The sequence below is a fragment of the Promicromonospora noduliphila genome, assembly GCF_056951025.1.
In genome coordinates, this window is record NZ_CM167806.1 from 5494489 (window position 1) to 5552159 (window position 57671).

49 protein-coding genes and 1 tRNA gene (2 of these 50 only partly in view) are annotated in these 57671 nt (G+C 72.6%); 19 read left to right on the top strand and 31 right to left on the bottom strand.

Annotated elements, in window-relative coordinates:
• Window positions 1-626, bottom strand: partial view of a DUF4012 domain-containing protein gene (locus tag AC0QU1_RS23925; RefSeq protein WP_483572982.1) — the beginning only. Its footprint begins 1087 nt before the window's first position; 626 of the gene's 1713 nt are visible here — the first part of the coding sequence; the start codon lies at window positions 624-626; its stop codon lies off the left edge, out of view.
• A gap of 481 nt (window positions 627-1107) precedes the next feature.
• Between AC0QU1_RS23925 and AC0QU1_RS23930 the strand changes: the two genes are divergently transcribed.
• Window positions 1108-1656, top strand: a complete 549-nt coding sequence (locus tag AC0QU1_RS23930) for an arsenate reductase/protein-tyrosine-phosphatase family protein (protein WP_483572984.1) — start codon at window positions 1108-1110, stop codon at window positions 1654-1656.
• 82 nt (window positions 1657-1738) lie between these two features.
• On the top strand, window positions 1739-1975 hold the full coding sequence (locus tag AC0QU1_RS23935) for a DUF2530 domain-containing protein (protein ID WP_483572985.1): 237 nt from the start codon (window positions 1739-1741) through the stop codon (window positions 1973-1975).
• A gap of 160 nt (window positions 1976-2135) precedes the next feature.
• Here the strand turns inward: AC0QU1_RS23935 and AC0QU1_RS23940 are convergent, their stop codons facing one another.
• From AC0QU1_RS23940 to AC0QU1_RS23955, 4 genes are all read right to left on the bottom strand, one after another.
• Window positions 2136-6101: a hypothetical protein gene (locus tag AC0QU1_RS23940; protein ID WP_483572987.1), complete on the bottom strand. Its 3966-nt coding sequence runs from the start codon at window positions 6099-6101 to the stop codon at window positions 2136-2138.
• The gene (locus AC0QU1_RS23945) at window positions 6098-6889 is read right to left on the bottom strand and encodes a DUF3027 domain-containing protein (protein WP_483572989.1); all 792 of its coding nucleotides are present in this window, start codon (window positions 6887-6889) and stop codon (window positions 6098-6100) included. Before AC0QU1_RS23945 ends, AC0QU1_RS23940 begins: the two co-directional genes overlap by 4 nt.
• 95 nt (window positions 6890-6984) lie before the next feature.
• Window positions 6985-7359 (bottom strand): cold-shock protein, encoded by a 375-nt coding sequence (locus tag AC0QU1_RS23950; RefSeq protein ID WP_483572990.1) that lies wholly within the window; start codon window positions 7357-7359, stop codon window positions 6985-6987.
• Between the two features lie 194 nt (window positions 7360-7553).
• Window positions 7554-8288: a TetR/AcrR family transcriptional regulator gene (locus tag AC0QU1_RS23955; RefSeq protein ID WP_483572991.1), complete on the bottom strand. Its 735-nt coding sequence runs from the start codon at window positions 8286-8288 to the stop codon at window positions 7554-7556.
• Window positions 8289-8412: 124 nt separating this feature from the next.
• On the opposite strand from AC0QU1_RS23955, the gene AC0QU1_RS23960 reads away from it, so the two are divergent.
• The 5 genes from AC0QU1_RS23960 to AC0QU1_RS23980 all read left to right on the top strand — a co-directional run bounded on the left by AC0QU1_RS23960 (window position 8413) and on the right by AC0QU1_RS23980 (window position 17560).
• Window positions 8413-9333 carry an NAD-dependent epimerase/dehydratase family protein gene (locus AC0QU1_RS23960; RefSeq protein ID WP_483572992.1) on the top strand — a complete coding sequence of 307 codons (921 nt, stop codon included), beginning with the start codon at window positions 8413-8415 and terminating at the stop codon, window positions 9331-9333.
• Window positions 9334-9525: 192 nt separating this feature from the next.
• Entirely contained in the window at window positions 9526-12495 is a 2970-nt protein-coding gene (locus AC0QU1_RS23965; RefSeq protein ID WP_483572994.1) for a helicase-associated domain-containing protein, read from the top strand.
• A 49-nt stretch (window positions 12496-12544) separates the two neighbouring features.
• Window positions 12545-14242, top strand: a complete 1698-nt coding sequence (locus AC0QU1_RS23970) for a DNA repair helicase XPB (protein ID WP_483572995.1) — start codon at window positions 12545-12547, stop codon at window positions 14240-14242.
• 228 nt (window positions 14243-14470) lie between these two features.
• Complete coding sequence (locus AC0QU1_RS23975; protein ID WP_483572997.1) at window positions 14471-16639, top strand: TPM domain-containing protein; 2169 nt, start codon at window positions 14471-14473, stop codon at window positions 16637-16639.
• A 111-nt stretch (window positions 16640-16750) separates the two neighbouring features.
• Window positions 16751-17560 carry a carbonic anhydrase gene (locus tag AC0QU1_RS23980; RefSeq protein ID WP_483572999.1) on the top strand — a complete coding sequence of 270 codons (810 nt, stop codon included), beginning with the start codon at window positions 16751-16753 and terminating at the stop codon, window positions 17558-17560.
• 85 nt (window positions 17561-17645) lie between these two features.
• Here AC0QU1_RS23980 and AC0QU1_RS23985 read toward each other — a convergent pair whose 3' ends face one another.
• Window positions 17646-18239: an NYN domain-containing protein gene (locus tag AC0QU1_RS23985; RefSeq protein ID WP_483573000.1), complete on the bottom strand. Its 594-nt coding sequence runs from the start codon at window positions 18237-18239 to the stop codon at window positions 17646-17648.
• A gap of 114 nt (window positions 18240-18353) precedes the next feature.
• Here AC0QU1_RS23985 and AC0QU1_RS23990 point away from each other — a divergent pair, with 114 nt between their 5' ends.
• The 4 genes from AC0QU1_RS23990 (at window position 18354) to AC0QU1_RS24005 (ending at window position 21900) form a co-directional block, all read left to right on the top strand.
• The gene (locus tag AC0QU1_RS23990) at window positions 18354-19079 is read left to right on the top strand and encodes a response regulator transcription factor (protein ID WP_483573002.1); all 726 of its coding nucleotides are present in this window, start codon (window positions 18354-18356) and stop codon (window positions 19077-19079) included.
• Window positions 19072-20532 carry a sensor histidine kinase gene (locus AC0QU1_RS23995; RefSeq protein WP_483573004.1) on the top strand — a complete coding sequence of 487 codons (1461 nt, stop codon included), beginning with the start codon at window positions 19072-19074 and terminating at the stop codon, window positions 20530-20532. Before AC0QU1_RS23990 ends, AC0QU1_RS23995 begins: the two co-directional genes overlap by 8 nt.
• Before the next feature lie 134 nt (window positions 20533-20666).
• On the top strand, window positions 20667-21371 hold the full coding sequence (locus AC0QU1_RS24000; RefSeq protein WP_483573006.1) for an HD domain-containing protein: 705 nt from the start codon (window positions 20667-20669) through the stop codon (window positions 21369-21371).
• A gap of 244 nt (window positions 21372-21615) precedes the next feature.
• On the top strand, window positions 21616-21900 hold the full coding sequence (locus AC0QU1_RS24005) for a WXG100 family type VII secretion target (RefSeq protein WP_483573008.1): 285 nt from the start codon (window positions 21616-21618) through the stop codon (window positions 21898-21900).
• Between the two features lie 143 nt (window positions 21901-22043).
• Here AC0QU1_RS24005 and groL read toward each other — a convergent pair whose 3' ends face one another.
• The 7 genes from groL to AC0QU1_RS24040 form a co-directional block, all read right to left on the bottom strand.
• Window positions 22044-23672 (bottom strand): chaperonin GroEL, encoded by a 1629-nt coding sequence (gene groL / locus AC0QU1_RS24010; RefSeq protein WP_483573009.1) that lies wholly within the window; start codon window positions 23670-23672, stop codon window positions 22044-22046.
• Between the two features lie 323 nt (window positions 23673-23995).
• Window positions 23996-25519, bottom strand: a complete 1524-nt coding sequence (locus AC0QU1_RS24015; RefSeq protein WP_483573011.1) for a phytoene desaturase family protein — start codon at window positions 25517-25519, stop codon at window positions 23996-23998.
• A gap of 239 nt (window positions 25520-25758) precedes the next feature.
• The gene (locus tag AC0QU1_RS24020) at window positions 25759-25962 is read right to left on the bottom strand and encodes a cold-shock protein (RefSeq protein ID WP_454860229.1); all 204 of its coding nucleotides are present in this window, start codon (window positions 25960-25962) and stop codon (window positions 25759-25761) included.
• 362 nt (window positions 25963-26324) lie between these two features.
• Window positions 26325-26870 (bottom strand): peptidoglycan-binding domain-containing protein, encoded by a 546-nt coding sequence (locus tag AC0QU1_RS24025; RefSeq protein WP_483573013.1) that lies wholly within the window; start codon window positions 26868-26870, stop codon window positions 26325-26327.
• Between the two features lie 102 nt (window positions 26871-26972).
• Window positions 26973-27620, bottom strand: coding sequence for a LytR C-terminal domain-containing protein (locus AC0QU1_RS24030; RefSeq protein ID WP_483573015.1), 648 nt, complete (start codon window positions 27618-27620; stop codon window positions 26973-26975).
• Window positions 27621-27662: 42 nt separating this feature from the next.
• Window positions 27663-27977, bottom strand: coding sequence for a DUF3263 domain-containing protein (locus tag AC0QU1_RS24035; RefSeq protein WP_483573017.1), 315 nt, complete (start codon window positions 27975-27977; stop codon window positions 27663-27665).
• 103 nt (window positions 27978-28080) lie between these two features.
• The gene (locus AC0QU1_RS24040; protein ID WP_483576797.1) at window positions 28081-28743 is read right to left on the bottom strand and encodes a uracil-DNA glycosylase; all 663 of its coding nucleotides are present in this window, start codon (window positions 28741-28743) and stop codon (window positions 28081-28083) included.
• Window positions 28744-28898: 155 nt separating this feature from the next.
• Here AC0QU1_RS24040 and AC0QU1_RS24045 point away from each other — a divergent pair, with 155 nt between their 5' ends.
• The 3 genes from AC0QU1_RS24045 to AC0QU1_RS24055 all read left to right on the top strand — a co-directional run bounded on the left by AC0QU1_RS24045 (window position 28899) and on the right by AC0QU1_RS24055 (window position 31978).
• Window positions 28899-29750 carry an SGNH/GDSL hydrolase family protein gene (locus AC0QU1_RS24045; RefSeq protein ID WP_483573019.1) on the top strand — a complete coding sequence of 284 codons (852 nt, stop codon included), beginning with the start codon at window positions 28899-28901 and terminating at the stop codon, window positions 29748-29750.
• 131 nt (window positions 29751-29881) lie between these two features.
• The gene (locus AC0QU1_RS24050) at window positions 29882-31414 is read left to right on the top strand and encodes an MFS transporter (RefSeq protein WP_483573021.1); all 1533 of its coding nucleotides are present in this window, start codon (window positions 29882-29884) and stop codon (window positions 31412-31414) included.
• Window positions 31415-31441: 27 nt separating this feature from the next.
• On the top strand, window positions 31442-31978 hold the full coding sequence (locus AC0QU1_RS24055; protein WP_483573022.1) for a TetR/AcrR family transcriptional regulator: 537 nt from the start codon (window positions 31442-31444) through the stop codon (window positions 31976-31978).
• 59 nt (window positions 31979-32037) lie between these two features.
• On the opposite strand, the gene AC0QU1_RS24060 is transcribed toward AC0QU1_RS24055, so the two are convergent.
• From AC0QU1_RS24060 to AC0QU1_RS24070, 3 genes are all read right to left on the bottom strand, one after another.
• A tRNA-Thr gene (locus tag AC0QU1_RS24060) sits at window positions 32038-32113 on the bottom strand.
• Window positions 32114-32230: 117 nt separating this feature from the next.
• A complete protein-coding gene (locus AC0QU1_RS24065) occupies window positions 32231-33085 on the bottom strand; it encodes a DsbA family protein (RefSeq protein WP_483573024.1) in 855 nt (284 codons plus the stop codon).
• 139 nt (window positions 33086-33224) lie between these two features.
• Window positions 33225-35042 (bottom strand): serine/threonine-protein kinase, encoded by a 1818-nt coding sequence (locus AC0QU1_RS24070; RefSeq protein ID WP_483573025.1) that lies wholly within the window; start codon window positions 35040-35042, stop codon window positions 33225-33227.
• A gap of 175 nt (window positions 35043-35217) precedes the next feature.
• Between AC0QU1_RS24070 and otsB the strand changes: the two genes are divergently transcribed.
• The 3 genes from otsB (at window position 35218) to AC0QU1_RS24085 (ending at window position 40314) form a co-directional block, all read left to right on the top strand.
• Window positions 35218-37548: a trehalose-phosphatase gene (gene otsB, locus AC0QU1_RS24075; protein ID WP_483573026.1), complete on the top strand. Its 2331-nt coding sequence runs from the start codon at window positions 35218-35220 to the stop codon at window positions 37546-37548.
• 151 nt (window positions 37549-37699) lie between these two features.
• Window positions 37700-38818 carry an ABC transporter ATP-binding protein gene (locus tag AC0QU1_RS24080; RefSeq protein WP_483573027.1) on the top strand — a complete coding sequence of 373 codons (1119 nt, stop codon included), beginning with the start codon at window positions 37700-37702 and terminating at the stop codon, window positions 38816-38818.
• 215 nt (window positions 38819-39033) lie between these two features.
• A complete protein-coding gene (locus AC0QU1_RS24085) occupies window positions 39034-40314 on the top strand; it encodes a DUF4032 domain-containing protein (protein WP_483573028.1) in 1281 nt (426 codons plus the stop codon).
• On the opposite strand, the gene rlmB is transcribed toward AC0QU1_RS24085, so the two are convergent.
• From rlmB to AC0QU1_RS24105, 4 genes are all read right to left on the bottom strand, one after another.
• Window positions 40311-41300: a 23S rRNA (guanosine(2251)-2'-O)-methyltransferase RlmB gene (rlmB, locus tag AC0QU1_RS24090; protein ID WP_483573029.1), complete on the bottom strand. Its 990-nt coding sequence runs from the start codon at window positions 41298-41300 to the stop codon at window positions 40311-40313. The two genes, AC0QU1_RS24085 and rlmB, sit on opposite strands and share 4 nt — an antisense overlap.
• 25 nt (window positions 41301-41325) lie before the next feature.
• Window positions 41326-42753 (bottom strand): cysteine--tRNA ligase, encoded by a 1428-nt coding sequence (cysS, locus tag AC0QU1_RS24095; RefSeq protein ID WP_483573030.1) that lies wholly within the window; start codon window positions 42751-42753, stop codon window positions 41326-41328.
• A 66-nt stretch (window positions 42754-42819) separates the two neighbouring features.
• A complete protein-coding gene (locus AC0QU1_RS24100; protein WP_483573031.1) occupies window positions 42820-44082 on the bottom strand; it encodes a low temperature requirement protein A in 1263 nt (420 codons plus the stop codon).
• Window positions 44083-44114: 32 nt separating this feature from the next.
• Window positions 44115-45332: an alanine racemase gene (locus AC0QU1_RS24105; RefSeq protein ID WP_483573033.1), complete on the bottom strand. Its 1218-nt coding sequence runs from the start codon at window positions 45330-45332 to the stop codon at window positions 44115-44117.
• A gap of 94 nt (window positions 45333-45426) precedes the next feature.
• Here AC0QU1_RS24105 and AC0QU1_RS24110 point away from each other — a divergent pair, with 94 nt between their 5' ends.
• Complete coding sequence (locus AC0QU1_RS24110; RefSeq protein ID WP_483573034.1) at window positions 45427-46767, top strand: D-arabinono-1,4-lactone oxidase; 1341 nt, start codon at window positions 45427-45429, stop codon at window positions 46765-46767.
• A 60-nt stretch (window positions 46768-46827) separates the two neighbouring features.
• On the opposite strand, the gene AC0QU1_RS24115 is transcribed toward AC0QU1_RS24110, so the two are convergent.
• From AC0QU1_RS24115 to AC0QU1_RS24130, 4 genes are all read right to left on the bottom strand, one after another.
• Window positions 46828-47442, bottom strand: a complete 615-nt coding sequence (locus tag AC0QU1_RS24115) for a TetR/AcrR family transcriptional regulator (protein ID WP_483573036.1) — start codon at window positions 47440-47442, stop codon at window positions 46828-46830.
• Entirely contained in the window at window positions 47439-47978 is a 540-nt protein-coding gene (gene ispF, locus AC0QU1_RS24120; protein ID WP_483573037.1) for a 2-C-methyl-D-erythritol 2,4-cyclodiphosphate synthase, read from the bottom strand. The genes AC0QU1_RS24115 and ispF overlap by 4 nt, the downstream gene beginning before the upstream one ends.
• Entirely contained in the window at window positions 47975-48691 is a 717-nt protein-coding gene (gene ispD, locus AC0QU1_RS24125; RefSeq protein WP_483573038.1) for a 2-C-methyl-D-erythritol 4-phosphate cytidylyltransferase, read from the bottom strand. Before ispD ends, ispF begins: the two co-directional genes overlap by 4 nt.
• Before the next feature lie 107 nt (window positions 48692-48798).
• The gene (locus tag AC0QU1_RS24130) at window positions 48799-49281 is read right to left on the bottom strand and encodes a CarD family transcriptional regulator (protein WP_020017968.1); all 483 of its coding nucleotides are present in this window, start codon (window positions 49279-49281) and stop codon (window positions 48799-48801) included.
• A 303-nt stretch (window positions 49282-49584) separates the two neighbouring features.
• On the opposite strand from AC0QU1_RS24130, the gene AC0QU1_RS24135 reads away from it, so the two are divergent.
• The gene (locus AC0QU1_RS24135; RefSeq protein ID WP_483573040.1) at window positions 49585-50148 is read left to right on the top strand and encodes a hypothetical protein; all 564 of its coding nucleotides are present in this window, start codon (window positions 49585-49587) and stop codon (window positions 50146-50148) included.
• A 120-nt stretch (window positions 50149-50268) separates the two neighbouring features.
• On the opposite strand, the gene pstB is transcribed toward AC0QU1_RS24135, so the two are convergent.
• The 7 genes from pstB to AC0QU1_RS24170 all read right to left on the bottom strand — a co-directional run.
• On the bottom strand, window positions 50269-51048 hold the full coding sequence (gene pstB / locus AC0QU1_RS24140) for a phosphate ABC transporter ATP-binding protein PstB (RefSeq protein WP_483573041.1): 780 nt from the start codon (window positions 51046-51048) through the stop codon (window positions 50269-50271).
• Between the two features lie 47 nt (window positions 51049-51095).
• Window positions 51096-52046 (bottom strand): phosphate ABC transporter permease PstA, encoded by a 951-nt coding sequence (pstA, locus tag AC0QU1_RS24145; protein WP_483573042.1) that lies wholly within the window; start codon window positions 52044-52046, stop codon window positions 51096-51098.
• On the bottom strand, window positions 52046-53062 hold the full coding sequence (gene pstC, locus AC0QU1_RS24150) for a phosphate ABC transporter permease subunit PstC (RefSeq protein ID WP_483573043.1): 1017 nt from the start codon (window positions 53060-53062) through the stop codon (window positions 52046-52048). The genes pstA and pstC overlap by 1 nt, the downstream gene beginning before the upstream one ends.
• 135 nt (window positions 53063-53197) lie before the next feature.
• Window positions 53198-54301, bottom strand: a complete 1104-nt coding sequence (locus AC0QU1_RS24155) for a phosphate ABC transporter substrate-binding protein PstS (protein WP_483573044.1) — start codon at window positions 54299-54301, stop codon at window positions 53198-53200.
• Window positions 54302-54495: 194 nt separating this feature from the next.
• A complete protein-coding gene (gene pstS, locus AC0QU1_RS24160; RefSeq protein ID WP_483573046.1) occupies window positions 54496-55641 on the bottom strand; it encodes a phosphate ABC transporter substrate-binding protein PstS in 1146 nt (381 codons plus the stop codon).
• A gap of 115 nt (window positions 55642-55756) precedes the next feature.
• The gene (locus AC0QU1_RS24165; protein WP_483573047.1) at window positions 55757-56455 is read right to left on the bottom strand and encodes a response regulator; all 699 of its coding nucleotides are present in this window, start codon (window positions 56453-56455) and stop codon (window positions 55757-55759) included.
• Window positions 56452-57671, bottom strand: partial view of a sensor histidine kinase gene (locus AC0QU1_RS24170; RefSeq protein ID WP_483573049.1) — the 3' portion only. 145 nt of this gene lie beyond the right edge of the window; 1220 of the gene's 1365 nt are visible here — the last part of the coding sequence; its start codon lies beyond the right edge, outside the window; it ends in the stop codon at window positions 56452-56454. Before AC0QU1_RS24170 ends, AC0QU1_RS24165 begins: the two co-directional genes overlap by 4 nt.

Sequence of the window (57671 nt, forward strand, 5' to 3'; positions counted from 1 at the left end):
AGCAGCAGGTAGTCACGCGGCCCGTCGGCCCCGAGCATCGGCGGGATGAGCTGTGCGGCGCGCGACGCGGTAGCCGTCGACGTCCGCAGGTCGACGAGCTGCCGCTCGAGCTCGGCCAGGGCGGTGGACACCTGCGGCAGCATGGGCGTGCCGCCGATGCCCTCGACCCGCTGCAGCGCGTACCCGACGGACTGGTCGGCCCGCGTCACCTCCGGCGCGAGCGCCACCAGCGGCGCGAGATCGATGCGGCCGTTCGTCGGCGCGAACATCGCCGGATCGGCAACGCGCACGACGTCGGCGAGCTGCGGGAGCGGCCCCCTGGCCAGCTCGTCGACCACCGTCGCCATGCCAGCGACGGCCTCCACCGTCGGCCCGACGCCGGGCAGCCGGCCCACGAGCGACCAGTGCGGCCCGCGGGTGGCCGCGCGGGCATCGGCGGCGTGCTGCCGCAGCTCGGCCACCGTGCGGTCGAGGTGCCCGGTGCGGCCGGCGACGGCGTCGGCCCGCAGCGTGGCGACCCCGCGCTCGGCCTGCTCCAGCGACCCGCGGGCGCGCACGGCGTCCAGCGCCACCCACGCGACGAGCAGGCCGAGGAGCACGACCAGCCCCGCCACGGCGAGCGCCACTCCGCGCAGGTTCCTCCGCCGGCGGCGGGTCCAGAACTCGGGCCTCGGCTGCTGCGGCTTCTTCCACGGTGCCGGCGGCCGGAGGTGCTCGGCCGCACCGGGGGGACCCGCCGCACCGGGACCCGCCGGGTCCGGCGATCCGGGTCGCTTGAGCGGCAGGACTTTCGCATCTCTGCCGACGCTATTACCGGCTTGGGTGTTTTTGGGCGGGCTACCGGCAGGCGGGATTACCGGCGCGTCCGCCCACTTCTCGCCCCATCCAGGATGTGTCACCAGACCTCCTGACGGCTCTGTCGCGCGGTACGCGTCACGCTACCTTCGACGTTCCGAACGAGCACGCCGGAATTCAGCGCTTTGCATTCACCGATGATATTTTCGGCGCGCCATTTCTCGGCACGCTCCAAAGTATTTGGTAAAGGCATGGTAATGCCGACGATAGAATGGCGCCGGACTTACCACCGATCTGAAAGAGGCATCCTCGATGGCGCTCACGGTGCTCGCCGTCTGCACGGGCAACATCTGCCGCTCCCCCGCCGTCGAGATCCTCCTGCGCGGTCTCCTGGACGACTCCGTCACCGTCGGCAGCGCCGGGACGAACGCCCTGGTCGGCCATCCCGTCGCCCAACCCATGGCGGAGCTGCTGGCGGCCGGCGGCTTTGCGCCCGACGGTTTCGCCTCCCGCCAGCTCACCCCGGCCCTGGTCGAGCAGGCCGACCTCGTCCTCGCCCTGACGCCCGCACACCGCGCCCGGGTGGTCGAGCACGTGCCGTCTGCCGTGCGCCGCACCGTCACGGTCCGCGAGCTGGGCCGGTTGTCGAGCACCCTCGCACCCGGCGTCGTCACCGGGCAGGACGACGCCGCGCGGCTCGCCGCGCTCCTGCCGGCGGCCCTCCGGGAGCGGCCGCGGCACGTCGGCCACCACGACGACGACGTCGTGGACCCCTACGGCCGCTCCGCCGCCACCTATCAACGCTCGTACGACCAGATCCTCGACGCGCTGACCCCGATGATGGCCGCGCTGCGGGCGTGACCCGCGCGATGCCGCCGATTTCACCCGGGGCGCGCGGCCGACGTCGACGGGCTTGACGACCTCTTGTCCGTAGACTGGCCAGGTGCCAACGATCCGCTCCCTGCTGGCGCACCCCGAGGAGCGTCGCCCCAGCCCGCCGGCCCCGCACGCCGATCTCTACCGGGTCTTCGGCGGGGGCATCGTGCTGTTCGCGATCGGGCTGGTCGTGGCGCTGATCCTGCAGCTCACCGGTCGCAGCAGCATCGAGGCGGTCGCGATCTGCGGCACGGGTATCGCGCTGGGCGGGCTCGGGCTGTTGTGGGCGCGGCGGCACCGCTAGTCCACGTCGGACGTACGGGCCGTTCGCCAGGTGATCGGTCGGGGCGTGCTGCTGGTGGTCGGGGCGCACCCACGGTCAGGAGGTTCTGACGCGTTTCGACGGCGCCGGGCGCACCATGCGTTCGGCAGGGCCGGGCATGCTCCAGCCCATCCGGGTGCGGTCAACGGGTCCAGACGCGCTCCGCGTTCAGCTCCGCTGCGCGTGACGGATCGTGCAGCGCCGCCTCAAGCAGGAGGGCATCCGCCCCGGTGAGCTCCGCCAGCGCCCGGGCCAGACCCGCGGGCGAGACCGCATGCGCCACGCCGCCCGCCTCGGACACCCACCAGGCGACACGCTTGCCCTCCACCGTCAGCGCCTCGTGGCGCTGCCAGGTCGCCGGCGCACCCGGCGCGAGAGCCCGGACGCGCGGGTCGAGCTCCACCGACTCCCCCGGCCCGTCGGGGACGACGTCGGGATCGTTCTCCAACGGGAGGTCCAGCAGGTCGGCGAGCGCCTCGGCGACATCGGGCGGCGCGGGGACCACGGGGGCGAGCTGGGCCCAGCGGGGCGATGCGGCGACGGCGAGGTCGTCCGTGCTCTCGACCGTGACGCCGTCCGGGCCGAGCGCGGGAAGCCGGGCCGGGGCGATGGGCTCAGACTCGCCGGTGCGCGCGAGCGCGGCCAGACCCGACCAGACGGCGCGGGCGACGTCGGCGGACAGGTCTCCGGCCGCCTCGCCGTGCGCCGGCAGGTCCCCCGGCACTTCGACGTCGGCGGACGGCTCTCTCGCCGCTTCGACCTCGGCGGACAGCTCTCGCGCCACCTCGCCATCGGCGGGCGGCCGTCCCGCGGCTTCCCCCAGCGCGCCGGGCAGCCGTTCCAGAACGGCCGGCCAGTCGTGTCCACGCAGGTCAGCAAGGTTGTACAGGCCGCCGAGCGCAACGCGGAGCTCCGGGTCGAGGCCCGCGGTCTCCGGCGGGGCGGGCGGCAGGAGCGGCGTCTCCCCGAGCGCGAACGGCGCCCCCAGCCGACGCCGCAGGAACCACGCGGTATACGACACGGCCTGCCGACCAGGGGCGTCCGGCGAGCGCACGGGCGTCAGGAGCGCACGCCGTAGGTCGGGTTCGGCGGAGAAGCGGGCGAGCGCGGCAGCGAGCGGAGTCCGTGCGGCCGAATCCACGTCTGGCGCGGCAGGAAGCGAGCTCTGCGCGACGGCGTCGGCATCCGGTGCGGCGGCGAGCGAACCCTGCGCAACGGCGTCCACACCCGACCCAGCAAGCGAACCCTGCCCGACAGCGAGCGAGGTCTGTGAGGCAGCGTCAGCACGCGGTGCGTCGGCAGCCTGCCCCTCACGCAGCGCGTCGAGGTCGGACACGGCCTCCAGGTCGCCGATCCACGCGCCGGGGCCGAGCTCGTCCGCGAGATGATCGAGGTACTCGTCCCAGTCCGCGAGCCACCCGGCGGGATCATCGGGGCCGTAGTCGGCGTCGTCGCCGTCGTCCGGTGTGACGACATCGACGACCCGGTAGACGCCAAGTCCCGCGCGAGCCCCCGCGGCTCGGAGGGCCGCGTCGCCCCAGCGTTCGACGACGCTGTCGCTCAGCACCGCGAGGTCCAGGTTTCGCGCCGCCCAGGTGCCCGGCAGTGCGGCCTCACGCAGCGGGACGACGTCGCCGTCCGCCGCGGCGGGAAGCTCACCCAGCCAGAACGGGAGGCCCTCCGGGCCGGCCTCGGCCACGGCGAGGCGGACCAGCTCCAGGGCGGCGGAGACGGTCTCGGCCGGAGTGGGATCATCGGGCGGGCCGGTCTGGACGTCGTCTCCGGCGTCGGCGGCGCCGTTGATGCCGGCGGCACCCGCGAGACGGCCGGCGTCGCCGGCCTCCAACACCTCCTCCGCGGCGGCGAGCGCCGCGGACCGGACGGCGGCGTCCGCGAGCAGCCCGCGCGGCGTGGTGTGCGCGGCGCCGACCCGCTCCAGGACGGGATGGGCGGCCTCCGGATGGACCACACGGACCCCGAGCGCGCGGGCGATGCCGGCGAGGTGCGGTGCGTCGAGCAGCACGGTCCCTCGGGCTCCGCGGGCCACGCGACCATCGGCGAGCGGGAGCGGCGCCCCCGCGACGGCCTCGAGCACCGCGGGCTCCCCGGCGTGCGGTGCGAGGGCGTCCAGGGCCGCGCGGACGACGCCCGGGTCGGGCGGCAGCGCCTCGACCAGGTCGGCGAGGTCGAGGGCGTCGGCCCCGAGCGAGCGGGCAAGGGCCTGGTGCCGCACGGGGACGGTGACCAAGGGCCGGGGCGAGCAAACGGCGAGCGAGCGGGCGAGCGTCTGGTCTTCGCCAAGGGGTCCGGCGAGGAAGGCCGCGTCGCGAGGCGCGACGAGTGACGCCACCTTGTCACGCTCCTCGTCCTCGGACGGCTGGCCCAGAACGCTCAGCGCCAGGAGCGGCGTGTCCCGCAGGGCGTCGACGGCGGACGCCCGGACCGCGGCATCGACATCACTCGCCGGGAGCCCGGTCGGCACCAGCGCGAGAATGTCCCGCGCCGTACCGAGTTCGCCCAGGAACGCCGCATAGGCGCGTCCGGCCTCCGCTGCCACTCGGTCCGACGTCGGCCCCGGCAGCACGCCCCGCCGCCCCGGGTCCACCGGGAAGGACGCGATGAGCAGCGCGGGGAACGTGAGCCGCACATCCGTAGGTGTCTGTGCGTGCAACACCGGGCTCACCGCCGCACGGGTCGACGTCGTGGGCAGCGCCCAGAGCACCGACCAGTCCGGGCGACGCGCCTCGGACGGCAGCGACTCGTCCGGCTCCAGCGCCCCCGACGCCCGGTGCACGCGCCACCGCGAGCCGACGTCGCGCAGCACACGCGAGGTAGCCCGCGTCCCGGTGCCTACCGGTTCAGAACCCCGCTGACCTGCGAAGTCGTCCTCGATCACCACCTCGTCGAGCGCGGGCAGCGCGAGCAGGAGCGCATCGTCGACGGCGGCAAGCTGGGCCCGGACCGCGGCCACCGCCTCGGCGTCACGCAGCCGGAGCTCGACCACGGTGTCCGGCTCGTCCGGTGTGGTGCCAGGACCGGGAAACGGAAGCCGCAGCACGGGCAACGCCGCCCCGCGCACCCTGGCCGACGCCGTCAGCCGCTCGACCCCGAGGGAGCCCCCACCCGGGCCGCCGGGCTCGGCCGCTCGCTCGACGGCGACGCCATCGAAGTCGGTCGCTCGCTGGACGCTGACGCTGAGTTCGGTTGGTTGCATCGAGATCGGTCCATCACTGGACCGATCTCGATGCAAAGGACCGACCTCGGGATCAGCGTCCAGCAAGGGACCGACCTCGGCGTCGGCCGCCAGCGACGGACCGATCTCGGGACCGCTCGGCCCCAGGCCCAGAGCCGCGCGGGTCGCGGCAAGCGAGAACCGCACGCCGCCGCCGCGCGAGCGGACCAGCACTTCGTCAGACACCGACCGTACGGCGGCGAACCCGACCCCGAACCGCCCGACGATGCCGGTGGAGTCCCGCCCGCTGGCGTCATCTGACCAGCCTGCGTCGTCCGAACCGCCGTCAGCGGCCGACCTCCCGGCGCCAGCCGAGGTGCCGGCACTATCCGTGCCGCCGTCAGCAGCCAGCCTCCCAGCGCCACCCAGCTCGCCGCTGCCGGCCGAGTCGGCGTCGGCCGACCTGGCGACATCCGACCTGGCGACGCCCGACCCGACGACGCCCGACCCGACGACGCCCGACCCAGCACCGCCCGACCCAACAACATCCGACCCAGTGTCCGCAACCACCTCCCCCGCACCACCCGACTCGCCGACCTTCGCCGACGCCCGGAGCGACGCCAGCGACGCGACGCCGTCCGCGTCCAGCGGCGCACCCGTGTTGCCCGCGACGAGCCACCAGCTCTCGGCACTGCCGCCGCCGTCGGCCTGGTAAGTCCGCGCCTCCAGGCGCAGCGTCAGCCGGCCGGGCACTCCCGCGCGGGCGGCGGCGTCGGCCGCGTTCTGCGCGAGCTCGACCACCACCCGGTCGCGGTAGTAGCCGCGCGCGTGGTCCTCCTCGGAGTTCGCGTCCTCGCGAAACCGGGTCGGCGACGCGAGCCACGCCCCGATCACCGCGCGCCGCAGCGCGCCGGTGCCGAAGGGATCGTTGGTCACGCGGGAGATTCGCCCTCGCGACCCGCCAACTCATCGTCGCCCGACCCGTCCCTCGAAGAGCCCACCCCCGAGAGCGGCTCCACCTCGTTCTCGTCGATCAGCGGCGCCGGCGCCGGCCAGTCGGTCGCCTGCGCCTCGACGTCGGTCTCGGAGTGGGCGCCGCAGCCGTGGTCGAGGGAGACGACCTTGCCGTCGTCGGGCGACCACTCGTTGGCGCACACCCCGAAGAGCTGTCCCATCGAGCCGGACAGCGGGATGAGGAACGCGCAGTCCACGCACTCGGCGGCCGCCGCAACGGCACCCGCGGAGGTGGGGCCGCGGGACCCGCGGTACCAGCGCTCGGCGGCCTCGTCCCGGCCCCGCGGCGACAGCACGCGGGCGCGGGCGAGCGCGAGCTCGTCGATCGCCACCTCGTCCACCTCCGGGTCACCCGTCGGGGTGTACCCGGGCTCGAGCCGCGGGTCGTCGGCGCGGAACGGCAGCACGTCGCCCGGGCCGACGTCGCCGGGGCGCAGGCGCTCCGACCACGGCAGCCAGGCGGGGGCGAGGATGGCCTCGTCGCCGGGCAGCAGCTCGACCTCGCTGATCGTGGCGGTCCGGCCGCGCGGGACGCGGGTCACCGTGACCGTCCAGTGCCAGCCGCGGTACCCGCGCATCGTCGCGGCGAACCGGTGCGAGACCACCCGCTCGTCCTCGAAGAGGGTGCCGAGGTGCTCCCCGACGTCGTCCGGTCGCTCGGCCACCTCCTCGGCGGCGGTGCGCGCGAGCTCCGCGGCGGCGTTCAGCACGGCGTCTCGGCTCGAGCGTGCGGCGACCCGCCTGGTGGGCGTTCGTGTGGCGGGCGCGGTGATAGTCACCATGTTCCTCGGGACCTCATGGGGGTTCAGGCGTCGAAGTCGTCTGCGACCTTGCGCAGCATCTTGGCAAGCGTCTGCGCGTTCTTCGGATAGCGCTTCCTGCGCAGGTCATTTGCCGCGTGCTCCAGCATCTGCGCCAGATCGCCGACGATGACTGCCATGTCCTCGGCGTCCTTGCGCTTGGCCTTGGCGACCGACGGCGCGGCGTCGAGCACCTTGACCGCGAGCGCCTGCGGACCGCGGCGGCCGTCGGCCACCCCGAAGTCCACGCGGGCGCCCGGCTTGGGGACCACGCCTTGGGGCAGGGCGGAGGCATGCAGAAATACCTCGCCTCCGTCCTCGTTGGCGATGAAACCGAAGCCCTTTTCGGTGTCGAACCACTTGACCTTGCCGGTGGGCACTGCGACCTTCTTCTGTGCTTGTCGGTACTGCTCGCGGAACTGCTCTGGGCGGTACGGGCTGCTGCGGCTGAACGCGCCACCTGTACCGGAAGCACAAGGTTACCGGGCGCAGGCCTGCAACGTCGCATGCATTGGGTGCGCTTCGCCCACCGGCCGCGGCCGGCGCCCGCCCGCAGCCGCCCGGTTCCTGGGTTTCAGGCCACGATCCCCAGGTCCGCGCCCAGCCGGAGCGCCACCTCGTCGAGCCACAGCTCCGTGTCGCCAACCGAGCCGGTCAGGTGCCCGAACAGCTCGAACGAGATGGTGCCGAAGAGGGCGGTCCACGCCATGACGGTGCGGCGCACGGCCTCTGGCAGCCCCTCGTCGGCCAGGTCGACGCCGCTCATCAGCTCGTGCTCCGCAAGAAACTCCAGCGCGTCCGCCACGTTTCCCGGTCCGGCGGGGGGCGCGTCACCTGGCACGACGACGGGCCGGGCGCCCGCCGCGTAGGCGTCCCCGACGATGCGCGCGAGCACGCTGACGACGCGTGTGGCCGGGCCGACGGTGGTCCGCGGCGCGGCGTAACCGGGCACCGGCGTGCCGTACAGCAGGGCGAACTCCCCCGGGTGCGCCACGCACCACGCCCGCACGGCGCGGAAGGTCGCGAGCCAGCGGCCTGCGGCATCCGCCCGGTCGGCGACGGCGGCGTCCCCCGCCTCCGCGGCCGCGCCCAGCTCGTCGTACGCCTCGATGAGCAGCGCCGTCAGGAGGGCGTCCCGGCTCGGGAAGTACCGGTACACGGCGGAGGAGACCATCTCGACGTCGCGCGCGACGGCGCGCAGCGAGAGCGCGGCGGCGCCGTCGGTGGTCAGCCGCGCGCGGGCGGCTTCGAGGATCTCCCGGGTGATCGTCTCGCGGGCGAGGTCACGCGCGGTGCGAGCCGGACTCATTCCCACAGCGTGCCATGCGCGATCACTGCACACAAACGAGAGCAGTGCTCTTGTCAAAGACGATCGCGCGTGCCACTCTGGTGGCACGCAACGAGAGCACTGCTCTCAGAATGGAGCACTGATCATGACTGACCGCCACCTCATCGTCGGCGCCGGCCCCATCGGCCGCCACGTGGCCGCGCTGCTCGCCGACCGCGGCTCCCGCGTCACCGTGGTGAGCCGCTCGGGCCGCAGCACCGGGATCGACGGCGTGGAGCACGTCGCCCTCGACGCCTCCGACGCCGAGGCGCTCGCCCGCGCCGCCGAGGGAGCCGACTACCTCTACAACTGCGCCAACCCGGTCGACTACACGCAGTGGGAGCGCGTGTGGCCGCCGCTCGCCGCGTCCCTGCTGTCGGCGGCGGAGCGCTCGGGCGCCGTCTACGCCATCACCGGCACCCTCTACCCGTACGGCCCCGTCGACGTCCCCCTCTCGGAGGACCTGCCCGACGCCGCGACCGACCACAAGGGCCGCCTCCGCGCCCGGATGTGGGCGGACGCGCGGGCGGCGCACGACGCCGGGCGCATCCGCGCCGTCGAGATCCGCGGCTCTGACTACATGGGGCGCGGCGTCGGCGGCAACGGGCACATCTCCCGCCTGGTGCCGACCGCCCTGGAGGGCAAGCGGGCCCTGATGATGGGCCGCACCGACCTGCCCCACACCTTCACCGACGTCGCGGACGCCGCCCGCACGCTGGTCGCCGCCGCCGAGGACCCGGGCGCTCACGGACGCGTCTGGCACGTGCCCAGCAACGCGCCGGTCACGCAGGCCCAGGCGCTGACGGACGTGCTCGCTTCCGTGGGCAGGCCGCCGGTGAAGATCTCGTCCCTGCGCGGCACGTCGCTCGCCGCGGCGGCCCTGGTCTCCCCGTTCATGCGGGAGATGCGCGAGATCATCTACCAGTGGGAGCGGCCGTACATCCTGGACGACTCCGCCGCCCGCGCGCGCTTCGGCATCGAGCCCACGCCGTGGGAGGAGGTCCTCCTCCGCACCGCCCACGGCTGACGGCGGGCAGGGCGCGGGCCGACGGCGGACGGGCACCCGGCGCACGACGCCGGGTCACCCGTCTCACGGCCGCAGGGTAGCCGGCACAAGGCCGCAGGGCTCCCGGCTCGCGGCCGCTGGACACGCGGCCGACGGCGACCGGGCGTGGAACGGCAGGGCTCCGGCCCAGCAAACCCGCGTAGCATCGTCAGGATGGCCTCCTCGCTCCCCGCAGCGCCGGCGGCGGCCACGCGGCACTTCGCCGACGACCTCCGGCAGCGCTCGGACACCGCGCTCGCCGCGCTCCTGCGCGCCCGTCCTGATCTCGCCACTCCCTCTCCCTCGACGCTCCGGTCGCTCGCGGCGCGCGCGTCGAGCCGCACCTCTCTCGAACGTGCTCTCGCGCGAGCCGACGCCCTGACCCTGCAGGTCCTGGAGGCGGTGCTCGCCCTGGAGCCGGTCTTCCGCGCCCCGCCCCGGGCCCCCGACGGCGGCGCACCGCCGCTGCCCGGCCCGCTGACCGCCGCAGTGGTCACCTGGGCGCTGGGCGGGACGGCGGACGACCGGCCCCGGGTCGAGGCCGCCGTCCGCCGGGCGGTCGAACAGGCCCTGCTCTGGGACGACCGACCTCGGCCCGACGGCGAGACCAGGACCGACCCAGCGCCCTCCGACACGGAAGCCGCGTCCGGGGTGCCGCCGGACCTCCGGACGGCGCCGGGGCTCGACGAGCTGCTCGGCCCCAACCCCGCGGGCCTGGGCCCGCACCTCGATCCGGTCCCCGACGGGCTGGCGGCGGCGGTCGGCCACGCACTCGGCACCCCTCTCGGCCACGCGGAGACGGCCGGGGCTCCCGGCGGCACCGTAACGGCCGCGGCTCCCGACAACAGCGCAACGACCGTGGAGTCCGGCAGCACCCCAACGGCCGCAGCTCCCGGCAGCAACGAAACGACCACAGCCCCGGGCAGCACCCAAACGCCGACAGCTCCCGGCAACACCGAGGCGACAGCCGTCCTCGACCGCCTCCTCGCCGACGCTCCCCCCGGCGCCCGCGCGATCCTGGACGCGCTCGCCTGGGGGCCGCCGGTCGGCGTCGTCCCCGCGGCGGGCACCCGGCCGCGCGACGCGGTGAACTGGCTGGTCACCCAGCATCTCCTGGTCCGGTCGGACGCTCGGCACGTGGTCCTGCCGCGGCTGGTCGGGCTGGCGCTCCGCGGCGGGCACACCCACCGCGAGCCCCGCACCCTGCCGCCCGAGCTGCAGGGCCGCGCCGTGCGCACCACCACCGCCGACGCCGAGGCCGCGAGCGCCGCCGTCGAGCTGGTCCGGCGCGTCCGGGTGCTGCGGCAGTCGTGGGACGACAGCCCGCCCGCCGTGCTCCGAGCGGGCGGCCTGGGCGTGCGCGACCTGCGCAGGCTCGCCGTGCAGCTCGAGACCGACGAGCCAGGGGCGGCGTTCGTGGTCGAGGTCGCCGCACTGGCCGGCCTGGTCCGGGACGACGGCGGGGCCGACCCGGAGCCCGCGCGGCGCCCGGCGAAGCGAGGGACGTCATGGGCAGAAGCCGCCGACGCGCCGCCGTCGTACGTGCCCACCGTGACCGACTGGGACGACCTGGACGACGCCGCCCGCTGGGCCCGGCTCGCCGAGGCCTGGCTGACCTCCCGCCGCGCGCCGTGGCTCGTGGGCTCGCGGGACGACAAGGGCGCGCTCCGGGCGCCGCTGTCGCCCGAGCTGCTGCGGCCGTGGGTGCCACGCCTGCGCGACGCCGTGCTCGGGGTGCTGGCCACGGAACCGGCCGGGGACACGGAAGGGGACACGGTGATCGCCCCCGCGCCGGGCGCCGTGGTCGAGGTGCTGACCTGGCACACGCCCCGCTCGGTGCCGCCGTCGAGCGCCGTCGAGGGCTTGCTGGCCGAGGCCGAGTGGCTGGGCGTGACCGGCGCGGGCGCGCTGTCGACGCCGGGCCGGGCTCTGCTCGCCGCCGGGGCGGAGCAGCGAGCCACCCAGGCGCCGGCCGGCTCGTCGGCGAACCGACCCGGAGACCTGGCCGACGCGCTGCGGGCGGTCCTGCCCGCCGAGGTGGACGAGATCCTGCTCCAGGGCGACCTCACGGGGATCGTCCCCGGCCGCCCGTCGCGTGAGCTCGCCCGGCTGCTGGAGCGGGCGACCGACATCGAGTCGCGGGGCGCAGCGACGACCGTGCGGTTCAGCGCGGCGTCGGTCACCCGGGCGCTCGACCAGGGCGAGACCGCTGACGGCCTGCTCGACGAGCTGTCCCGCCGCTCCCGCGTGCCGGTCCCGCAGCCCCTGGAGTACCTGGTCCGCGACACCGCCCGGCGGCACGGTGCGGTGCGCGTGGGCGCGGCGTCGTCGTACCTGCGGGCGGCCGACGCCACGGTGCTGGCGGGCCTCGAGCACGACCCGACGCTCGCCGGCCTCGGCCTGGTGCGGCTCGCGCCCACCGTGCTCGCGGCGTCCGTCCCCGCGGCCGCCCTGCACGAGGCCCTGCGCGGCCGCGGCCTGGTCTCGGCCCTCGAAGGGCCGGACGGCCGGGTGCTGGTCGCCCGCAGGGGCGTGACCGGCCGGGCGATGCCCGCCCCGCGTTCGGCGGCCGCGGTCCGGATGAGCTCGGGGTCCGACGTCGCCACGCGCACCCCCGATCCAGAGGCCCTGGTCGCCGAGCTGCGTGCCGTCGAGCTCGCGGCGCGGGCCGGCGCGCGGGCACGGGCGGAGGCGGCGGAGGTGGCGCGGTCGGTGGGCACCCCCGACACGGGCATCCCGCTGCGCGGCTACCGGGTGGTCGGCGGCCGGGCGGATCCAGCCGAGGGGCCGGAGGAGGAAGCGCGAGGCGTGCGCGAGCCGCCGTCGAACGGGACGGCCCCGGACCGCGACGCGCCGAACCGCGTCGAACCGGACCCCACCGACCCGCATCACACGGTGCAGGACGACGACCCGGGAACACAGCACCCCGCCGACGGGTTGGCACTCCTACGCGACGCGCTCCGCGACGGCTCCACGGTGATCGTCGAGATGGCCGGGCACACCGGCCGGCTGGAACGCCGCGAGCTCAAACCCCTGAACCTCGACGGCGGCAGGCTCCGTGCGCTCGACCCGACCAGGGAGGCCGAGCTGACCATCGCCGTCCACCGCATCGCGTCGGTCCTGCCGACGTCGTCCGCGCCGTGAGCCGCAGCAAGACCAGAGCAAGACACCGAGCAAGACCGAGGGAGACTTCATGCCCGACGGCCCGTTGATCGTGCAGAGCGACAAGACGCTCCTGCTGGAGATCGACCATCCCAGCGCCGAGGCGGCGCGCCGCGCCATCGCGCCGTTCGCCGAGCTCGAACGCGCGCCGGAGCACGTGCACACCTACCGCCTCACGGCGCTGGGCCTGTGGAACGCGCGCGCGGCCGGCCACGACGCGGAGCAGGTCGTGAACACCCTCATCGAGTACAGCCGGTACCCGGTGCCGCACGCGCTGCTGATCGACGTCGCCGAGACGATGGCCCGCTACGGGCGGCTCCAGCTCGTGCAGGACCCGGCGCACGGGCTGGTGCTGCGCACGAGCGACAAGGCGGTCCTCGCGGAGGTGCTGAAGTCGAAGCGCACCGCCGGCCTGGTCGGCGCGCGCCTCGACGAGGACACGGTGGCGGTCCACCCCTCCGAGCGCGGCCACCTCAAGCAGGTGCTGGTCAAGCTCGGCTGGCCGGCCGAGGACCTCGCGGGCTACGTCGACGGCGAGAAGCACCCGATCGCGCTGAACCACACCACCGAGCCCCGGACGCCGCACGAGCAGGCCGCGCCGTGGGAGATGCGGCCGTACCAGGCGCAGGCCGTGGACGGGTTCTGGCACGGCGGTTCGGGCGTCGTGGTGCTGCCCTGCGGCGCCGGCAAGACGATCGTCGGCGCAGGCGCGATGGCCAAGTCCGGTACGACGACGCTGATCCTGGTCACCAACACCGTGAGCGCGCGCCAGTGGCGCGACGAGCTGGTGCGGCGCACGAGCCTCACCGAGGACGAGATCGGCGAGTACTCGGGCGCCCGCAAGGAGATCAAGCCCGTCACCATCGCCACGTACCAGGTGCTCACCACCAAGCGGAAGGGCGTCTACACGCACCTCGAGCTGCTCGACGCCCGCGACTGGGGCCTCGTCCTGTACGACGAGGTGCACCTGCTGCCCGCCCCGGTGTTCCGCATGACGGCGGACCTGCAGGCGCGCCGCCGCCTCGGCCTGACCGCCACGCTGGTGCGCGAGGACGGCCGCGAGGACGAGGTGTTCAGCCTGATCGGCCCCAAGCGGTTCGACGCGCCGTGGAAGGACATCGAGGCGCAGGGCTACATCGCGCCCGCCGACTGCGTGGAGGTGCGGCTCACGCTCCCCGAGAGCGAGCGCATGACGTACGCGACGGCCGAGCTGGAGGACAAGTACCGGCTCGCCGCGTCGGCGTCGGGCAAGAAGAAGGTGGTGGAGCAGATCGTGGCACGCCACCCCGACGACCAGGTGCTCGTCATCGGGCAGTACATCGACCAGCTCGAGGAGCTCGCCGAGCACCTCGGCGCGCCGATCATCACCGGCGCGACCACCAACAAGGAGCGGCAGCGGCTGTTCGGGGCGTTCCGCGAGGGCGAGATCTCGCGCCTCGTGGTGAGCAAGGTCGCCAACTACTCCGTGGACCTGCCGGAGGCGTCGGTGGCGATCCAGGTGTCCGGCTCGTTCGGGTCGCGGCAGGAGGAGGCGCAGCGCCTCGGGCGCATCATGCGGCCCAAGGCCGACGGCCGCACCGCGCACTTCTACGCGGTGGTCGCGCGCGACACCGTGGACCAGGACTTCGCGGCGCACCGGCAGCGGTTCCTGGCCGAGCAGGGGTACGCCTACCGCATCGTGGACGCCGAGGATCTGGACGGGTCGCCGGCCGGCTCATCGGCGCCCTGACGCGGCTCGCACGGGCGCCGAACACGGCCCGCGCCGGCGCTCCGGCGCGGCTCCCGTGCGGGCCCCCGAAGCGGCGTCCGCCTGACGTCCCGACAGGGCTTCGCGCCGGTCTCCAGCCCGGTGTGAAAACACCCTTCACGCTGGGCGTTTACCTGGAGAACCGTTGCAGCTCCGTGACGTTACAGCCTCCGATTGCGCGGTCCTGGACCCGGGGTGACGATCGGGGACGTGATCGAGTCCCCAGAAAGACACGAGCATCCGTACGATCCCGGCGCCCGGGCTTCCGGGGGATGGGTCATCGCGGCCTTCGCGGGCCTCGTCGGGATCGTTCTCGCGGCCACCTCCCAGGCCGCCAACGCCACGGTCACCGGACCGACCGAGCCGATGCCGTCCGTGTCGCCGCGCCTGTCGGCGGCCACGCAGGCGGAGCTCATGTCGGACGTGCTGCCCGCCTCGCCGCCGATCACCCTCACCGACCCGGTGACCGACGGCGCCGGCGTGCTCAGCGACGCCGAGCGCCGGGAGGTCCTTGCCGCCGTCGACCGGCTCGCCGAGGAGTCGGACCTGCGCATGTTCGTCGTGTACATCGAGAGCTTCGACGGCACCGACCCGGTGGACTGGGCCAACGCGAGCGCCAACCAGTCCGGGCTGGGCACCGACGACCTGCTCGTGGCCGTCGCGACCGTCGACCACCAGTTCGGCGTGTCCGCCGACAGCAACGTCACCCTCACGAACGCCCAGCTCGGCCAGGTCGACGACGCCGTCGCCTCCGCCGTCGACGACGAGCGGTGGACCGCTGCGGCCGCCGATGCCGCCGAGACCGTGCGCCGGGCGAAGGCCGGCGAGGTCGACCCGGCCCTCACGGTGGGCATCGCCCTCGCGGCGGTCCTGGTGCTCGTCGCCGCCGGGTACGTTGCGTGGCGGTTCGGCGCGCCCCGCTTCCTGCCCCGCCTGGCGCGGCTGACGAACCGCGCCCCGGCGTCCGGTCGGACGCCGGACGAGCTCGCCGGCCTGCCCCTCGCCGAGCTCGACGAGCGCGCGGCGGCCGCCCTGGTCGGCATCGACGACGCGCTCAAGACCTGCGAGCAGGAGCTCGGCTTCGCCCGCGCGGAGCTCGGCTCCGACGCGACCAAGGACTTCGAGCGGATCCTCGCCCGCGCGGCGGACGACGTCCGCGCGGCGTTCGCCGTCCGGCAGGCGCTGGACGACGCGGCCGACCGGGAGGAGGACGGCGCGCGGCGCGCCGGCCTGACCCGGATCCTCACGCTGTGCGACGGCGCCGCCGACACGCTCGACGCGCGCACCCGCGCGTTCGACGACCTGCGCCGCCTGCAGCAGCGCGCCCCCGAGGTGCTGGCCGACGTCGTCGCCCGCGAGCCGGAGGTCGTGGGCCGGGTGGCCGCCGCACGCGCCACGCTGGACCGGCTCGCTGAGCGGTACCCGGCGACCACCCTTGCCGCCGTGTCGGGCAACCCCGAGCAGGCGGAGCTGCTGCTGGCCAACACCAAGGAGGCGGTGGCGGCGGGGCGTTCGGCGCTGGACGCCGGGCAGAAGGCGGTCGCCGTCGCGCACGCGCGCGGCGCGCAGAACGCGCTGGGCCAGGCCGGCACGCTGCTCGACGCCGTCGACGCCACCGCGCGTGACCTGGAGGAGGCCGCCGGACGCCTCGACAAGTCGATAGCGTCGCTCACCCAGGACGTGATCTCCGCGCGGGCCGTCGAGGGCGACTTCCGGGTCACCCTCGCCCGCACCGCCGCGCAGGCCGCGCTCAAGCACGTCGAGGTGACCCGGGTGGGCGGCGACCCACTCGTCGGGCTGCAGCGCATCGCCGCGGCGGAGGCCTCGCTCGACGCAGCCCTCGCCTCGACCCGCGACTCCACCGAGGTGGCGGCGCGCGCGTCCGCGCTGCTGCGCGACACGCTCGGCCGGCTCGACGTGCAGCTCCGCCAGACCGCCGACTTCGTGGCCACGCGCCGTGGGGCCGTCGGCTCGACGGCGCGCACGCGGCTCGCGGAGGCGGCCCGCCTGGCCGACGTCGCCCGCTCGCCTCACCTGGCCGACCCCGCCGCGGCGCTGGCCGAGGCCCAGCGGGCGACCGGGCTGGTGCAGGAGGCCGCGCGGCTCGCCCGCGAGGACGCCGACGCCGTCGTCGCGGCGGCGGCCGCGGCCGCCCAGGCGGAGCCCGACACCGATGCCTCCGACGCGAACGGGCCGATCACCGGCGGCATGCTGCTCGGCGGCATCCTGCTCGACCCGAGCCTCGTGCGCTCCCGCAAGCGGGCCCGCACGGCGCGCATCGGCGGCGGCTTCGGCGGGGGCGGTTTCGGCGGCGGGCGGCCGGACACGCTCCGGAAGCTCGGCACGGTGCGCGCCTGGTGGCCGGCGCCGGCGAGGTAGCCCGTCTCGACCGACGTTCGTGTGGCCTCCGGGATGTCAGGGAATGGGTAGTTTGATCTGCCGATCTCCTGACCTAGGGGCAATCGGATGATCCCTCCGGAAGGTAGTCACATGAACAAGAAGCTCGCCCTGCCCGCCGTCGTCCTCCTCGTCCCGCTGCTCGCGTCCTGCGCGTCCGGCACCTCCGCGGACGACGCGGCGTCCGCCGCACCGCCGCCCGCCCCGGCCGCCGAGGTGCACTGGTCGTACGACGGCGAGGAGGGCCCGGACGAGTGGGGCCACCTCTCCGACGAGTTCGTCGAGTGCTCGGCCGGTGAGGCGCAGTCCCCGATCGACCTGCCCGACCACGCCGCCGAGAAGCTGACGGAGCACCCGAGGATCACGTCGTCGCCGACGGTCGGCGAGTCGGTCGACACGGGCCACACCATCCAGCTCGTGCCCGACGGCGACGCGTCCCGGGTCGAGTGGAAGGGCACGGAGTACGACCTCGACCAGGTGCACTTCCACCTGCCCGCCGAGCACACCATCGAGGGCGAGACGATGGACGCCGAGTTCCACTTCGTCCACACCACAGAGGACGGGCAGGCGCTCGTCCTCGGCGTGCTCGCGAAGGAGGGCGACACGGAGAACGAGGACTGGCAGCCGTTCGTCGACGGCGCGGCCGAGCCGGGCACCGACGACCTGCCGATCGACGTCGCCGCGATGCTGCCGTCGGACCCGACGTTCGAGGAGTACGCGGGCAGCCTCACGACGCCGCCGTGCACGGAGGGCGTCGAGTGGGTCGTCTACCACACGCCCATCGAGCTGTCGGCGGAGCAGCTCGCCGTGCTTGAGAAGGCCTACGCCGGCAACGCCCGCCCGACCCAGCCCCAGGGCACCCGTATCGCACACGAGGGCACGGTAGAGGTAGCCGGCCGCTGACCGAGTGGTCGGCAGAATGTCAGGTGATCGGCATTCCGAGGTACCGATCACCTGACATTCTGCCGACCACCCGGCATCCGCCCCGCTACAGGTAGCGCAGCGGGTCGAATTCTTCGATCGGGATGATGCGGACGCGGGGCAGCATCGTCGTGAAGGCGTCGGCGTCGGCCTCCAGGTCGTACATGACCAGGCCGCGCTGCTCCAGCTCGGTGAACCGGGCGTTGACGAACTCCCGGAAACCGAGCAGGCCGACGCGGCGGTCGTCGTCGGCGAGCAGCGCCTCGATCTGCGGCAGGAAGTCGCCGTCGTGGCTCGCGAGCAGCACGTCACCCGGACGGTTCAGCAGCGCGTCGAGCGTGCGCTGGATACCGACGTCGACCACCTTCTCCGAGCCCTGTGCCGCCAGGGGGATCGGCTTGTAGCCCATGGCCAGCAGCGCCTGCACGAACGGCATCGGCATCTGGCCGGACGTCGCGTTGAGGAAGAACAGCGGCACGACGTCCTGCGACCAGACCTTCTCCGCGAACGCGGAGATACGGTCCCAGCGGGGCCGCTCCTCGGGGGCCGGACGGCGGTTCAGCACGTTCATGCCGAGCGTGGCGTCGATGTTCTCACCGTCGACGATGAGATACGTGCGCCGGGGCGTCTGCCCAGGCTCGTGCGGGAACGGTACTGACATGCGCACAGCCTAGCCGCGTGCCAGGCACCGGGCCGGACGGCGGCCGACCACCGTCCGGGCGATTTCCCGGGCGAAACTCAGGCATCGTCCAGGAACGGGCCGCACACTGGAGACATGGCTACTCCTGAGGCGCGTCTCGTCGTCGTCGACGACGAACCGAACATCCGTGAGCTCCTGTCGACCTCCCTGCGGTTCGCGGGTTTCGAGGTGCATGCCGCAGCGGACGGCAACGGCGCCCTCCAGCTCGTCCGCGACGTGGAACCGGACCTCGTGGTGCTCGACGTGATGCTGCCCGACATGGACGGCTTCACCGTGACGCGCCGCATGCGCGCGACCGGCCGGCACACCCCCGTCGTCTTCCTCACCGCGAAGGACGACACGCAGGACAAGGTGCAGGGCCTCACCGTGGGCGGCGACGACTACGTGACCAAGCCGTTCAGCCTCGAGGAGGTCGTGGCCCGGATCCGTGCCGTGCTGCGCCGCACGGGCGTGCCGACGCCCGAGGAGGAGGCCGTGCTGCACGTCGGCGACCTGGAGATGGACGAGGACTCGCACGAGGTGCGCCGCGCGGGCATCGAGGTGGACCTGTCGCCCACCGAGTTCAAGCTGCTCCGCTACCTCATGCTCAACTCCGGCCGCGTGCTGTCCAAGGCGCAGATCCTGGACCACGTGTGGCAGTACGACTGGGGCGGCGACGCGAACATCGTCGAGTCCTACATCTCCTACCTGCGGCGCAAGATCGACGCTCTCGAGGTCGAGGGCGAGACCCTGCCCCCGCTGATCCACACCAAGCGCGGCGTGGGGTACCTGCTGCGCGCCCCGCAGCCCGCCCGTGCTTGACCGGATCAAGGAGCGCCTCTCCGGCATCCCGCTGCGCGCCCGGCTCGTCGCGATCATCTCGCTGCTGCTGGCCGCCGGCCTGGGGATAGCTGCCCTCGCGACGACGACGGTGGTGTCGACCTTCCTGGTGCGCCAGGTGGACGACGAGCTGCAGAGTGCCGCACCGGTGCTCGCCACGGGTGTCCCGCAGCTCGTCGCTGGGCAGAGCCTGCCCAGCGACTACTACGTCCAGGTCACCGGCCAGGACGGCACGATGAGCACCAAGCGCACGGAGCTCACGGTCGAGCGCTACGGCGTGCCCAACTTCCCCGACCTGACGTACGACGAGGCCACCGAGGCCGGCCACCGGCCGTTCACCGTGCCCTCGTCCGGCGGCACCGAGGGGGGTGAGAGCTGGCGCGCCGTCGCCTTCACGGGGGTGCTGAAGCAGACCGGTGAGCAGGCCGTCGTCTACGTGGGTCTGCCGATGGTCGGCCTTGACCAGACGGTCTCGCTCCTGACCCGCACCCTCGTCCTGTCCGGGCTCGGCATCGTGCTGCTGGGCGGGCTCGCGGCGTGGGTGCTCGTGGAGCGCTCGCTGCGGTCGCTGCGGTCCGTCGAGCACACGGCGGCGCAGATCGCGGCGGGCGACCTCACGCAGCGCGTCCCCGAGGCCCCCGCCGGCACCGAGATGGGCTCGCTCGCGGCGTCGCTCAACGCGATGCTGACGCAGATCGAGCGCGCCTTCGCCGCCCAGGAGGCCTCGGAGGTGCGGATGCGGCAGTTCGTCTCGGACGCGTCGCACGAGCTGCGCACGCCCGTGGCGACCATCCGCGGCTACGGCGAGCTGTACCGGATGGGCGCCCTCGACACCACGGACAAGGTCGACGACACGATGTTCCGCATCGAGGACGCCGCCCGCCGCATGGGCATGCTGGTCAACGACCTCCTCGTGCTCGCCCGGCTCGACGAGGGCCGGCCCGTCGCCCGGGAGGACGTCGACCTCGCCGCCCTGGCGCGCGACTCGGCCCAGGACCTGCACGCGCTCGACCCGACGCGCGAGGTCACCGTGGTGCCGCTCGCACCGGACGGCGAGGACGGCGCCGAGATCCCCGACACGCTCGTCGTGGAGGGCGACAGCGACCGGCTGCGCCAGGTCCTCACCAACCTCATCGGCAACGTCGCGCGGCACACGCCCGCCGGCACACCCGCCGAGATCGCGCTCGGCACGCGGAAGGAGGACGGCGTGGCCGTGCTCGAGGTGCGCGACCACGGCCCCGGCCTCACCGAGGAGCAGAGCCGCCGGATCTTCGAGCGGTTCTACCGCGCGGACTCGTCGCGCACCCGCGAGTCGGGCGGCTCGGGGCTGGGCATGGCGATCGTCGCGGCGATCGTCGGCACGCACGGCGGGCACGTCGAGGTGGCGCCCACCGACGGCGGCGGCCTCACCGTACGGCTCACGCTGCCGCTCTGACCCCGCGCCCGGCGCGCCGTACGGGACGCGCCGGGGGCAATGACCACCATCCAAGACGGCGGTAGCCGCCGCCGGCTGATTCGGTAATAGGCTGGCAGTGCAGCGACCGACCTCAACCGTTAGGCAGAATTCACATGGGCGTGCTGACGTCTGACGCGCCGCAGTGGTTCCTCAAGTCTTTCGTCCGCAGTGCGGTGGGCGCGGGAGCCACGGCGGACACCGAGGCGATCGAGGAAGTAGGCCAGTCGCTGCTCGACCGCTGGGCCGACGAGCACCGGCACTTCCACAACCTGCGCCACCTGGCCGCCGTCCTGCACCGCGTGGACGAGCTGGCGGAGGAGACGCACGAACCCGACCTGGTGCGCCTGGCAGCCTGGTACCACGGGGCGGTGTTCAGCGCGGACCGCAAGGTCGCTGAGGCCACCCAGGGCGGCGAGCAGCCGACGGCGTCGGCCGAGCTGGCGCACAAGGAGCTGACCGGCCTCGGGGTGTCCGAGCGCGCGGCGGAGCGGGTCGCCGCCCTGGTCAACGCGATCGTGCGGCATGCGCCGGACCCCGCGGACTTCGACGCTGCCGTGCTGAACGACGCCGACCTCGCGATGCTCGCCGCCGAGCCCCAGCGGTACAAGGAGTACAAGCAGGCGGTGCGCGCCGAGTACGCGCACATCCCCACGGAGGACTACCTCCGGGCCCGGATCCGGGTGGTCGAGCGGCTGCTCGCCCGCAAGTCGCTGTTCCTCAGCCCCATGGGCGCCGCGTGGGAGGAGCCCGCGCGGCAGAACCTGGACATGGAGCTGCACCGGCTGCGCAAGGAGCAGGCGAAGCTGGGCACGACCTGAGGCAGACCCGGCGTGAGGCTTGCTCAGCCTGAGGCTTGCCCGGTCTGAGGCTTGCCCGGTCTGAGGCCAGGTACGGCCTGAGACGGACCCGCCGCACGGCCCGGCAGCGGTTCGAGCGCGACCACACCCGCGTTTTCCACATGCCTGTGCACAGCAGGCCCGGCGCCCGCCCCGCCGCCGTCGGGCGCATGCCTACCGTCGGTGGACGACGCCGGACGGGCCGGCGCGCGGGAGGTGATGACCCATGCGGTTCGAGGTCGACAGCGACCAGGTGGAGCAGGCGAGCGCCGCGGTGGCGGGCTCGGTGGCGACGGTGCGCACGGAGGTGGGCGCGCTCATGCGCAACCTCGACGCGCTGCAGGCGACCTGGCAGGGGCCGGCCGCCGCGGCGTTCGGCGGCACGGTCGCGCAGTGGCGCGCCGCGCAGGCGCAGGTCGAGGGCGCACTGGACGCGATACAGGCGGCGCTGGCGGCCGCCGCCCGCACCTACGCGGAGGCGGAGGCTGCGGCGACGCGCATGTTCTCCTGAGCCGGGGGTGGCACGCATTTGCTCCTCCGAGCGAGCGGGGCCGCCCAGAACGGCCGACGCCGGCCGGTCCCCCTCCGTACGGAAGGTGACCGACCGGCGTCGGACAGGTACGCGGGCCGCGGCCCGCGCGGGTCAGGCCGGACTCAGAAGTCCATGCCGCCCATGCCACCGCTCGGGTCGCCGGCCGGGGCCGCCGGGGGCTCCGGCTTGTCAGCGACGACGGCCTCGGTGGTGAGGAACAGCGCGGCGATCGAGGCGGCGTTCTGCAGCGCGGAACGGGTCACCTTGACCGGGTCGTTCACGCCGGCGGCGAGCAGGTCCTCGTACGCACCGGTCGCGGCGTTCAGGCCCTGACCGGCGGGGAGGTTGCGCACCTTCTCCGCCACGACTCCACCCTCGAGGCCGGCGTTCACGGCGATCTGCTTGAGCGGGGCGTCGATCGCGGCACGCACGATCGAGGCACCCGTCGCCTCGTCACCCTCGAGGTCGAGCTTCGAGAACGCGACGGCACCGGCCTGGATGAGGGCCACGCCACCACCGGCGACGATGCCCTCCTCGACGGCGGCCTTCGCGTTGCGGACGGCGTCCTCGATGCGGTGCTTGCGCTCCTTGAGCTCCACCTCGGTGGCCGCGCCGGCCTTGATGACGGCCACGCCGCCGGCCAGCTTGGCGAGGCGCTCCTGCAGCTTCTCGCGGTCGTAGTCGGAGTCCGACTTCTCGATCTCGCCGCGGATCTGGTTCACGCGACCGGCGATGAGGTCGGCGTCGCCGGCCCCCTCGACGATGGTGGTCTCGTCCTTGGTGACGACGACCTTGCGCGCCTGGCCCAGCTCCTCGAGCGTGGCGTTCTCCAGCTTGAGGCCCACCGTCTCGGTGATGACCTGGCCGCCGGTCAGGATCGCGATGTCCTGCAGCATGGCCTTGCGGCGGTCGCCGAAGCCCGGGGCCTTGACGGCGACGGACTTGAAGGTGCCACGGATCTTGTTCAGCACCAGGGTCGCCAGGGCCTCGCCCTCGACGTCCTCGGCGATGATGAGGAGCGACTTGCCCGACTTCATGACCTGGTCGAGCAGCGGCAGCATGTCCTTGACGTTCGAGATCTTCGACTCGACGATCAGGACGTACGGGTCCTCGAGCACGGCCTCCTGGCGCTCGGGGTCCGTCTCGAAGTACCGGGCGAGGAAGCCCTTGTCGAAGCGCATGCCCTCGGTGAGCTCGAGCTCGAGGCCGAAGGTGTTCGACTCCTCGACGGTGATGACGCCTTCCTTGCCCACCTTGTCGAGGGCCTCGGCGATGAGCTCGCCGATCGCCGGGTCGCCGGCCGAGATGGCGGCCGTGGCAGCGATCTCTTCCTTGGTCTCGATCTCCTTGGCAGCGTTCAGGAGCTGCTCGGTGACCGCCTCGGTGGCCTTCTCGATGCCGCGCTTGACGGCGATCGGGTTGGCACCGGCGGCAACGACGCGCAGGCCCTCCTTGACGAGCGCCTGGGCGAGCACGGTGGCGGTGGTGGTGCCGTCACCCGCGACGTCGTCCGTCTTCTTGGCGACCTCCTTGACGAGCTCCGCACCGATCTTCTCGTACGGGTCGTCGAGCTCGATCTCCTTGGCGATGGAGACACCGTCGTTGGTGATCGTGGGGGCGCCCCACTTCTTGTCCAGAACGACGTTGCGACCCTTGGGGCCGAGCGTGACCTTCACCGTGTCGGCGAGCTGGTTGAGCCCGCGCTCCATGCTCCGACGAGCTTCCTCGTCGAAAGCGATGATCTTGGCCATGGGGATGAATCCTCCGCTGGTGGCGTTGTCCGGGCCGGCCGGTGCCCGCGACGGACGGCCTCCGACCCCGGCGATCATGTCTCGCCGCGACAGGAGGCCTCACCATTCGACCCTGCTGTCACTCTCGAACGGAGAGTGCTAAGACATTATTGGCACTCGGACCAGGAGAGTGCAAGGCGCGTACACCGCGGGCGAACGCCGCCCCGGCCTTTCCCGTGCGGCGATGCGAGCGGGTCGCCCGATGCCCGCCACCAAGCCCCGGGCAGGTCGCCCGGCGCCAGCCGGCAGGTCCCCGGCGCCGAGCCGGGCACGCCGCCCAGCGCCTACCCCGGCGCCAGGCCGGGCAGGTGCCGGACGTCGAACTCGCGCAGCAGCGCCCGGCGCGCGGCATGCCAGCCGCCCATGCCGTGCACCCCGGGCCCTGGCGGCGTCGACGCGGAGCAGAGGTACACCCCCTCGGCGACCTGGTAGGGGTCGGGCGCCATGGTGGGCCGCGCGATCATCTGCCACATCGTGGCGGCGGCCCCCGCGGAGATGTCCCCGCCCCGGTAGTTCTGGTTGTGCTCCTCCAGGCGCGCGGCGGGTATGCACCGCGAGCCGACGACGACGTCGCGGAACCCGGGCGCGAAGCGCTCGATCTGCCGCGTGACCGTCTCCGTGACGTCCTGCGTCGAGCCGGCCGGCACGTGCGCGTAGGTCCACAGGGGCCGCGCCGTACCGCGCACGCGCCGGGGGTCGGCGACGCCCGGGTCGCTGAGCAGCACCATCGGCCGGTCGGCGTGCAGCCCGTGCCCGACGGCGTCCTCCGCCACCACCATCTCGGCGCGCGTGCCGCCGACGTGCACGGTCGCAGCGCCCCCGACCTCTGGCACCTTCCAGGGCACCGGGCCGGACAGGACGAAGTCGACCTTGGCCACGCCGTTCCCGTGCCGGAACCTGCTCAGCAGCGCGCGGCGCACCGGGCCGATCCGGTCGTGCGCGATCCGGAGCAGGGTGCTGGGCGTGGTGTCGAAGAGGACCGCGCGGGCGGGCGGGAGGTCGGACCAGGTCTCGACCCTGCGGCCGGTCTCGATGGTGCCCCCGTGCGCCGTCAGGTCGCTGACCAAGGCGTTCGTGATGGCCTGCGAGCCGCCCACCGGGATGGCCCAGCCGCCGTCGGCGTGCGCGAGGGCGGCGAGGAGCAGGGCGGTGCCAGCCCCCGCGAGCGACGGGAGGGGCGTGATGTTGTGGGCGGCGACGCCGGTGAGCAGCGCCTTGGCCGCCTCGGTGCGGAACCGGCGGTCCCAGCGCGGGCCGCCCTGCTCGACGAGCGCCCTGGCGAACCTCAGGCCTGGCCGGACCGCCGCCGTGAGCCCCGACGCCGGCCGCGCGCGGCGCCCCGGGCTGCCGGCACCTTCCAGCATCCCGCGCACGGTCCGCTTGTCCCCCAGGGCGAGCGCGGTCACCTGGCGCCAGTCGGCGGCGAGCGGGCCGATCAGGTCGCGCCAGGCGGCGCCGTCCGGCCCGAGGCGGTCGGCGGTCAGCTCTAGGTCGCGGAAGGCGAGGGCGGCGCGGCCGTCGTGGAACGGCTGGGCGTAGGCGATGTCTGGCGCGACGAGCTCGACGCCGTGCGCCGGGAGGTCGAAGGCCCGGAAGAAGGGCGACGCCCAGGCCATGGGGTGCACGGCGGAGCACAGGTCGAAGACCAGGTCGTCGTCGAGCTCGGGAACCGGCAGGGTGCGCGCACCACCGCCGACCGTCGGCTGGGCCTCCAGGACCTGGACTCCCAGGCCCGCCCGGGCGAGCGTCACCGCGGCTGCCAGGCCGTTCGGCCCGGAGCCCACCACCACCGCGTCGAGGAGGGTCACCCCCTCATCGAATCATGCTGCCCGGCACCTGGCGTGTCCCTGGGGGAGAGACGAACGAGCAGCCGCGGTACGGGGCGGCTGCGCGTCGCGCATGGCGAGCACCGAAGTCGTGGGCGTCGGACGTCGTCGGCCGACACCGGTCGTCATCGACCGTGCAGATCGGACGCCAGGGTCTGGGTCCCGGCATCCTCGGGGGGCGCGGGCGACGGGCGGGCCCTTCCCACCCGTCGTCCCATCGATCAGAGCGGGCGAACCTGCTCTGCCTGCGGACCCTTCTGCCCCTGCCCCACCTCGTACTCGACTTCCTGACCCTCATCGAGGGACCGGTAACCGTCGGTCTGGATCGCACTGTAGTGAACAAAAAGGTCCTGGCCGCCGGCAGTCGGGGTAATAAACCCATACCCCTTCTCGGCGTTGAACCACTTGACGGTGCCCTGGGCCATGCGTAGTTCTCCTTGTACCTCTGCACGGGCCACTCGGTCGACCCGTGGTGGTTCGAGCCTAGTGGTCCGGCTCACACCAGGGAACCCTTAATGCCCGCTATGTGGCATTCAGCGGTCGGCGAACGCCCAGGTCAGAGGCCTAAACAACGACTCGTGCAGGTGGATATCCACCTGGTGGTACGGCTTGACTAGACCAGCCGACCCCTACTTTCGCCGTGACGACGAGCACGTGAAACCGCCGTGTGCATCGAACAGAACGCAAACATGCGCCACAAGAAGTAGCGTTGACGCCCGCGTCAAGAACCTCCCCGGGCGTCAACGCCTAGCCTCAGCCATCACCTCGACCGGGTGCGGTTAGATGTCTAGATGTCACCCACGACTTGGCAGCTGCCGCTGTCGCCGCCGAAGAACCTCGTCCTGCTGGCGGTAGCGGGGCCGTAGAGACCATCGACCGTCAGGCTGTGGTAACGCTGGATGTTTCGCACCGCACCTGCGGTCTCGTTCCCGTACACCCCATCCCGTACCAGGTTGGTCGCACCGCTCGGCAGCCCTCCCGGGTACCTGCTCGCATAGCACTGGTTGTACGTGAGCTGGATTGCCCGAGTCGCAGCGTAAGTGTAGTGATCACCGTTCTGGTAGCACTGGTTGGTGCCGGATGGCGCCCCAGACGGGATGTACAGCGGCATCCCTTCGATGCCCCCTGACGCCGTGTTGCAGTAGTAGACGGCCGTTACGCCGGCGTCAACGACCTCCGCCTGGGCCGGCGCAGCCGCCAGCGCTCCACCCACCAGTAGCGTGATCGAAGCGACCGCCGCCGCCAGATACCGCTTGAAGCTCCCGATCATCAACAACTCCCTCGTGACAAGCGCCAGGCAATACAACACCTCGCGCCACCAGGGGGCGCTCATGCGAACGCCCTCACCACGAGTCTGTGTCGACTCGGACAAATCGGTCAAGCGTTACATAGGGCGAAACTCGGGCGAGAACCCGGCTCTTCAGCTCCGATTCAATCAACCGGCGGGCGGCGTGGTCAGGATCACCCAGACACCTTCTGTCGCATGGTTCGCGACGTCCTGTGACTCCTGTACGTTTGCGGCAGTGACACCGAGGGCCTGCGCGATCGCCGTCGCCGTGTCAGCCCGGTCCGGTCCGTACAGGACGGTGTTCTGCGCGTACGCACCCGGCTGCGGCCCCGTTGGATCATCACCGATGGTGAGTGGGTGCATCTCGCCTGTGAAACCGGCCGCCTGGAGATTCGTCTGCGCGACTTTGGCCATTCCGTCGCCGGCCCCGTCGTTGTAGATCCCGATCACAGTGTCGGTCAGGTTCGCGAGATTCGGGTCGCCCGGATATGACGCCTCCTCAGGGGCCGAGGGAGACGCGCTCGGCGACGCGGGTGCAGAAGCGCTCGGCGACGCAGGAGCCGAGGCCGACGCCGAAGGGGACCCGTTACCCGACGCCTCTGCCGGATCGTCGTCTCCGCCGGAGAGAAGCGTGATGCCGCCCCACGCCACGGCGGCGCAGACGACGGCAACCAGCAGGAACGGCCAGGCCGAGCTCCAACCGCTGCGCGGTGCACGGTGCACACCCACAGGTGCGCCCCCGGGGACAGCGACGTCGAACTCGTCGGGGGGGTAGGGGTAGCCACTCTTCGTCACGGCAGAGAGAGTAGCGGGTCGTTGTGACGGATCGGTGCCTTCTCAGTGGTACTCATCGGCCAGTCGTCGCGCGGAACGCGCTCGCTGCCGGGTCGACCGGACCCTGCGCAGGCGCTTGACCAGCGCCGGATCGTGCTCAAGGGCCGCAGGAGAATCGATCAGCGCGTTGAGAACCTGGTAATAGCGCGTCGCGGTCAGGCCGAACAGCTCCCGTGCCGCCTCCTCCTTCGCACCGGCGTATTTCCACCAGCGGCGCTCGAACGCGAGGATCTCGCGGTCGCGGTCCGAGAGCCCGCTCTCGACACCGGCGCCCGCGACAGCGGGGGTGCCGGTGCCGGTAACAAGGATCTCGCTCATAGGGTCACGCTATTTCCGAAGTACATGCCTGTCATTCACCTGTGCCTTTTCACGTTGTCTGCACGCCGGTCCTTTCGCCGACGCAGGGCTCGGCCCGCCGGCGTTACGGCAGGCGCCAGTCCACCGGCTGCGCGCCCTGCTGCTCGAGCAGCGCGTTGGCCCGCGAGAAGGGCCGCGACCCGAAGAACCCGCTGCGCGCCGACAGCGGCGACGGGTGCGCGCTCTCGACGATCGGGACCTGGCCGAGCCACGGCTTCAGGTTGCGCGCCTTCGCGCCCCACAGGATGGCCACCAGCGGCCCGCCCCGGGTCACCAGCGCACGGATCGCCGCCTCGGTGACCTCCTCCCAGCCCTTGCCGGCATGCGAGTCGGACGATCCGGGACGGCAGGTCAGCGTCCTGTTGAGCAGCATGACCCCCTGGTCCGCCCAGGGCCGCAGGTCGCCGTTCGACGGGAGCGGCACCCCGAGGTCGTCCTGCAGCTCCTGATAGATGTTGGCCAGCGACCGCGGCACGGGCCGCACGTCCGGCTGCACGGAGAACGACAGGCCCATGGCGTGTCCCGGCGTCGGGTACGGGTCCTGCCCCACGATGAGCACGCGCACGTCCGCGAGCGGCCGCTTGAACGCCGCGAGCACATTCTCCCCCGCCGGGACGTAGGTGCGCCCCTGGGCGACCTCGGCACGCAGGAAGTCGCCCATCGCATGGATGCGCGGCTCGACGTCGACCAGCGCCTCGGCCCAGTCCGGCGCGATGACCTGCGACAACGGGGGCGGACCGGACGGGGTGTCGGCGTCGACGGGGGATGTCGGGTTCACGGTGGTCTCCACACCCAGGAGGTTACCGGCAGCCACCGACACTGACAGGCTGTGCTGCCCGTCACACCTCTGCTCTCCGCGAGTATCAGGAACAAGGCGAGACAATGAGCGCCGTGAGCGAGACGACTACCCCGGAACCGGAAGGCCACACCACCGACCTCCCCACGACTCCCGTCCGCTGGACGCGGTACATCGCGATGGGCGACTCCTTCACGGAGGGCCTGTGGGACCCGTACCCCGACGCCCCGGACGTCCAGCGCGGCTGGGCCGACAACCTCGCCGCCGCGCTCTCCGCGCGCCGCATAGCGGCCGGCGACACCCCGCTCGAGTACGCGAACCTCGCGATCCGGGGCCGCAAGCTGCGCCCGATCGTCGCGGAACAGCTCGGCGTCGCGATCGACGCCCGGCCGGACCTCGTCTCGCTGGTCGCCGGCGGCAACGACATCCTGCGGGCCACCGCCGACATCGACGCGATCTCAGCAGCGCTGGAGGACGCCGTCGTCGCGCTCCGCGCCACCGGCGCCGACGTGCTGATGGGTACCGGCTTCAAGGCGGGCGGCACGCTGAGCTGGACCAACGGCCGGGTGGGCGTCTTCAACGCGAACATCTGGTCCATCGCCCGCCGCCACGGCGCGCACGTCCTGGACCTGTGGGGCATGCGGTCGCTGGCCGACCTACGCCTCTGGTCCGGCGACCGCATCCACCTCACCCCCGAGGGGCACCAGCGCGTGACGAACGCGGCCCTGGTCGCGCTGGGCCTGGAACCGGACGAGCCCGCCTACGACGTCCCGCTCGACGCGGCCCTGCCCGCCGCCTTCCGCGAGACGGCCCGCGCCAACGCGGCCTGGATGCGGCACCACGTGGGCCCGTGGGTCAGGCGCCGTCTGACCGGCACCTCCAGCGGCGACGGACGCTCCGCCAAGTGGCCGGCGCCGGAGGTGTGGCCGCGCGCATGACGCCGCCGTCGGCCCTACACTTTCGAGGGTGAATCTCACAGGCTCCCCGGTGCTCGCGCCGGGGAGCCTGTGACGTCTTCGCGGCCGTTCGCCGGCGCGTAACTTAACCTTCTAGATGGTACAGTTACTCCATGACGATGAGCCCTCCGCTCGGTGCCGAGACGCGCGTGCTCGGCCCCAGGCGGCGCTGGACGCTCCTGGTGACCGTAGGCACCGGGCTGCTGCTGATCACGCTGGACAACTCGATCCTCTACACGGCGCTGCCCACCCTCACGCGCGAGCTCGAAGCGAGCTGGACCGAGAGCCTGTGGATCATCAACGCCTACCCCCTGGTGATGACCGGGCTCCTGCTCGGCTCCGGCACCCTGGGCGACCGGTTCGGGCACCGGCTCATGTTCCTGGCCGGCCTGGTGGTGTTCGGGCTCGCGTCCGTCCTGGCGGCGACGGCGCCCACGCCGGAGGTGCTGATCGCGGCGCGCGGCCTGCTCGCCGTCGGCGCTGCGGCGATGATGCCGGCCACGCTGGCCCTGATCCGGGTGAGCTTCACCGACGAGCGTGAGCGCAACATCGCCATCAGCGTGTGGGGCAGCCTCTCGGTGGTCGGCGGCGCGCTCGGGCCGATCGTCGGCGGCGCGCTGCTGGAGCACTTCACGTGGGGCTCGATCTTCCTGATCAACGTGCCGGTGGTGCTCGTGGCCGTGATCCTCGGCCTCGCCGTGGCCCCGGCGGACGACCCGCACCCCAGCGCCCGGTGGGACTTCATCTCCTCCGTGCAGGCCCTGATCACCCTGGTCGGGCTGGTGGTCCTGATCAAGGAGGTCGTCAAGATCGACCGGTCCGGGACCGTTCTGCTCGCGTCCGCGCTGGCCACCGTCGTCGGGTGGTGGGTCTTCGTGCGCCGTCAGCGGCGCCTGCCCTTCCCGCTGCTCGACCTGTCGATCTTCCGCAACGCCGCGTTCGCCTCCGGGGTGCTGGCGGCGGTGTTCGCCATGTTCGCCATGGGCGGCCTGCAGCTCGCCACCACCCAGCGCTTCCAGCTCGTGGCCGGGTTCACTCCGCTCGAGTCGGGCATGCTGGTGGCCGCCGTCGCCGTCGGATCGCTGCCCTCCTCGCTGCTGGGCGGTGCCTTCCTGCACGTCGTGGGGCTGCGGGTGCTGATAGGCGGCGGGCTGGCCGTCGGCGCCGTCGGCGTGGCGGGAACCCTGTACGCCGTCCCGCACGGCATGGGCTGGCTGCTCGGCGGCCTGCTCGTCACGGGGTTCGGGCTGGGCGCGGCGATGTCCGTGGCCTCGACGGCGATCATCGGGAACGCGCCGGCCCGGCGGGCCGGCATGGCCTCCTCCGTGGAGGAGGTCTCGTACGAGTTCGGCAGCCTGGCCGCCGTCGCGCTGCTCGGTTCCCTGCTCACCACGGTCTACACGGCAACCATCCGTCTTCCCGACGGCGCGCCCGCCGAGGCAGGCCGGTCCATGACCGACGCCCTGGCCGCTCCCGGCGCGGGTCCTGAGGTTCTCGACGCCGCGTTCCTGGCGTTCGGGAACAGCTACTCCACGGTCATGCTGGTCTGCGCCGGGGTGCTGGTGCTCGGCGCCGTCGTCACCACGGCGCTGCTGCGGGCCTACGGACCCGGGTCGGCATCCTCCGCCTACGGCTCCGGCCACTGAACCCGACGCACCCACGCTGGAGGCCTTGTGCGACCGAGCAACCGCACCCGAATCCTCGATGCCGCCGTGCGCGTCATCCAGCGCGAGGGCGTCACCGCCGTCACCTTCGACTCGGTGGCCGCCGAGGCGGAGCTGACCCGGGGCGGGATCATGTACCACTTCCCGTCCCGTGAGGGCCTGCTCGTCGCGATCCACCAGCACCTGGCCGACCAGTGGGAGGCCTCGCTCGTCGCGGAGGCGGGTAAGTCCGCCGACCAGCTCTCCCCCGACGAGCGGCTGGCCGCCTACATCCGCACCAACGCGCAGGCGGCGACCCGGGCCGAGCTGCAGCTCATGCTCGAGGCGGCCACCCGCCCGGAGTGGGCGGCGCCATGGAGCACCGTCCTGGAGCGGTGGGCACCCGTGCCCGCCGACGCCGAGGCCAACCCCGCCTCGATGACCCGGTTCGTGGCCCGGCTCGCTGCCGACGGGCTGTGGATGTACGAGTCGCTCGCCTACAAGGCCCTGCCCGAGGCGCAGCGGCACGCCGTCGCGGAGCATCTGGCGCGGGTGGTCGCGGGCTGAGGCCGGCCGGGAATGCACGACGGGCCGGCACCAGGACGGTGCCGGCCCGTTGTGACCTGTGGAGCCGCCTGTCGGGTTCGAACCGACGACCTTCCGCTTACAAGGCGGGAGCTCTACCAGCTGAGCTAAGGCGGCGGGCGGGGAACAGCCTAACGGTTCCCGCTGGCGGATTCCGAGTTGCGGACCGCGAGCCCGCGGAACACGGTGGGGTCCCGGACCGCAGCCCGGGACCCCACCGTCGCAAGCTCGGTACTACTCGGACGGCTCCGTGGAAGGCTCCTCGGACGGCTCCGTCGAGGGCGCCTCGCCCGTGATCGCCTCGGTCAGCGCACCGGGGGTCTGCCAGCCCTCGAACCGCTCGCCGTCGATCAGCACGGTCGGCGTCCCGAACCCGCCCTGGGAGTTGAACAGGGACTCGTCGCTGGTCGCCGCGTCCGTGGAGGCCGCAACCCACTCCTCGTAGGTCTCCATGGCCTGACCGTCGCTGATGCCCGCCGCCACGTCCGCCGGCACGCCGGCCTGCTCCGCGACCTGCGCGATCTGCTCGTCGGACAGGCCGGCCGTCTGCTCGGCCGGCTGGCTCGCGAACAGCGCGTCGTGGAACGCGGAGAACTGCTCGGGCGCCCGGTCCGCCACCCATGCGGCGGCCGACGCCGCACGCGTCGAGTACTGGGTGCCCTGCGACACGCGGTCGAGGATCGAGACAGGGTGCACCACCAGCGTGATGTCACCGGCCTCACGCATCTCGGCGATGCTCGCGCTGTTCGTCTGCTCGAACTGGCCGCAGATGGGGCACATGTAGTCCACGTAGACGTCGAGCGTGGTCGCGCCCTCGTTCGAGGTGCCGGCGACGCCGTCGGCCCCCACGGGGATACCCGTGTCCTCGACCACACCCGCCGGGACGTTGTCGACCCGCTCCATGGGGGTCTTCTGACCCTCGGTGAGGATCAGCACGACCGCCACGATCAGGCCGATGACGGCGAGCCCGAGCAGGCTCAGCACGATCACACGGTTGCGCCTCTCGCTCGCCTGCTGCTTCTTCTGGAGTGCGAGCGCCTCGGCGCGGGCGGCGTCACGGCGCTGCGCCTTGGTCTGGTTCGTCGACATCGGGGTCCTTCGAGATGCGGGCCAATGGGGGCGAGGCGCTTCTGGCGCCCAGCGAAAGACTACAAGCGCTCGCTGAGAAGCCGCTGAATGTTTCGTTACGATCCAAAAGTCCGACCCGGACGCGTGACCGGCGAAAGGGTCACCACGTCACCGCCGGCCGCTCGCCCAGCGGCCACCACAGCACGTCCACCGAGCCACTGAGCAGAGGCAGGGCCGCGACCAGCGCGAGCGCCAGCACGATGAGGGTGACGACGACCTTCCGCCCCGTCGTGGGAGCGATCCGCCGCAGCAGCGGCCCGGCTCCGACCCGCGTCCCGTACGACGCCGGTCCCCACCACGACACGACCACGGTCACCAGCATCGCGACGCCGAGGACAAGGCTGTCGATGATCGGCTGGTTCATCCCGCCCACCGACCGCGCCTCGACCGTCTCGATCGGGGCGACGATCACGTTGCCCGGCGCGAACACCATCAGCCCGAGCAGCACCACGATCACGCCGGCACAGATCCCGACGGCCGCGGCGGGCAGCACGCCGAACACGGCGCGCACCAGGTGCCACGGCGACAGGAGGGTCGCGACGAGCGCGTCGGCGCGGCTGGGCCCGCGCCGGGCGCGGCGGCTGCGGAACTCGTCGACGGTGATCCCGACCAGGCGGGTCACGATCAGCAGGGCCACCAGCACGGCGACGGCGACGCCCGGCCAGGTCGCGGCGAACGCCACCAGTGCGAGGGTGGCCGCGGTGAACAGCCCCCGGTAGCCGGTCACGCGCGCGGGATTCGGCTGCTCCAGGCCGAAGGCCGGTGCGCCCGACGCCGGACGCGGCGTGCCGACCGCGCGGCCCGTCACCGACCGTCCCCGGGGCGGGGCGGCTACGGAGGCCAGGTCCCGCACGCCACCGACCGGGGCCTTCGCGGCGACCGCCGCCCCAGCGGCCGCCCCGACGCCGGCCCCGCCGGCCGCGGCGGAGACCGGCCGCCGGTTGGGCAGCACACCCTGCGGCATGACCCGCGTCGAGCCGACGTCGGCCGACGTCGCCGTGGCCCGCGGGTCACCGGGCATGGCGCCGGACGTGTCGAGGACCGTCTTCTCCGCGTCGTCCTCGCCCGTCGTCGCGGCGACGAACGCGTCAGACTCGGCCTTGAGCGCCCTGGCGACCTCGTCGGGCCCCCAGCGCTCTGCGGGCAACGCACGCAGCGCGGCGCCGAGCGCCCGCCCGGTACGCGGCGGCAGCCCGTCGAGGTCGGCCTGGCCCTGCCGCGAGCGCCGCAGCACCAGCTCGGTGGGCCGTACGCCGAACGGTGCGCGGCCCGTCCCGGAGAACGCGAGCACGGCCGCCCAGGACCACCAGTCGGTGTCCGGGCCGGGCTCGGCGCCGCCCAGCAGCTCTGGCGCGAGGTAGCCGGGGGTGCCCATGACGTACCCGGTCCGGGTCGCCCTGGCGTCGCCGGGGCCCTGCGCGAGCCCGAAGTCGATCAGGACCGGGCCGGTTCGCGCGATGAGGACGTTCGACGGCGTGAGGTCGCGGTGCACCACACCGCTGCCGTGCACGGCCTCGAGGGCGTCGGCGAGCTGGTCGGCGAGCTCGAAGAGGTCGCGGGGGTCGAGGGGCCCGCGCTCGTCGATCTCCTCCTCGAGCGTCGGACCCTCGACGAGCTCGGTGACGATGAACGCGTCCGGCCCGTCGAGCTCGGCGTCCAGCACGCGGGCGACGGCCGGGTGCCGCAGGCCCTGCAGCGCCGTGGCCTCGCGGCGCAGCCGCTCGCGGGCCGCCGGGTCGTCGAGGTGGCGGTGCAGCATCTTCAGGGCCACGGCGTTCCCGCCGTCGTCCCTGGCGCGGTAGACGGCGCCCATGGCGCCCGAGGCGATCTCCCGCACGACCGTGTACCCGCCGAGCTTGGAGCCGGCCGCCGGGCCTGCGCCGTCCGGGGGCGCTATCGACGCCTCCACCTCCTCCATGAGGCACACCGTAGTCGTCGCGGACGGCCGATGCCCGCCAACATTCCGCCCCTGACCAGCACCTGGACAGGGATTCACCCGATCGCCACACAGCCTCGTTACCCTGAGCAGGAAAGAGACCTCGATACTCTTGGCACCGCACAGCGAGACTCATACAAAACCAAGGAGCAGTACATTGCCGGGTAAAGACGGGTACGATCTGGTCGTCGTCGCGAACCGGCTCCCGGTCGACTTCTCGGTCGGCCCAGAGGGCGACCTCACCTGGCAGAGGTCGCCCGGCGGACTGGTCACGGCGCTCGAACCGGTGATGCGGGACGCCGACGGCGCCTGGGTGGGCTGGTCCGGCGCCCCTGACCTGGCGCACGAGCCCTTCGAGGCCGACGGCATGCTGCTCGTCCCGGTCACGCTCAGCGCCGTCGAGATCGAGCGCTACTACGAGGGCTTCTCCAACGCCACTCTCTGGCCGCTGTACCACGACGTCATCGCCCCGCCCGCCTACCACCGGCAGTGGTGGGACGCGTACCGCCGGGTCAACCAGCGCTTCGCCGACGCGGCAGCGGAGCAGGCGGCGGAGGGCGCCGTCGTCTGGGTGCACGACTACCAGCTCCAGCTCGTCCCGCGCATGCTGCGCGACCAGCGGCCGGACCTGCGTATCGGGTTCTTCGACCACATCCCGTTCCCGCCGGTCGAGCTGTTCGCGCAGCTCCCGTGGCGGCGGCAGATCATCGACGGCCTGCTCGGCGCGGACCTGGTGGGCTTCCAGCGCAACGGCGACGCCGCGAACTTCGTGCGCTCGGCACGCCGCCTCACCGGCTACACCACGCGCGGCCCCGTCATCACCATCCCCGACGCCGACGGGCGCCCCGGCCGGCACGTGCGCGCGTCGTCATTCCCGATCTCGATCGACTCGCGCCGGTTCGACACCCTGGCCCGCACGCCGGAGGTGCAGGCCCGCGCCAAGGAGATCAAGGCCGACCTCGGCAACCCGGACATCCTGATGCTCGGCGTCGACCGGCTCGACTACACCAAGGGCATCCGCCACCGCATCAAGGCGTACGGCGAGCTGCTCGACGACGGCAGGCTCGACGTCGAGCACCACACCCTGGTGCAGGTGGCGAGCCCCAGCCGCGAGAACGTCGGCGCCTACCAGGACCTCCGCGAGCACGTGGAGGTGCTCGTGGGCCGGATCAACGGCGAGTACGGCGAGCTGGGCCACTCCGCGATCCACTACCTGCACCACTCCTACCCGCCCGAGGAGATGGCCGCGCTCTACCTCGCGGCCGACGTGCTGCTGGTGACCTCCCTGCGCGACGGCATGAACCTGGTCGCCAAGGAGTACATCGCCGCCCGCTCCGACGACCGCGGCGCGCTGGTGCTGAGCGAGTTCACCGGCGCGGCCGACGAGCTCTCCCCCGGCCCGCTGCTGGTCAACCCGCACGACATCGACGGCATGAAGGACATCATCGTGGCCGCGGCGACCATGGACCCGCGGGAGCAGCGCCGCCGTATGCGGCGCCTGCGCCGCAAGGTCCTCGCCGACGACGTCGCCAAGTGGTCGGAGACCTTCCTCGGGGTGCTCACGTCCGTGCCGCCGCGGCCGCTCAGCGTGGACCCGCGCTCGACCGAACCCCGCCACCACAACCTCAGGGACGCTCTGACGGCGTTCACCACGGTGCCGGACGAGCCCGCCGCGAAGGGCCGGCGCGCCCGCATGGGCAACGGGAACGGCCGCCGCAGGAAGCCGACCACCGGCTGGCTGCTCGCCACCGACTTCGACGGGACCCTTGCCCCGCTCGTGGACGACCCCAAGTCGTCCACCATGACGCGGGCCGCGCGCACCGCCGTCGAGCAGCTCCACGCGGTCGCCCAGGAGGCGCCCGTGCGCCTCGCGTTCGTCTCCGGGCGCGACCTCTCCGACCTCGCAGAGCGCACCGTCGCCCCGGAGGGCACGTTCCTCGTGGGCAGCCACGGCGCGGAGGCCGGGCGGGCCACGACCACCGGCGTCGAGCAGGTGCCGTTCCAGCTCACCACGTCCCAGTCCGGCCAGCTCGACGCGCTGGTCGCGGGCTTCGAGTCGGCGGTGTCGGGCCGTGAGGGCGCGTGGGTGCAGGTCAAGCCCGCCGCCGCCGTCGTGCACACGCGCCTGGCGAGCGTGGACGACGCCGCTGCCATCACCGTTGCCGCCGACGAGGTGGCCGCCAACCTCGGCCTGCCGGCCATGCACGGCAAGGACGTGGTCGAGGTGTCCGTCGTGACCACCAGCAAGGGCGAGGCGCTGCGCCGCCTGCGGGGCACCGTCGCCGCCGAGCTGGGGGTGGAGCGGGTCCGCGTGCTGTACGCGGGCGACGACACCACGGACGAGCACGCCTTCAGCGCGCTGGAGTCCGGCGACCTGTCGATCAAGGTGGGCACGGGAGACACGCTCGCGTCCCACCGCGTGCCCGACCCCGACGCGCTCGCCGCCGTCCTGTCCGGCCTCGCGCGCGATCTGCGCGGCGAGGGCTGACCCGGACGTGACCCGGTCGATACCGCCGCCTTGACCAACCGGGGTACGATCGCGCTGCAACAGTGTCACCGCCGACACGCGAGTGGAAGCAACGGCACCCGACCACAACGGATCGTCCGGCACGTACCTGCCGGTGGAGGGATGTTTTCTCATGGCTACGGTCACTTTCGACCACGCGACGCGCATCTACCCGGGCACGGAGCGCCCGGCCGTCGACCAGCTCAACCTGGAGATCGAGGACGGCGAGTTCCTCGTCCTCGTCGGCCCGTCCGGCTGCGGTAAGTCCACGTCCCTGCGCATGCTCGCGGGTCTCGAGGACGTCAACGGTGGGCACATCTTCATCGGCGACCGCGACGTCACCGACGTGCAGCCCAAGGACCGCGACATCGCGATGGTCTTCCAGAACTACGCGCTCTACCCGCACATGTCGGTGGCGGACAACATGGGCTTCGCCCTGAAGATCGCGGGCACCCCGAAGGCGGAGATCCGCCAGCGGGTCGAGGAGGCCGCGAAGATTCTCGACCTGACCGAGTACCTCGACCGCAAGCCGAAGGCCCTCTCGGGTGGTCAGCGCCAGCGTGTCGCCATGGGCCGCGCCATCGTACGCCAGCCCCAGGTGTTCCTCATGGACGAGCCGCTGTCGAACCTCGACGCCAAGCTCCGCGTCCAGACCCGTACGCAGATCGCGTCGCTGCAGCGCCGCCTGGGCGTCACCACGGTCTACGTGACCCACGACCAGACCGAGGCCCTCACGATGGGTGACCGCATCGCGGTCCTCAACGCTGGCATCCTGCAGCAGGTCGGCACCCCGCGCGAGATGTACGACCGCCCGAACAACGTGTTCGTCGCCGGCTTCATCGGCTCCCCCGCCATGAACATCGGCACGTTCGACGTCAAGGAGGGCCACGTCAAGGTCGGCTCGGCGGAGGTCCCGCTCGACCGGTCCATCGCGAGCAGCATCAGCGAGGCCGACGGCGGCAAGGTCACCCTGGGCTTCCGTCCCGAGGCGCTCGACGTCGTCCCCACCGGCACCGCCGGCTCGTTCGAGGTCGAGGTCAACCTCGTCGAGGAGCTCGGCTCGGACGCGTTCGTCTACGGCTCGCTCAAGGGCGACGCCGCCGACGTCGACCTGTCCGCCGGCGACACCAACCAGGTCATCGTGCGCATCGACCCGCGCACCGTGCCGGACAAGGGCGACGTCATCTCGGTCGCCATCCAGGCCGGCCACTCGCACGTGTTCTCCGCGACCACGGGTGAGCGCCTCGGCTGAGCCGAGGCGTGACGGCGGGCCCGGCCGCCACCAGCGCCAGGGCCCGCTCCCCCGGCTCGCCGGGGAACGGTGACCTCCTCGGGGTGTGCTGCCCGGCGTAGACGATGTCTGCTCCGAGCAGCACACCCCGCAGGCCTTTCACGACTCCGCCCGGCGGAACCCGCCTGCCCGGCCGAGCAGCCGGCCCAGCGCACGAGCGGCCGGCCCAGCGCAGAATGGTCCCCATGCCTCAGCAGAACCTCCAGATCACCGCGGTCGCACCCGACCCAGCGCTGCTGGACCTCCCGTGGGACGTGCCGCTGGCCGACTGGCCCGAGGCCGTCCTGGCCGCCCTGCCCCAGGGCATCTCGCGGCACGTGGTCCGCTTCGTCAACCACGGCGGCCGCGTGATCGCGATCAAGGAGATCGGCGAGAGCGTCGCCTACCGCGAGTACGAGCTGCTCCGCCAGCTCCACCGCATCGAGGTGCCCTCCGTGGTCCCCGTCGGCGTCATCACGGGCCGCAGGGCGCCCGACGGCGAACGGCTCGAGGCCGTGCTCATCACCGAGCACCTGCCGTTCTCCCTGCCCTACCGCGCGCTGTTCAGCCAGGACCTGCGGCCGGACACGGCGACGCGCCTGATCGACGCCCTCGCGGTGCTCCTGGTGCGCCTGCACCTCGTCGGCTTCTACTGGGGCGACGTCTCGCTGTCGAACACCCTGTTCCGGCGCGACGCCGAGACGTTCGCCGCCTACCTGGTCGACGCCGAGACCGGCGACATGCACCGCCAGCTCACCGACGGCCAGCGCAACTACGACGTCGACCTGGCGCGCACCAACATCATCGGCGAGCTCATGGACCTCGCCGCGGGCGAGCTGCTCGACGAGGACGTCGACGAGCTGGCCATCGGCGACGCCCTCGTGGAGCGCTACCAGGAGCTCTGGGCCGCCCTCACCGTCTCGGAGGCGTTCGACTCCGGGGACCGCTGGCGCGTCGCCGCCCGCATCGAACGGCTCAACGACCTCGGCTTCGACGTGGGCGAGCTCGAGATCACCACGGACATCGACGGCACCAAGGTGCGCATCCAGCCCAAGGTGGTCGACGCCGGGCACCACTCGCGCCGGCTGCTGCGCCTCACGGGGCTGGACGTCCAGGAGAACCAGGCGCGCCGCCTGCTCAACGACCTCGACGGCTACCGCGCGGCGACCGACCGGCAGAACGATCAGGAGCAGATCGTGGCGCACGCCTGGGTCCGCCAGGTCTTCCGCCCCACGATCGACGCCGTGCCGCGCGAGCTGCGCCGCAAGCTGGAGCCGGCGCAGCTCTTCCACGAGATCCTCGACCACCGCTGGTTCATCTCGCAGCAGGCGCAGCGGGACATCCCGCTGCCCGAGGCCGCCGAGTCCTACGTGGAGAACGTGCTGCGGCACCGCCCCGACGAGGACGCCGTGCTCGGTCTCGCCCCCGGCGAGGCGGCCGAGCTGGAGCCCGAGGCCGAGCCCGCGTCCGAGGCTTAGCTCGCGGCCGAGCGCTGCTTCGCCACCTCGTACAGCGTGATTCCCGCGGCCACCGCGGCGTTCAGGGACTCCGTCGTAGCCGCGATCGGGATCGACACGATCGCGTCGCACGCGTCGCGCACCAGGCGGGACAGGCCCTTGCCCTCCGAGCCCACGACCAGCACGAGCGGGTCGGTCGCGTACGCGAGCTCGCCCACCGACATGTCGCCGCCCGCGTCGAGGCCCACCACGAAGCAGCCCGCCTTCTTCAGCTCGGCGAGCTCGCGGGCCAGGTTGGTCGCGCGCGCCACGGGCACGCGCGCCGCCGCCCCCGCCGACACCTTCCAGGCCGACGCCGTCACGCCCGCCGCGCGCCGCTCCGGCACCAGCACGCCGTGCGCGCCGAACGCCCCGCCGGACCGCAGCACCGCGCCGAGGTTGCGCGGGTCCGTGATGTTGTCGAGCGCCACGATCAGCGGCGGCTCCCCTGCCTCGGCCGCGGCGTCGAGCAGGTCGTCGGCGTCCTTGTAGTCGTAGGGCGGCACCTTCATGGCGACGCCCTGGTGCACCGCGCCGTCGGTGATCCGGTCCAGGTCGAGGCGGGACGCCTCGAACAAGGGGTGGCTGCGCGCGTGCGCGATCTCCAGGATCTCCTGGGTGCGGTCGTCCGACTCCAGACGTGCGGCCAGGTAGATGCCCTCGACGGGCATCTCGGCCCGCAGGGCCTCCAGCACGGAGTTGCGGCCGGCGACCACCTCGGTCGCGCCCGCGCCCTTCCGGCCGGCGCCGCGCCCGCCCGGGCTGCCAGGACGGCGCCCGCCGGCCGCCGCCTTCCGCTCGGCGGCCACCTTGCGCTGGTGCGCCGGGTGGTAGACCCGGTCCTCGGCCTTGGGGGTCGGTCCCTTGCCGCGCAGCGCCTTGCGGCTGTGCCCGCCGGTGCCGACCTGGGGGCCCTTCTTGGAGCCGGCCTTGCGCACCGCACCGGCGCGCTTCGAGTTGCCTGCCATCGTGTGTCTCGTCTCTCAGGGAAAGTCAGGAGAGCACCCAGCGGGCGCCGTCGGCGGAGTCCTGGACCTCGATGCCGGCGGCCGCGAGGCGGTCCCGGATCGCGTCAGAGGTGGCCCAGTCCTTCGCGGCGCGCGCCTCCGCGCGGGCTGCGAGCTCCGCCGCGACGAGCGCGTCCAGCGCCGTCGCATACCGGTCGTCGGACGACGTCGACCACTGCGGGTCCGCCGGGTCCAGGCCCAGCACGTCGAGCATCGCCCGCACCGCCACCAGCTCGTCGCGCACCGCCGCGTCGCTCCCGGACGCGAGGGCCGTGTTGCCGGCCCGCAGGTGCTCGTGCACGACGGCGAGCGCCTGCGGCACGTTCAGGTCGTCGTCCATCGCGACGGCGAAGGCCTCGGGAAGCTCGGCCTTGGCCACCTCCTCGGCCGGGACCTCCCCTACCCGCTCCGCCGCGCGTGTGACGAAGCCGGACAGGCGCTCCCACGTGGTGCGCGCCTCGTCGAGGGTGTCGGGGCCCCACTCCAGCATCGACCGGTACTGCACGGCGGCCAATGCGTAGCGCACGACCGGCGCGGGCGCCCGGGTCAGCAGCTCGCTGACCAGCAGGCCGTTGCCCAGCGACTTCGACATCTTCACGCCGGACTGCGTGACCCACGCGACGTGCATCCAGCGCTGCGCGAACCCGTAGCCCGCCGCCCGCGACTGCGCCTGCTCGTTCTCGTGGTGCGGGAACCGCAGGTCGAGGCCGCCGCCGTGGATGTCGAACGTCTCGCCCAGGTAGCGCCGGGCCATCGCAGAGCACTCCAGGTGCCAGCCGGGGCGGCCCCGGCCGTAGGGCGTGTCCCACGACGCCGTCTCCGGCTCGCCGGGCTTCGCGGCCTTCCACAGCGCGAAGTCGTGCGGGTTCCGCTTGGCCTGGCTCGCCGCCGAGCCCGCAGCCTCCGTGCCCTCCTCCGGGCTGAGGTCCTCGACCTTCTGCCGGGTCAGCTCGCCGTAGGCGGGCCAGGAGTGGACGTCGAACCACACGTTGCCCTCGCCCGTGCTGTAGGCGTGGCCCTTCTCGACCAGCCGCTCCATGAGCGCGACCATCTCGGGCACGCTGCCCGTGGCGCGCGGCTCGTAGGTGGGCGGGATGATGCCGAGCGCGTCGTACGCCTGGGTGAACACCCGCTCGTACAGCGCGGCGTGCGCCCACCACTCGCGGCCGGCGGCGGCCGACTTGGCCAGCACCTTGTCGTCGATGTCGGTGACGTTCCGGATCAGGGTGACCTTCAGGCCGCGCCGGGTGAGCCAGCGGCGGAGCACGTCGAACGCGACCGCCGGGCGCAGGTGGCCGACGTGCGGAGGTGCCTGCACCGTGGCGCCACACAGGTAGATGCCGACCTCGCCCGGGGTGATGGGGGTGAAGTCGCGCACCTCGCGCGTGGCGGTGTCATACAGGCGAAGAGTCACCTGTCAAGGGTACCGGCGTCCACACGCCCTTTTCCTGCTCGACGGCGCCGGCAACGACCGCCGGGATCAGGCGGCCTCGTCGGCGAGCAGGCGCGCCACGTGCTCGTGCCCGCGCACCTCGTAGCCGACGACCGTCACCACGGGGGCGAGCATGACCAGGAGCAGCGACCAGGACATGTGGAACCCGGCGGCCGCCGTGGCGACCGCCGCGACGAGGACGGCGACGGTCCCGGCGACCAGGAGCATGTGCAGCCGGTCGAACGACCGGGTCAGCACCCAGAACAGGGTGTAGTCGGCCAGCACGGCCACGAGCACCGGCACGGCGACGGCCAGCACCGTCCCGACAGCGCCGATGTGGGCATCCCCCGCCAGGTAGTAGGCCGCCACGTGCAGGCCAGCCCCGACGCCCGCCAGGCCCGCGAAGACCACGACGTTCCCGTACCCCCAGACCCAGGACCGTTCGCGGTGCCGGTGCAGCATCTCCGCGTCGGGGGTGAGGTAGTAGGTCCACCACAGCCCGAACGTGAGGCCGGTGCCGGCGAGCGCCACGAGGGCGGCGTCGAGCGTCCAGCCGGACTCCTGCGTGACGGCGGACAGCGTCGCGACAGTGCCGATCACGCCCTCACCGAGCGTGATGATGGCGAGCAGCCCGTACCGCTCTGCGATGTGGTGCGGGTGCCACGGGGTGCTCCGCCGGCCGGGCTCGTCGGCGCGCAGCCGCTCGGACCGGTACGGGCCGGCCATCTCCGCCACGCCCAGCAGCACACCGCCCACGAAGAACACCGGCACGCTCACGGGCGCGACCGCGAGGACGATCCACCCGATCTGCGTGAGGACGAGCGTGCGCACGTACCCCATGCAGGTCGCCCGGTACTCGGGCGCCTGCCTGGCGGCACGCAGCCACTGCACGAGCATGGCCAGCCGCATCACGACGTACCCGGCCACCATGACCTCGTTGTGCACGCGGTCGCCCTCGACGAGGGACTCGAACATCTCCGGCAGGCCGAGCGCCAGCACCACCACGCCGATCATCTGGACCATCGTGGTGACGCGGTAGAACCAGTCGTCGGTGTCGAAGGCCGAGGCGAACCACGTGAAGTTGATCCACGCCCAGCAGATGGCGAACATTGAGAACGCGAACCCGACGACGCCCGCGCCGACGTGGCCGTCGGCCACCAGGTGGGCGCCCTGCTCCGCGGCCACGCCGAACCCGACGACGAACGCCAGGTCGAACAGGAGCTCCAGCGGGGTCGCCGTGCGCGACGGCTCGTGAGGGTCCCTGCCGGTCATCGGCCGGTGGCGGTGGTGCATCGCTGGCATCGTGGGCATGGCCTTGTTCTACCCGATGGCCCGCGTGTCGCCTACCCGAAGTTCTTGCCCTCACCCCGGTAGGTGGGCACCGTCTCGACGACCTCGGCGCCCCGGACGAGGTGCACCTGGTCGAACCGCTCCATCATCTCCCCCGCCTTGGCGTGCCGGAGCCAGACCCGGTCCCCGGTGCGCAGGCCGCCGTCGGGTGCGGACCCGCGGGTGGCGCGCAGCGGCGTCTGGACCTCCCCGGCGCCCTCCGGGCCGCTCAGCGTGTAGCCGGGCGTGAACAGGCGCGGCAGCCGCGCCGGCCCCGCCTGGCCCGACGCCGCGTACCCGCCGGCGAACGCCGTCACCCAGCCGGGGGCCGGCTCGCGCACGACGTCCAGGCCGAAGAACGCGGCCGGACGCGCCTGGAACGAGCGGTAGCCGTCGAACAGGCCGGGCGCGTACAGGCCGGAGCCGGACGTCACCTCGGTGACCCCTGGCGCGCTGCCGCTCACCTCGATCGACCCGGTGCCGCCCGCGTTGACGAGCTCCACCTCCTGGCCGACGGCGTCGCGCACCGCCGCGAGGATCCGCACCCGGCGCTCGTTCACCTCCCGCATCGTGAGGCGCTTGACCAGCCGGACGGCCGGGCTCGTGTCGGGCAGGCCGGCCACCTGGGCCTCGTAGAACATGAGGCCGCGCACCGCCAGGCCCTTGGCCTGGGCCACCGTCGCCAGGGCGGCGACGTCGCCGGGCGCGCGCAGGGGCGAGCGGCGCACCCCGAGGTGCGCGGTCAGCGACCCGACGCCGACACGCAGCGAGCAGTCCACGTCGAGGCAGACCTTGACCGGGTCGCCGCTCGCCGTGCCCGCCGCCCCGCCGACCAGGTCCTCGGCGTCTGCGATGAGGCCGAGGTGTGCCACGGAGTCGACCATCAGCGTGATCTCGGTGCGGGCGGCGGGGTCGGCCACGAGAGTGGCCAGCGCCTCCCTGTCGACCGTCGGATAGCCGACCAGCACGTCGTGCACACCCTGTTCGACCAGCCACAACGCCTCGCGCAGCGAGTACGCCATGACGCCCGTGAAGCCGTGCCCGAGCGCCCGCTCGACCAGCGAGCGCACGCGCACCGACTTCGACGCGACGCGGACCGGCACGCCGTCGGCCCGCTTGAGGAGGTCGAGCGCGTTCGTGTCGAACACGTCCAGGTCCACGACGGCGACGGGCGCCGGCAAGCCGGACGTGGCGGCGGACAGCCGCGCGGCGGTGTCTGCTGCGGAGGTCATGTCCGAACGCTACCGCCAGGACCCGGCGTATGGCAGGGGCCGCCGGGCGAACCGGACCCTAGTTCGTGGCGTGGGCGCATGGGATAGTGCTCCGGTGATCTGGACGAACTGGGCACGTACCGTGACCGCGACGCCCGCCCGGCAGGAGCAGCCGACCTCGGAGGACGAGCTGTGCGACGCCGTGCGCCGCGCCGTCAAGGAGGGGCACACGGTCCGCGCGGTGGGCGCCGGCCACTCGTTCGCGCCGGCCGCCGCCACCGAGGGCGTGCAGCTCAACCTGGACCGCCTCAGCGCCCTGCACCGCGTCGAGCGCGACCCCGACACGGGCCACGCCCTGGTCACGGTGGGCGCCGGCATGCGGCTGCACCAGCTCAACCGGATCCTGGCCGAGCGCGGGCTCGCCATGCAGAACCTCGGCGACATCGACCAGCAGTCGGTCGCCGGCGCCGTCTCGACGGGCACGCACGGCACGGGCGCCCGGTTCGGCGGCCTCGCCACCCGCGTGCGCGCCCTGACCGTCGTCGGGCCCGACGGCGAGGTCACGCGCGCCACGCCCACCGAGAACCACGACCTGTTCGAGGCCTCCCGCCTCGGCCTCGGCGCCACCGGCGTGCTGAGCACCGTCACCATCGAGGCGGTCCCGGCCTTCGACCTGCACGCGGTCGAGGACGTCCGGCCGCTGGACCGGGTGTTCGAGGAGCTCGACCACCTCGTCGACGGGACCGACCACTTCGAGTTCTTCTGGTTCCCCACCGCGCGCCACGTCCAGACCCTCAGCAACACCCGGATCGAGTCGAGCGCCGACGTCGGCGGGCCTACCGGCGTGGGGCAGCGGCTGCGCCGGGCCGCGGGCGCCGCGCGCACCTTCGTCGACGAGGAGGTGCTGTCGAACACCGGGCTCGAGCTGGTCAACCGGACGGCCACCCTGCTGCCCTCCGCGACGCCGTCGCTCAACGCCTTCGCCGCGCGGGCCCTGCGCCCCCGGTCGTACCGCGCGCCGTCGTACGAGGTGTTCTGCACCAGGCGCCGCGTGCGGTTCCGCGAGACGGAGTACGCGGTGCCACGCGCCGTCGTGGTCGACGTGCTCAAGGAGATCGACCGCTGGCTGCGCGCCACCGGGGAGAACGTCCCGTTCCCGATGGAGATCCGCTTCGCCCCCGCCGACGACGTCTGGCTCTCCACCGCGTACGGGCGCGACACCGCGTACGTCGCCGTGCAGCAGTACTGGCGCCTGCCGCACGCGCGCTACTTCGACGCCGCCGAGCAGATCTTCGGGGCCGTGGGCGGACGCCCGCACTGGGGCAAGATGCACACGCGCGACGCCGACTACCTGGCCGGCCAGTACCGGCGCTACCCGGACTTCCGCCGGGCGCGCCAGGCGGCCGACCCGGAGGGTGTGTTCGCCAACCCCTACACGGAGCGCGTGTTCGGCTGAGCCGGCACCGGCTCCGTGACGGGCGGCGGCTCCGGCACGGCCGAGCCGGCACCGGCTCCGTCAGGACTGCACCGGCACGGGCTCCATCAGTGCGAACACGTCGTGCGCCAGGTCGGCGAACCCGGCGTGGGCGGCCTCGTCGTCCTGGTCCACCATCCACGCGAGCTCGATGCCGTCGATGCGCAGCGCCGTCGTCCGCGCCAGCGCCCCCAGGTCGATCCGGAACGTGACGCCGGCCACCTCGGCCAGCCGCTGCAGGTACTCCCGCGTCATCGCGATGCTCTGCTTGAGGTGCGCCTGCGCCACCTCGCGCAGCACGGGCGTCCGCGCGCCGGAGACCGCGAACTCGAAGGTCAGCAGCCGCATGTGCTGGTTCTGCTTGAGGCCCACCAGCAGCGCGTCGACGGTGGCCTTCGCCAGCGCCGTCCGGTCCGGCCCCGCATCCAGCGCCGCCAGCACCTGCTCCGACGCGCGCATCGCGATGCTGCGGCCCATGGCGCGCAGCATCGAGTCCTTGTCGTCGAAGCAGTAGTGCACGGTGCCCAGCGAGATCCCGGCCTCCTGCGCCACGCGGCGCACGGTCACCGACTCGACGCCCTCGCGCAGCGCCACGTTCAGGCCCGCCTCGACGATCTCCGCCCTGCGCTCGTCGAGCGGCTTGCGCTTGTTGTTCATGCCCTGCTCCCGCCGTCCGGCACCACCAGCGCTGTGGCGATGGCGGCTATCCCCTCGCCGCGGCCGGTCAGGCCGAGCGCGTCGGTGGTGGTCGCGGTCAGGGAGACGGGCGCGCCGGCCGCGGCGGACAGCGCCGCCTGTGCCTCGTCGCGCCGTGTGCCGACTCGCGGATGGTTTCCGATCACCTGGACTGCCACGTTACCGATCATGTACCCCGCAGCCCGGACGCGCCTCGCGGCCTCCGCGAGCAGCGTGGTCCCGGACGCTCCTGCCCACTCGGGACGGCCCGTCCCGAAGTGCGATCCGAGGTCGCCAAGGCCGGACGCCGAGAACAGCGCGTCCGCCGCCGCGTGCGCCGCGACGTCGGCGTCGGAGTGGCCGGCCAGGCCGCGTTCCCCCGGCCAGTGCAGGCCCCCGAGCCACAGCTCCCGGTCCGAGCCGTCCGGCGCGAACGCGTGCACGTCGACGCCGATGCCGGTCCGCGGCAGAGGATAGACGGCCGGGCCCGGCGGGTCGGTGCTCGACGGCTCGGTCATGCGTTGGTCTCCTGCAGCACGAGAGACGCGAGCCACAGGTCGCGTTCGGTGGTGATCTTGAAGGCGGCGGCGTCCCCCGCGACGATGTGCACCGGCTCGCCGATGGCCTCGACCAGGCCCGCGTCGTCGGTCGCCGCCAGGTGCTCCGCGACGGCGCGTGCGGCGCCGCTGTGGTGCGCGCGCACCAGCAGGTCGCGCGCGAAGCCCTGGGGGGTCTGCACGGCCCGCAGCATCGACCGGTCGGGTGTGCCGGTGACGAGCTCGACGTCGCCGTCCGGGCACACCTGCTTTACGGTGTCGGTCACCGGCAGCCCCGGCACGACGGCGCCGTGGCCGCTGCGGACCGCCTCGACGACCCGCCGGACGAGCTCCGGTGGGACGAGGGGGCGCGCGGCATCGTGCACGAGCACCACGTCGTCAGCGGGCCGGGCAAGCGCCAGGCCCGCGCCGACGGACGCCTGCCGGGTGGGGCCGCCGCCGGTCACCTGGACGGAGAGCTGGACGCGCGGGTCGTCGGCCAGCAGGTCGGTCATGACGCCGACGAGGCCGTCGGGCGCCGTCACGACGAGTGAGTCCACCACGCCCGACGCCGAAAGGCGCCGGGCGGCGTGCAGGACGAGCGGAAAGCCGTCCAGCTCCACCAGAGCCTTGGGCAAGTCCCGCCCCAGTCGGGATCCCGAGCCGGCGGCCGTCAGGATTGCAAGGGTCGTCATCTCGTCGCAGGTCCCCACAGGATCGTGATCGAAGCGAAGGATCCCGTGGGGCGCGAGCACCGGGTCCTGACGGTGCCGTCAGGGGTGCCAGGGATCCTGTGGGTGGGTCAGGAAGCGAGAACCTCGTCGAGGATCGCTTCGGCCTTCTCTTCCTCCGTGTGCTCCGCCAGCGCCAGCTCGGACACGAGAATCTGCCGTGCCTTGGCGAGCATGCGCTTCTCACCTGCGGAAAGGCCCCGGTCGGCGTCCCGGCGGGACAGGTCGCGGACGACCTCGGCCACCTTGATCACATCGCCGGACGCGAGCTTCTCCAGGTTCGCCTTGTACCGGCGCGACCAGTTGGTGGGCTCTTCGGTGTACGGCGCACGCAGGACCTCGAACACGCGGTCGAGGCCCTCCTGGCCGACGACGTCACGCACACCCACGAGGTCGACGTTCTCCGCCGGGACCTCGATGGTGAGGTCGCCCTGAGCGACCTTGAGCTTGAGGTACATCTTCTCTTCGCCGCGAATCTTGCGGGTCTTGATCTCTTCGATCAGCGCCGCGCCGTGGTGCGGGTAGACAACCGTCTCGCCTACTGTGAACGTCATCTGCAGATGTCCCCTTTCCCTGAAACCAGGTTACCACGGCGTGATCTGCGGAACTTGCACCCTTGGCCTTCGCCGAGCGCGGTTCGACGGAGCGTTTTCGCAGGTCAAAGCGCCGCAGACAGCGCGAGGCGGTGCGATCGACGGCACCGCACCCTCGATCGGATCGTTCCGGAGCCGTGACCGTTGCCACGCCCTGACCGGGCAGTTCGTCCCGGGTCGCGATGCGCGGGCACACCCGCGGGACCACTAGGATGTGGCGGGGATCCGCCCCGCCCGAACCAGACGAACCTCAGGGAGTTCACCGTGTCCCGTCGCGCCACCGCCGTCCGAGGCGCCCGCACCATCGCCCTCGCGGCGGTCTCCGCCACGGGGGCCCTCCTCCTGGCGGCCTGCTCCCCCACCACCACGACGCTGAACTACGACCCGTCCGACGGCGTGGGCGTCTCCGTGCTGGGCGAGGAGAACCGGGACCTGCGGGGCATCAACCTGCTGGTCGTGTCGGCCGCGGAGGGCGAGGCGGGCAACCTCCTCGGGGCGCTGGCGAACGAGACCACGGAGGACGCGTCGTTCACGCTGGAGGCCCCTGGCGCCTCCCCCGTGACCGTCGAGGTTCCCGCCGGCGCCACCGTGTACCTGGGCACGGAGACCGGCGAGGCCGTCCAGCTCGACGCCGTGGACGCGGCACCCGGCAACTACCTCGACGCGACGCTGAGCGTCGGCAGCGACGCCAGGGAGTTCCAGCTCCCGGTCCTCGACGGCACGCTGCCGGAGTACGCGGACTACCTGCCGGCTGCCGCGGCGCCGTCGGTGTCGCCGTCCGTGTCGGCGTCGCCGTCCGCCTCCCCGTCGGTGTCGCCGACGGAGTGACCGCGGCTCCGTAGACGCCCCGCAGGGCCGCGTAGACACCCCGTAGGCACGACGAAGCCGGTGGGTCCGGCGTGGGAGACCACGCCGGACCCACCGGCTTCGTACGTCGTCAGCCGAACGTCACCCGAAGCGGCCCGAGACGTAGTCCTCGGTCGCCTTCTCGGTCGGCGAGGAGAAGATCGTCGCCGTGTCGTTCATCTCGATGAGGCGGCCCGGCTTGCCGGTGCCCGCGATGTTGAAGAACGCCGTCCTGTCGCTCACGCGCGCCGCCTGCTGCATGTTGTGCGTGACGATGACGATCGTGAAGTCCTTCTTGAGCTCCTGGATCAGGTCCTCGATCGCGAGGGTGGAGATCGGGTCCAGGGCCGAGCACGGCTCGTCCATGAGGATCACCTGCGGCTTGACCGCGATGGTCCGGGCGATGCACAGACGCTGCTGCTGGCCGCCGGAGAGGCCGGAGCCGGGCTTCTCCAGCCGGTCCTTGACCTCGTTCCAGAGGTTCGCGCCGCGCAGCGAGCGCTCGACCAGGTCGTCCTGGTCGGACTTCGACATCTTGCGGTTGTTGAGCTTCACACCCGCCAGCACGTTGTCCCTGATGGACATCGTGGGGAACGGGTTGGGACGCTGGAACACCATGCCGACCGTGCGGCGCACGGCCACCGGGTCGACGTCGTCGCCGTAGAGGTCCACGCCCTCGATCTCCACCGAGCCCTCGACGTGCCCGCCGGGGGTCACCTCGTGCATCCGGTTGAGGGTGCGCAGGAACGTGGTCTTGCCGCACCCAGACGGGCCGATGAAGGCCGTCACGGACTTGGGATCGATCGTCATGGACACACCTTCGACAGCGAGGAAGCTGCCGTAGTAGATGTTCAGGTCCTTCACGTCGATGCGCTGTGCCATCGGGTTACTTCCTTATGTGTGAGCTGCGGCTGAGCGGGTTCTGCGCGTCAGCGCAGCTTGGGGGCGAACCACCGGTTGACGAGGCGGCCCACGATGTTGAGGAGCATGACAATGACGATCAGGATGAGCGCAGCACCCCAGGCGTTCTGGTACGAGATGTCCGGGACACACTCGAGCAGGCTCTGGCCCTCGCGGCACGTGGCCAGGCCCTGGCTGTACTGACGGTAGGTGAAGACGGGCAGGGTCATCATCCGGCCGTCGAACGCGTTGAAGTTGATCGAGTCGGTCACGCCGACGGCGACCAGCAGCGGTGCGGTCTCACCGATCACGCGCGCGATGGCGAGCAGGACGCCCGTCGTGATGCCGGCCACCGCCGTGCGCAGCACCACCTTGATGATGGTGAGCCACTTCGGCACGCCCAGGGCGTAGGACGCCTCGCGCAGCTCGTTCGGGACGAGCTTGAGCATCTCCTCGCAGGACCGCACGACCACCGGGATCATCAGCACCGAGAGCGCCATGGACCCCATGATCCCCAGGCGCGTACCGGGGTCGAGGAAGACGGTCATGAACGCGACGATGAACAGGCCGGCGACGATGGACGGGATACCCGTCATGACGTCCACGAAGAAGGTCACCGCCCGCGCGAGGGCACCGCGCCCGTACTCGACCAGGTAGATCGCGGTGAGCAGGCCGATAGGGACCGAGATCAGCGTGGCCCAGCCGGTGATGATGAGCGTGCCCATGATGGCGTGGTAGATGCCGCCGGACGGGTCCCCACCGAAGATGCCGCGCATCGAGGTGTTCAGGAACTCCAGGCTGAGGCGCCCGCCTCCGCTGAACAGCACGGTCCACAGCAGCGAGACCAGCGGGATCATCGCCAGGACGAACGCAGCCCAGATCAGGACCGTCATGAACCGGTCCATCGCCTTGCGCCGGGGCTCGGCCGCGGTCAGGAGGGCGCGAGTGCGCTCGGTCGCGTCGGTCGTGGTGACACTCATCAGTTGGCCCCCGAGAATTCCTTGCGGCGCGCCACGATGGCGCGGGCGGCCATGTTCACGGCCATGGTGATCAGGAACAGCGCGAGGCCGGTGGCGATCAGCGCATTGACCGCCAGGCCGCTCGCCTCGGCGAAGTCGAGCGCGATGTACGCCGCGATCGTGTTGTGCTGCGCGGCGGTCAGGATCTCCAGCGAGTAGATGAGGAATCCGGGGCTGATGATCATCAGCACCGCCATCGTCTCGCCGAGCGCGCGGCCCAGGCCGAGCATCGCGGCCGAGATCACGCCGGACCGGCCGAACGGCAGGACGGCGGTCCGGACCATCTCCCAGCGGGTGGCGCCCAGCGCGAGCGCTGCCTCCTCGTGCAGCTTCGGCGTCTGCAGGAAGACCTCCCGCGACACGGCGGTGATGATGGGCAGGATCATGACCGCAAGCACCACCGAGACCGTGGCCAGGACCTTGCCGGTGGCCGAGACGTCGCCGGAGAACAGCGGGAACCAGCCCAGGTTGTCACCCAGCCAGAACCAGATCGGCCTGAGCACCGGCGCCAGGATCAGGAAGCCCCACAGGCCGTACACGACCGACGGGATGGCCGCGAGCAGGTCCACCAGGTAGCCGAGGAACTGGGCCAGGCGCGGGGGTGCGTAGTGCGAGATGAACAGGCCGATGCCCATCGCGACGGGCATCGCCAGCGCCAGTGCGAGCAGCGCCGCGAGCAGCGTGCCGAAGATGAGGGGGCCCGTGAACTCCACGAGCGAGACCCCGTCCGGGATCCGCCCGACCGCCGCGGACAGCTCGTCCGTCGGCGCGACGATGGCGGGCCAGGCGCGGAGGAACAGGAACACGGCGACGGCGGCCAGGACGGCCAGGATCAGGGCCCCCGCACCGGTGGCGATCCACCGGAAGACCCTGCTGAAGCCGCGCTCGGTGGTGCCACGCCGCCGGCGGCGTGCGGGTGCCCGGGTAGCGGACCCTCCGGGCTGTGCCGGGGGTTTCGGGCTGTCGGTCGTCGTCACGCGAGGTCCTCGCTGCTCGTGGTCACGTGTCACATCTTCCTTCACTCACAACCGCGCCGGTGGTCGCTCGGCCCGCCCGGTCGGGCGACCCGAGCGACCACCGGCATCGGCGCGTGCTCAGACTCTAGGCCTGACTCAGCCGGCCGCCGAGATCGTCTCGACAGCGGTCAGGAACTCGTCGCGGAGCTCCTTCGGCACCGGGGCGGAACCCGCGGCCTCGGTGCCCTGCGCCTGGCCCTCGTCGCTCAGGATGTAGCTGTACAGGCCCTTGACCAGGTCAGCGGTCGTCTGGTCCTCGTAGGTCGCGCAGGCGATGTGGTACGAGACCAGCACGATCGGGTAGGTACCCGGGATGTCGCGGGCCAGGTCGTAGGCCCACACCGTGTCGGCGGTGCCCTCGACGCGCGGCGACTCCGACACGACCGCGGCGGCAGCCTCGGGGCTGTACTCGACGAACTCGTCGCCGACACCGACGGCCACCGTGCCCAGCTCGCCGATCTGCGACGCGTCGGCGTAGCCGATCGTGCCCTCACCGGCGGTGACGGTGCTGACCACACCGGAGGTGCCCTGAGCCGACTCCTGGCCCTCGACCGGCCAGACGTCCTCGACCTCGAAGTCCCAGATGTCCGGGGCCACGGTATTCATGTACTCCACGAAGTTCTCCGTGGTGCCCGACGGGTCGGACCGGTGCACGACCGTGATGTCCAGGTCGGGCAGCTCGACGCCCTCGTTGTCGGCGGCGATCGCCTCGTCGTTCCAGTTCGTGATGTCGCCCTTGAAGACCGAAGCGATGGTCTCGGGGGACATGTTGATCGTGTCGATGCCCTCGAGGTTGAAGGCCACGGCGACCGGGCTGATGTAGCCCGGGTACTCGATGACGTCGCTGCCGCACTGCTCCTCGGCGGCGGGCAGCTCCTCCTCGTCGAGCGCGGAGTCAGAACCGATGAACGGGAACGCGCCCGAGATGAAGTTCTCGCGGCCCGTGCCGGAGCCGGTCGGGTCGTAGTTGACGGTGACGTCGGGGTACTGGCTCTGGAAGCCGGCGCGCCAGGCCTCCATGGCGGACTCCTGCGACGACGCACCGCCACCGCTGAGCTCGCCGGACAGGTCCATCGCGGACTCGGAGCCCTCGCCGGTCGGTTCGCCCGTACCGGGGTCGGTGCCGCAGGCTGCGAGGCTCAGCGCGAGCGCGCCCACCATGACAGCGGAGCCAACGCGGGGGAATCGGCTGATCTTCACGTGTAGTTCCATCCTGTTCAAGTCGTACGCGCGGCGAGTGCCGCAACGTCAGTCGGGACGCTAGGCAGGTGGAGTGACCTCATCACCAGGTCCGGGTTAACGGACGGTGAACAAGCCATCACGGAGCAAGTGATGCCCAGCACTTTCACCATGGCATGCCCTTGCTCTCTTCACCCGTCGCAGCGCCACATCGGTTATCCGCCCGCCTGGTCTTCCGGACGGTCCTGGGTCAGGTAAATGGCCTCGGCGGCGTTGCTGATCCAGGCTTGCACGTCAGGCGAGATCATCGCGCTGCCGGCCGCCCCGGCAGCGCGCTGCTGCCCCTCGGGGGATGCGACGTACTCGACGAACTCCTTGACGAAGTTGCCCTTCGCCTTGTCCTCGTACCGCGAGCACACGACCAGGTAGGAGACGAGCACCATCGGGTAGGCGAAGGGCTTGTCGATCTTCCGGTCGAGGACGAACGCCAGGTCGTGCTCGTAGCGGTTCTCGATCCGCGGCGAGACGTCGACGACGGCGGCAGCGGCGTCCGCGCTGTAGGGCACGTACTCCTCGCCCACCTTGATGGAGACGCGGCCCAGGTCGGAGGTGCGCGAGGCGTCGGCGTAGGTGATGCCGCCCGGCGTCGAGCGGACCGTGTCGGTCACGCCGCTCGTGCCGTCCGCCGCGAAGCCCCCCTGCATCGGCCAGAGGCCGTCCGGCTCGTACGGCCACGCCTGGGGCGCCGTCGCGTGCAGGTAGTCGGTGAAGTTCTCCGTCGTGCCGGAGTCGTCGGAGCGGTGCACCGGCGTGATGCCCAGCGCGGGCAGTCTTGCCTCGGGGTTCTCCGCGACGATCGCCGGGTCGTTCCACTGGGTGATCTGGCCCGTGAAGATCCGCGCGATCAGGTCGGAGGACAGGTTGAGCTGGTCGACGCCCTCGACGTTGAACGCCACGGCGATCGGGCTGATGTACACCGGCAGGTCGATGGCGTTGCCGCCGTCGCAGGCCGGGCCGGAGGCCGCCATCTCCTCGTCGCTGAGCGCGACGTCGGAGGCGCCGAACGCCGTCTCGCCCGCAAGGAAGGCCTCGCGGCCGTCGCCGGAGCCGACGGCGTTGTAGCTGATCGCCGCGCCCGGGTGCTGCTCCTGGAACCCGCTGATCCACGCCTCCATCGCCGACTCCTGTGACGTGGCCCCGGCCCCGCGGAACTCACCGACGATGGTGGGCTCCGGATCGGCGCTCGGTTCGTCGCCCGAGCCGAAGCCGGGCAGCCCGACGGCGGCGCAGCCCGCGAACGGCAGCACGAGGGCGCCCGCGGTGGCGCCGGCGAGGAGACGGGTGTATCGGGTGGTGCTCACGGTCCGCGAAACTACTCAGGGGCACGGTCCCGTGAGCAAACATCAGGTGAACGGAAGGTGACCAGAATGGCGAGAAGGCCGTGAGTTGCAACACTTCCCGGCGTCCCGCCGCGGGTCACCCCTCGTCGTCGGCCAGCTTGTAGCCCAGGCCGCGCACGGTCAGGAGGTACTTGGGCGAGCCCGGGTCGGGCTCGATCTTCGAGCGGATGCGCTTCACGTGGACGTCGAGGGTCTTGGTGTCGCCCACGTAGTCGGCGCCCCAGACCCGGTCGATGAGCTGGCCGCGGGTCAGCACCCGGCCCGCGTTCCGCATCAGCAGCTCGAGCAGGTCGAACTCCTTGAGCGGCAGGGCCACGCTGTCCCCGCCGACGGCTACCGTGTGCCGCTCCACGTCCATCCGGACCGGCCCCACCTCCAGCACGCCGTCCTCGTCGTGCTCCGCCGCGTCGGCGGGCTGCCGGCGGCGCAGCACCGCCCGGACCCGGGCGAGCAGCTCGCGGTACGAGTAGGGCTTGGTGACGTAGTCGTCGGCGCCGAGCTCCAGGCCCACCACCTTGTCGATCTCGGAGTCCTTCGCGGTCAGCATGATGACCGGCACGTCGCCGCGGGCCCGCAGCTCCCGGCACACCTCGGTGCCCGACAGCCCGGGCAGCATCAGGTCGAGCAGCACCAGGTCGGCCCCTTCCGCGTCGTACGCGGCGAGCGCCGAGTTGCCGTCGGCGGCCTCGACCACCTCGAACCCCTCACGGGTGAGCTGGTACGTCAGCGGGTCCCGGTACGACTCCTCGTCCTCGACCACCAGGATGCGCGTCACGCACCTACCTCCTCGTTCTTCGTGGCCCCGCTGTTCGTGGCCTTCTGCTGCCCCTGCTCGCCCTGCGGGCTGTGCTCATCCTGCCGTCCGGCGTCCCCCTGCGGGACGTCGGACGGGTCACCCCGGTCCTTCGCATCGCCCTGCTCTGAACCGTCGCGCTGTTCCGAACCCTCGCGCACCACGCCCACCAGCGGCGGCGGTGTGACCCGGCCGGGCCGGTTCCCGTCCGGACGGTCCGCCGACGGGATCCGCAGCGTGAACGTCGAACCCCTCCCGGGCTCGGACCACATCGTGACGTCGCCGCCGTGGTCGGCCGCCACGTGCTTGACGATGCTCAGCCCCAGCCCGGTACCCCCAGTGTCGCGCGACCGCGCGGGATCCACCCGGTAGAACCGCTCGAAGACGCGGTCCTGCGCGTCCTCGGCGATCCCGACGCCCTGGTCGACGACCGCGATCTCGACGAGGCCGGCCCGCTCGTTCACCCCGACGCCCACGCGGCTGGCGGGCCCCGAGTAGGCGACGGCGTTGTCCACCAGGTTGCGGACCGCTGTGACCAGGAGGTTGTGGTCACCGTAGACCTCGGTGTCCAGGTCGCCGCCCATCGTGATCGCGATGTTCTTGGCCTGGGCCGTGGTCCGCGCCCGGTCCACGGCCTCCTCCACGACCTCGCGGATCGGGACCGGGGTCAGCTTCGGCACCGCGCCGGCACCCTGCAGGCGCGACAGCTCGATGATCTCCTGCACCAGCGCGGACAGCCGGACCGCCTCGCGCTGCATGCGCTCGGTGAACCGGCGGACGGCGACCGGGTCGTCCGCCGCGTCGGCGACGGTCTCCGCGAGCAGCGCGAGCGCGCCCACCGGCGTCTTGAGCTCGTGGGACACGTTGACGACGAAGTCGCGGCGGATCGCCTCGACGCGGCGCGCCTCCGTCCGGTCCTCGGCCAGCACCAGCACGCGTTCCAGGCCCAGGGGCGCGACACGCACCTGCAGCAGCACGGTGCCCTGGCCCACCGGGCCGCGGGGCAGCTCCAGCTCCTGCTCGCGGATCACGCCGTCGCGCCGCACCAGCGCCACCAGGTCGGTGATCGCAGGGTGCACGAGCGCATCGTTGCGCACCACACCCAGCGCGTAGGCCGGCGGGGAGGCACGGATCACCTCGTCCTCGCCGTCCAGCACCACGGCGGCGGAGCGCAGCACGGAGAGCACGCGGACGAGCC

What these genes read in the sequence shown, in the direction of transcription:
- AC0QU1_RS23930 (WP_483572984.1), top strand. Translation starts at nt 1,108, where the DNA reads ATGGCGCTCACGGTGCTCGCCGTCTGCACGGGCAACATCTGCCGCTCC.
- AC0QU1_RS23955 (WP_483572991.1), bottom strand. Translation starts at nt 8,288, where the DNA reads ATGAGTCCGGCTCGCACCGCGCGTGACCTCGCCCGCGAGACGATCACC.
- AC0QU1_RS23960 (WP_483572992.1), top strand. Translation starts at nt 8,413, where the DNA reads ATGACTGACCGCCACCTCATCGTCGGCGCCGGCCCCATCGGCCGCCAC.
- AC0QU1_RS23965 (WP_483572994.1), top strand. Translation starts at nt 9,526, where the DNA reads ATGGCCTCCTCGCTCCCCGCAGCGCCGGCGGCGGCCACGCGGCACTTC.
- AC0QU1_RS23970 (WP_483572995.1), top strand. Translation starts at nt 12,545, where the DNA reads ATGCCCGACGGCCCGTTGATCGTGCAGAGCGACAAGACGCTCCTGCTG.
- AC0QU1_RS23980 (WP_483572999.1), top strand. Translation starts at nt 16,751, where the DNA reads ATGAACAAGAAGCTCGCCCTGCCCGCCGTCGTCCTCCTCGTCCCGCTG.
- AC0QU1_RS23985 (WP_483573000.1), bottom strand. Translation starts at nt 18,239, where the DNA reads ATGTCAGTACCGTTCCCGCACGAGCCTGGGCAGACGCCCCGGCGCACG.
- AC0QU1_RS23990 (WP_483573002.1), top strand. Translation starts at nt 18,354, where the DNA reads ATGGCTACTCCTGAGGCGCGTCTCGTCGTCGTCGACGACGAACCGAAC.
- AC0QU1_RS24000 (WP_483573006.1), top strand. Translation starts at nt 20,667, where the DNA reads ATGGGCGTGCTGACGTCTGACGCGCCGCAGTGGTTCCTCAAGTCTTTC.
- AC0QU1_RS24005 (WP_483573008.1), top strand. Translation starts at nt 21,616, where the DNA reads ATGCGGTTCGAGGTCGACAGCGACCAGGTGGAGCAGGCGAGCGCCGCG.
- groL (WP_483573009.1), bottom strand. Translation starts at nt 23,672, where the DNA reads ATGGCCAAGATCATCGCTTTCGACGAGGAAGCTCGTCGGAGCATGGAG.
- AC0QU1_RS24020 (WP_454860229.1), bottom strand. Translation starts at nt 25,962, where the DNA reads ATGGCCCAGGGCACCGTCAAGTGGTTCAACGCCGAGAAGGGGTATGGG.
- AC0QU1_RS24025 (WP_483573013.1), bottom strand. Translation starts at nt 26,870, where the DNA reads ATGAGCGCCCCCTGGTGGCGCGAGGTGTTGTATTGCCTGGCGCTTGTC.
- AC0QU1_RS24035 (WP_483573017.1), bottom strand. Translation starts at nt 27,977, where the DNA reads ATGAGCGAGATCCTTGTTACCGGCACCGGCACCCCCGCTGTCGCGGGC.
- AC0QU1_RS24045 (WP_483573019.1), top strand. Translation starts at nt 28,899, where the DNA reads ATGAGCGCCGTGAGCGAGACGACTACCCCGGAACCGGAAGGCCACACC.
- AC0QU1_RS24050 (WP_483573021.1), top strand. Translation starts at nt 29,882, where the DNA reads ATGACGATGAGCCCTCCGCTCGGTGCCGAGACGCGCGTGCTCGGCCCC.
- AC0QU1_RS24065 (WP_483573024.1), bottom strand. Translation starts at nt 33,085, where the DNA reads ATGTCGACGAACCAGACCAAGGCGCAGCGCCGTGACGCCGCCCGCGCC.
- AC0QU1_RS24070 (WP_483573025.1), bottom strand. Translation starts at nt 35,042, where the DNA reads ATGGAGGAGGTGGAGGCGTCGATAGCGCCCCCGGACGGCGCAGGCCCG.
- AC0QU1_RS24080 (WP_483573027.1), top strand. Translation starts at nt 37,700, where the DNA reads ATGGCTACGGTCACTTTCGACCACGCGACGCGCATCTACCCGGGCACG.
- AC0QU1_RS24085 (WP_483573028.1), top strand. Translation starts at nt 39,034, where the DNA reads ATGGTCCCCATGCCTCAGCAGAACCTCCAGATCACCGCGGTCGCACCC.
- rlmB (WP_483573029.1), bottom strand. Translation starts at nt 41,300, where the DNA reads ATGGCAGGCAACTCGAAGCGCGCCGGTGCGGTGCGCAAGGCCGGCTCC.
- AC0QU1_RS24100 (WP_483573031.1), bottom strand. Translation starts at nt 44,082, where the DNA reads ATGCCCACGATGCCAGCGATGCACCACCGCCACCGGCCGATGACCGGC.
- AC0QU1_RS24105 (WP_483573033.1), bottom strand. Translation starts at nt 45,332, where the DNA reads ATGACCTCCGCAGCAGACACCGCCGCGCGGCTGTCCGCCGCCACGTCC.
- AC0QU1_RS24115 (WP_483573036.1), bottom strand. Translation starts at nt 47,442, where the DNA reads ATGAACAACAAGCGCAAGCCGCTCGACGAGCGCAGGGCGGAGATCGTC.
- ispF (WP_483573037.1), bottom strand. Translation starts at nt 47,978, where the DNA reads ATGACCGAGCCGTCGAGCACCGACCCGCCGGGCCCGGCCGTCTATCCT.
- ispD (WP_483573038.1), bottom strand. Translation starts at nt 48,691, where the DNA reads ATGACGACCCTTGCAATCCTGACGGCCGCCGGCTCGGGATCCCGACTG.
- AC0QU1_RS24130 (WP_020017968.1), bottom strand. Translation starts at nt 49,281, where the DNA reads ATGACGTTCACAGTAGGCGAGACGGTTGTCTACCCGCACCACGGCGCG.
- pstB (WP_483573041.1), bottom strand. Translation starts at nt 51,048, where the DNA reads ATGGCACAGCGCATCGACGTGAAGGACCTGAACATCTACTACGGCAGC.
- pstA (WP_483573042.1), bottom strand. Translation starts at nt 52,046, where the DNA reads ATGAGTGTCACCACGACCGACGCGACCGAGCGCACTCGCGCCCTCCTG.